Here is a 56162-nt window from a genome sequence, read left to right as displayed (position 1 = left end):
CGGGCTTTTTCTTGCGGAGCACGCGCCGTAGCGCGGTTCGGCGACTTCCGGATCAGACCGGCTGCACGGCGTCGGCCTGCAGGCCCTTCTGGCCCTGCACGACGGTGAAGCTCACCTTCTGGCCTTCCTTCAGGCTCTTGAAGCCCTGGGTCTGGATGGCGCGGAAATGCACGAACACGTCTTCACCATTCTCGCGGCTGATGAAGCCGAAGCCCTTGGCATCGTTGAACCATTTGACGGTTCCGGTTTCACGATCAGACATCTACTTGCTCCTTGAAACGGGTGGTGGTTACGCCTGCTGGGCGGCTGGTTGCAAGGAGGAAGCGAGGTACAAGGATGCAGCGGATCATGGATCTACCCCATCAGGCCACGATTCACGGTGACCTTGGCAACGGCAGCGAGCGCACGGTAACCCGGCATTTGGCAAAATGCAAACACTTGAACGGAAAAGTCAAGCCCCTGGCAACCCATTGATTCCCTAGGAGATTTGATTGGACATCCAGATGCTCTATTACGCCCTGGCGGTGGTGCTGATCCTGGTGGGCGTCGCCGGCGTGATCCTGCCCGCCCTGCCCGGCCTGCCGCTGGTGTTCGCCGGCATGCTGCTGGCGGCGTGGGCGGGTGATTTCCAGCAGATCGGCTGGGTGACCCTGGTCGTCCTGGGCCTGCTGACCGCCCTGTCCTTCGCCGCCGACATCTTCTCCACCGCGATCGGGGCGCAGCGGGTCGGGGCGAGCCGCAAGGCGCTATGGGGCACGGTGATCGGTACGTTCGCCGGCCTGTTCTTCATGCCCATCGGCCTGCTGGCCGGACCCTTCATCGGCGCGCTGGCGGGCGAGCTGTGGCATGGGCGGGATGTCGGGCAGGCCGCCAAGGTCGGCCTGGGTACCTGGCTGGGCATCGTGCTGGGCGTGGTGCTGAAGCTGGGCCTGACCTTCGCGATGCTCGGGCTGTTCGTGTTCGCCTGGATCTTCTGAGGCCATGTCGACGCGCCTTCGCGTCCACGGCTGGCAGAATACCGCTCCCCACTCGCCCCTCCCATCGAGCCCCGCATGACGCATCGCGCCCGACTCCTGCCGCTGGCCATCGGCGTTTCCCTCTCGTTCGCCGCGCAGGCGCAGGACGCGCCGGCCACTCCCTCGGCCGAAGCCTGCTTCCTGCTGGAGAACGATGCCGCGCGCCTGGCGTGCTACGACCAGGCGCTGGGCAGGAGTGCCCGCGACACGCGGACCGCCGACGAACAGGCACGCGCAGCCAAGGAGGCCGAGGCGCAGGCTCGCGAGCAGGCGCGTGCAGCGGCCCGCGCCGACGCGGAAGCCGCCAAGGCCGCCGATCTGCCGTTGAGCGAGCGCGCCCGGCGGCGGATGGGCGCCTGGTTCCGGGTCGACGAGGCGGCCGAAGCCGACCTGATCGCCAACGCGGGCCGCGGATCGCTGCTCGACAGCCGCTGGGAACTGGCCAAGGACTCCAAGCTCGGCGTGTTCCAGTTGCGCGCGTACAAGCCCATGTACCTGCTGCCGGCGTTCTGGACCAGCCAGGTCAACGAGATGCCGTCGTCTCCCAACCCGGACAACACGGTGACCGAAGCGCAGGAACTGCAGGATATCGAGGCGAAATTCCAGCTGAGCTTCAAGACCAAGTTCGCGGAAAACGTGTTCGGCGACAATGGCGACGTCTGGGGTGCGTATACCCAGAGCTCGCGCTGGCAGGTCTACAACGGCGAGGAGTCGCGCCCGTTCCGCGAGACCAACTACGAGCCGGAAGTGATGCTGGTGTTCCGCAACAACTACAGCATCGCGGGCTGGAAGGGCCGCATGACCGGCATCGCGCTGAACCACCAGTCCAACGGCCGCGGCGATCCGCTGTCGCGCAGCTGGAACCGCGTCATCGCCACCGTCGGCCTGGACCGCGAGAACTGGGCGCTGGTGCTGCGGCCGTGGTACCGAATTCCGGACGGCAACGACGACGACAACCCCGATATCGAGAACTACATCGGCCGCGGCGACGCGATGCTGACCTATGCGCGCAATGGCCATGTCTTCACGGTGCTGGGCCGGCATTCGCTGCGCGGTGGCGACGAATCGCACGGCGCCGTGCAGGTGGACTACGGCTTCCCGATCAATCGCGCCTTCCGCGGCCACGTGCAGGTCTTCCATGGCTATGGCGAAAGCCTGATCGACTACAACCACAAGGCCACGTACGTGGGCCTGGGTATCTCGCTGCTGGACTGGTACTGATGGACGAGGTGACGATCTACCACAACCCGGCCTGCGGCACCTCGCGCAACACACTGGGCCTGATCCGCAATGCGGGCATCGAACCCCGTGTGATCGAGTACCTGAAGACGCCTCCCGACCGCACCACGCTGCTGGCGCTGATCCAGGCGATGGCCGTTCCCGTCCGGGATGTCGTCCGCGCGAAAGAGAACGCCTATGCGGAGCTCGGCCTCGCCGATGCCGGCGACGAGGCGCTGATCGACGCCATGCTGGCGCATCCGGTGCTGATCAACCGGCCGATCGTGGTCACGGCGCTGGGCACGAAGCTGTGCCGTCCTTCGGAAGTCGTACTGGACATCCTGGCGCAGCCGCAACGTGGCGCCTTCAGCAAGGAAGACGGTGAGGCGGTCGTCGATGCGGCCGGAAACCGTCTCGCCTGACGTAAGATCCTGCGCAGGAATCGCACCGCCTGCCAGGACGCTTCATGTCACGCCAACGCCGCTCGTTCTTCGCCTACTCATCCGCCCTGCTCGGCCTGCTCAGCCTGATGGCGGTGGCCTGTTTCCATTTTCCGGAACTTCTGACCAGCAAGGAGTTCCGCGCGGCCTACAACGAACAGTTCGCCCGCCACCTGCTGCTGGTGGGACTGGCCGCGGCGTTCGCGATGGGTACGTGGGCCATCCTGCGCGACCGCAACAAGCGCATCGCGATGATCGGCGTGGGCAGCGCCACGCTGGCGGTGCTGCTGGGTGGCACCAACGTGCAGTTCGACGCGATCGGCAAGACACCGTATTCGCTGGGCCTGGACTGGTTCGTCATCTCGCTGTTCTTCTCGGCGCTGGTGTTCGTGCCGCTGGAACACTACCTGGGCAAGCGCCGGATCTCGCCGCTGCGCCCGGGATGGCGCACCGACGTCACCTACTTCTTCATGAGCCACATGCTGGTGCAGTTCATCCTGATCCTGGTGACCGCATCCACGTCGACCATCGCCGGGCTGGCGGCGTTTCCGGCGCTGAAGGATGCGATCCAGTCGCTGCCGGTGTGGGCGCAGTTCCTGATCGCGGTGTTCGTCGCCGATCTGGCGCAGGCACTGCTGCATCGCGCGTACCACAACATCCCGTGGCTCTGGCGCTTCCATGCCGTGCATCACTCCAGCCGCGAGATGGACTGGCTGGCCGGCTCGCGCATCCATATCGTCGAGATCGTGCTGACCCGCAGCGCGGTGCTGCTGCCGCTGCTGATTCTCGGCTTCTCGACACCGGCGGTGAACGCGTACGTGATCCTGGTTGGCCTGCAGGCCGTGCTGGCGCATGCCAACCTCGGCGTCCGCTTCGGCTGGCTGGAGTACCTGCTGGTGCTGCCGCGCTATCACCACTGGCATCACGCGAGGCACAAGGACTACCTGGACGTGAACTACGCCATCCACCTGCCGCTGGTGGACATGCTGATGGGCACGTTCAAACTGCCGCCGAAGCAGGAAGACTGGCCGGAGGAGTACGGCGTGATGAAGCTGGAGACGGTGCCGCGCGGCATCCTGCGCCAGCACCTGATGCCGTTCCAGGGCGGGAAGAAGTTCGACGAGTACGTGGACTGAGGGACCGGTATCGCCTGTTGTAGGAGCGACGTAAGTCGCGACCGCACATCATGGCAGCTGATAGCGTCATCTGGCGCGCTGCGTATCCGGCATTGTCCATATTCAAGCCAGGACCGATGCCACTCAGGGTCCACGGTCGCGACTCACGTCGCTCCTACAGAAAGCGGCGTCCGATCACGTCCAGTCCGTCAGCCCCTCGCGGGCATAGACTTCCCTGAAGCTCGGCAACGCCTTCATGCGCTGCGCGTAGGCCTGCAGCACCGGCCAGGTATCGGTCGATTTCGGCATGTTGCGTGACCAGCGCATCAGCATGGTCAGCAGGAAATCGGCAGCAGAGCGTTGCGGCCCGAGCAGGTACGGGCCGTGCGCTTCCAGATGGTCGGCGACCTGTCCCCAGGCCTTTTCCAGCTTGGCGCGGGCGTGATCCTGCGAAGCCGGGATATTGGCTTCACCGGCGATCTCGTCCGGGTAGAACCACGCGCGATACGCCGGCATCAGGGTATTCGCACAGAACAGCATCCAACGGTAGTACTGCGCCCTCTGGGTGGTCGCCACCGCGGGCGCGAGTTCGGCACGCGGATGCGTGTCGGCCAGCTGCATCAGGATCGCTGCCGTCTCGGTGATGACCTGCCCGTCCATCACCAGCGTCGGCACCACGCCGGCCGGATTGAGCTTCAGGTAGTCGTCCGACTTCTGGTCGCGCTTGTCGAAGTCCAGCTCATGCAGCTCGTGCGGGATACCCAGCTCGATCAGCAGCCAGTGGACGACCAGGCTGGCGGTACTGCGGGAGTAGTAGAGGGTTGTCGACATTCATGGGCCTCTGAGGTTGAAGCCCCTCTCCCTGCGGGAGAGGGGTTGGGGTGAGGGGCGACGAAAGTCCGAATGGCTCGAGCATCCTGACTCCGCCTTACCCTCATCCGCCCTTCGGGCACCCCGTATCAAGTACGGGGCAGGCTCTTCTCCCGAAGGGAGAAGGGAACAGCGCTATGCCACCACCACCGGAATCTTCCCGATCCGCGCCTGCCATTCCTTCGGGCCGGTCTGGTGCACCGAAGTGCCTTGCGAATCGACGGCCACGGTCACCGGCATGTCCTGCACGGTGAATTCGTAGATCGCTTCCATGCCCAGGTCGGCGAAGCCGACGACCTTCGCCGCCTTGATCGCCTTCGACACCAGGTAGGCCGCGCCGCCGACCGCCATCAGATAAGCAGACTGATGCTTCCGAATCGCCTCGATGGCGGCCGGGCCGCGCTCGGCCTTGCCGACCATGCCCAGCAGGCCGGTCTGCGCCAGCACCTGTTCGGTGAACTTGTCCATGCGCGTGGCGGTGGTCGGGCCGGCAGGGCCGACGACTTCATCACGGACCGGATCGACCGGCCCGACGTAGTAGATGAAGCGCCCCTTCAGGTCGACCGGCAGCGGCTCGCCCTTGTTGAGCATGTCGACCATGCGCTTGTGCGCGGCGTCGCGACCGGTCAGCAGCTTGCCGTTGAGCAGCAGCACTTCGCCCGGCTTCCAACTGGCGACATCGGCCTGGGTCAGCGTATCGAGGTCGACGCGGCGCCCCTTCGACGCGTCGTAGGTCAGTTCCGGCCAGTCTTCCAGCGACGGCGGATCCAGCATCACCGGGCCGCTGCCGTCGAGGGTGAAATGCGCGTGGCGCGTGGCGGCGCAGTTCGGAATCATCGCCACCGGCAGGTTGGCCGCGTGGGTCGGGTAATCCTTGACCTTGATGTCGAGCACCGTGGTCAGGCCACCCAAGCCCTGCGCACCGATGCCGAGCGCATTGACCTTCTCGTACAACTCAAGCCGCAGTTCCTCGGCGCGGTTGCTGGCGCCACGCGCCTGCAGCTCGGTGATGTCGATCGGCTCCATCAGCGATTCCTTCGCCAGCAGCATCGCCTTCTCGGCGGTACCGCCGATGCCGATGCCGAGCATGCCCGGCGGGCACCAGCCGGCGCCCATCGTCGGCACGGTCTTCAGCACCCAGTCGACGATGGAGTCGGACGGGTTGAGCATGGCGAACTTCGACTTCGCCTCCGAGCCACCGCCCTTGGCGGCGACGATGACGTCGACGGTGTTGCCCGGCACGACCTTCACGTTGACCACGCCCGGCGTGTTGTCCTTGGTGTTGGTGCGCTTGCCGGCCGGATCGGCCAGCACGCTGGCGCGCAGCTTGTTGTCCGGATGGTTGTACGCGCGGCGCACACCCTCGTGGACCATGTCCTCCACGCCCATCGTGGCGTCTTCCCAGCGCACGTCCATGCCGATCTCGAGGAACACGGTAACGATGCCGGTGTCCTGGCAGATCGGGCGATGGCCCTCGGCGCACATGCGCGAGTTGATCAGGATCTGGGCGATGGCGTCCTTGGCCGCCGGGGATTCCTCGCGCTCGTACGCGGAGGCGAGGCTCTTGATGTAGTCGACCGGGTGGTAGTAGCTGATGTACTGCAGGCCGTCGGCGATGGACTGGATGAGGTCTTCTTGCTTGATCGAGGTCATGGGACGTAAAGCCGGGGGCTGCCGGTGGGGTAGCGGGCGGAAGCGGCCATTTTAGGCCAAAGTGACGCCCTGCCCGGCTGTCACGCCACGCCGTCCTGCCCCGTCTTTGGTCGCATGAACGCCGAAACCACCTTCGAAACCCACCGTCCCCGCCTGTTTGCGCTGTCCTACCGCCTGCTCGGCAGCCGCAGCGACGCCGAGGACGTCGTCCAGGACACCTGGCTGCGCTGGCAGCAGACCGACCGCAGCGGTATCCGCGATGCCGAAGCCTGGCTGGTCACCGCCGCCACCCGCCTGGGCATCGACCGCCTGCGCGCGGCGCGCGTGCAGCGCGAGCACTACATCGGTCCCTGGCTGCCCGAACCCACCGAGATCGACGAATCCCCGACCCCCGAACACGCGACCGAGGTCGCCGAACAGGTGTCGCTGGCCTTCCTGGCGGTGCTGGAGCGACTGGGCCCGGAGGAACGCGCCGCCTTCCTGCTGAAGGAGGCCTTCGACTACGACTATGCGCAGATCGCGCCGCTGCTGGGTCAGAGCGAGGCCAACTGCCGGCAGATGGTGCATCGCGCCCGCGAACGCGTGCAGGCGGGGCGACCGCGTTTCGACGTGGCACCTGAAAACCATCGGCGCCTGCTGGAGCGCTTCATGCACGCTGCTCGCCGCGGCGATCAGCCCGCGATCGCCGCGCTGCTGCGCGAGGACGCGCGGCTGGTGTCCGATGGCGGCGGCAAGGTGGCGGCCGTCATCCGCCCATTGCTGGGCGCGGTGCGCATCGCGCGCCTGTTCTGGGCGGCCTATCGCCGGCAGGATCCGGCGATCACCTGGCGCATGGGGGCCGTCAACGGCGAGCCTGCGATCCTGCGCTACCGCGATGGCCGATTGACCGCGGTGATGGTCGCGATCAGCGATGGCGAACAGATCAGCGAGCTGTTCACCCTCGCCAATCCGGACAAATTGGGTTTGGGTGTCACGGCGCAGGACGGTGGCGCGTCCTGGTAGCGAAGGTGGCCATCGTGGCCGCCATTGAGGCCCTGCCATGAGCATGAAGTTCCATCGCGTCGACTATCCCAAGCACGTCCCCGAGGCCTTCCGCGGCCTTTATGCCACCAGTACCGCCGTGCACGACGGCGTGCTGGGCAAGGAATTCCTGGAGCTGGTGTTCCTGCGCGTCTCGCAGATCAACGGCTGCGCCTACTGCATGGACATGCACAGCAGTGCCCTGGTCAAGGCCGGCGTGGAACCGCGCAAGCTGCACACGCTGGCCGGCTGGCGCGACAGCCGTTTCTTCGACGCCCGCGAGGGTGCCGCGCTGGCGTGGGCGGAACAGCTGACCACCCTGCCTTCCGGCGCACCGGCCGACGCCACTTACGAGGCGCTGAAGGAGCATTTCGACGAACACGGCATCGCCGAACTGACCATGGCGGTGGCCGTCATCAACGCCTGGAACCGCCTGGGTGTAGGCATGCAGCCGATCCTGGCCTGACCGGCGCTCGCGGGCGCGCCATGCCGGCGGCACAATGCCGGCATGGATACCCTCGTCCTCATCCTCGACCTGGTCGGCACGTTCGTGTTCGCGCTCAGCGGTGCAACGCTCGGCGTGCGCCGCCGTCTGGACATCTTCGGCGTGCTGGTGCTGTCGTTCATCGCGGCCACCGCCGGCGGCATCACCCGCGACCTGCTGATCGGTGCCACGCCGCCGGCGGCGCTCAGCGACTGGCGCTATCCGGTCACTTCACTCGCCGCGGGCATCGTGACCTTCTTCCGCGCACCGCTGATCGAGAAGCTCCATCATCCGGTCCGCATGTTCGATGCCATGGGGCTTGCGCTGTTCGCCGTGGCGGGTACGCAGAAGGCACTGGAATACGGCATTTCCCCGCCGATGGCGGCGGCAATGGGCATGCTCACCGGCATTGGCGGCGGCGTCGCGCGCGACGTGCTGCTGGCGCAGGTACCGCTGGTGCTGCGCGCCGAACTGTACGCGGTCGCGGCGCTGGTCGGCGCGCTGGTGGTGGCACTGGGCCACTGGCTGGCGCTCCCGGCATTGCCCTGTGCGCTGGTCGGCGCGGGGCTCTGCTTCGGGCTGCGCATGATGGCGGTGACCTATGGCTGGCACCTGCCGGTCGCCCTGCAGTCCGGTGGCGACGGCGAACCGCCCGGACCGTTGACGTGACCGGCGGATGCGCCCAAGCGTGCCGCGGGGCCGACCAACCGTGAGGGCGGCCAGCGGCCGGGGCGGTAGCATGGCGCCACCTGCGTCCCGATCGACACCATGGCCATCGCCACCTCCCATCCGCTGAGCCTGTCGCGCCAGCACGTCTTCTGGCTGCTGCACCTGACCGGCTGGGGTGCGTACGTCGCGCAGGGCTGCCTGTACGCGGTCGCCCACGGCAAGCCGTCCGGCTACTGGGTCGTGCCGGCCACCGCCGCGACCATGGGCGCGCTGGTCACGCTGGGCCTGCGCTACGTGCTGAAAAGCTGCTGGAGCCTGCCGCCGCGCCGCCTGCTGGCGCTGATGGTGCCGCTGATCCTGGCCAGTTCGGCCGTCATCGATTTCGTCACCCGCGAAGTACTGGTCGACTTCTGCGAGACCTGCAAGCCGACCACGCAGCTGGAATTCATCGCCTACTCGCTGGGCTACATCTACGTGCTGCTGGCCTGGGTCGGCGCCTACATGGGCATCAAGTACTACCAGCAGCTGCAGGACGAAACCGCGCGCGCACTCGCCGCCCGCAGCATGGCCCACCAGGCGCAGCTGAAGATGCTGCGCTACCAGTTGAATCCGCACTTCCTGTTCAACACGCTCAACGCCATCTCCACGCTGATCCTGGACCGCGACAACGCCACCGCCAACCGCATGGTGCAGGGACTGTCCTCGTTCCTGCGCCACTCGCTGGACAACGACCCGATGCAGCGCGTCACCCTGCGGCAGGAACTGGATGCACTGACGCTGTACCTGGACATCGAGAAGATCCGCTTCGCCGAGCGCCTGCGCATCGAGACCGCCATCGACGAAGACTGCTGGCGTGCCCTGCTGCCCAGCCTGCTGCTGCAGCCGCTGGTGGAGAACGCCATCAAGTACGCGGTCGCCAAGCAGGTCGCCGGAGGCCTGCTACGGATCGCGGCCGAACGCGACGGCGACCAGCTGGTGTTGCGGGTGACCGACGATGGCCCGGGCTGCAGCGCCCTCGAAGGCGACCAGTTGCCGCCGGGCAAGGGCGTGGGCCTGCGCAACACGCGCGAACGGCTGCATGTGCTGTACGGCGAGGCCAGCGGTTTCTCCGTGCGCAACCTCGAACGCGGCATTGAAGTGACGCTGCGGCTGCCGTTCGAGACCTCGCAGATGCTGGGGGACTGACGCATGGATGCCACCCCATCCGCGCCCCTACGCGCCATCGTGGTCGACGACGAACCCCTCGCCCGCCGCGGACTCGAGATCCGCCTGGCCGCCCATCCGGACGTCGAGATCGTCGGCCAGTACGGCGACGGCGAAGCCGCCATCGCCGGCCTGCGCGAGCATCGCCCGGACCTGATGTTCCTCGACGTGCAGATGCCGGGCATGGACGGCTTCCAGACCCTGCGCACGATCCCCGCCAGCGAAATGCCGCTCGTGGTCTTCGTCACCGCCTACGACCACTACGCCATCCGCGCCTTCGAGGCCTCGGCGACCGACTACCTGCTCAAGCCGGTGGAAGAATCCCGCCTCACGCAGGCACTGGTCCGCGTACGCCAGGCGCGTGCGCAACGCGAGGCCAGTGGCCATTGCGCGCATCTGCTCGGGCTCCTGGGTGAGCTCAGCGGCCGTCCACCGCTGGACCTGGACGAAGCGCTCAAACCAGACGCATTGGACCTGCTGCGGCGCGAGGAGAAGCTTGCCGTGCGCGATGGCGGCCGCACCGTGCGCGTCGACCTGCACAGCATCCGCTGGATCGATGCCGCCGGCGACTACATGTGCATCCACACCGACGGCGATGCACCGAACGGCACCACCCTGATCCTCCGCGCGACCATGCGCGACCTGGAGAAGCAGCTCGACCCGCAGCGCTTCCCGCGCATCCACCGCTCCACCATCGTCAACGCGCGCCGCGTCGTCGAGATGCGTCCGCATACCAACGGCGAAAGCTTCCTGCGGCTCGACTGCGGCCAGGAACTGAAGCTGTCGCGCAGCCATCGCGACAAGCTGGCGATGCTGCTGTGATCGCAGTATCGCGAAACGTTCCGCTACCGGCTGCGTAATCCAGATAGCCCCGTCGTCCCAGCGAACGCTGGGACCCATGTTGTTGTTGCTCCTTCATCTCGACTACTGGCTGGAGCAAATGGATCCCAGCGTTCGCTGGGATGACGATGCGTGGATCTCGTGGATGCGGGTCGTAATCGAGAATGTCAGGACTCCGTTCGCCGCGCGCACTTCACCGCTCGCCGCAACCCGACCCATCGCATGACTTCCGGGCCATAGCCCACAAGCAAGACGCGCGCATCGTGCGCACCGCCGACCACCACGCGGACCCGCACGATGAAACTCACCGACGCTTCCCTGCGCAATCCGGCCGCCGTCGCGGTCGTCGTGGCGATGGTCTGCGCATTCGGCCTGATGAGCCTGGGCAAGCTGCCCTTGCAGCTGTTTCCCGACATCGAACGGCCGCAGATGTCCATCCAGACGTCCTGGCGCGCCGCGTCGCCGCAGGAGATGGAATCGGAGATCGTCGAGCCCATCGAGGCGGTGATGCAGGGATTGCCCGGGCTGGAGGAGATGGCCTCCAACGTCAACGCCGGCAACAGCTTCATCAACCTGACCTTCGCCGTCGGCAGCGACATGGACGCGATGCTGGTCGAGGTGCTGTCGCGGATGAACCGCCTGCAGCCGCTGCCGCGCGATGCCACGCCGCCCGTCGTGCAGGCCGGCGCCGACAACGCCAACAACTCGCTGACGTTCTTCTTCATCCAGAAGCTGCCGGGTACGAGCGGCGACATCCTCGACTACCGGCAGCTGATCGAAGACCGCATCGTCCCGCGCCTGACCTCCGTCGACGGCGTGGCCGGCGTCGAGATCAACGGCGGCGCCGAGGACGAGCTGACCATCACTCTCGACCTGGAGCGTGCCGCCGCGCTCGGCATCCAGGTGCCGGATGTCGCCGCAGTCGCGGCGCGCGCCACCGATGTCTCCGGCGGCGTGGTCGAAGCCGGCCGCCGCGAGTACGTGCTGCGCTTCGCGGGCCGCTACTCGCCCGAGGCGATGGGCGACCTGATCCTAGCGTGGCGTGATGGACGCCCGGTGCGACTCGGCGATGTCGCCGCGGTCGAAGTGAAGCGGCCGGAGCAGCGCTTCTTCGCCTACCAGAACGGCAATCCCGCGATCGGCCTGCGCATCCTGCGCGCGAGCGGCGCCAACGTGCTCGACACGCTGGACGAAGTGAAGCGCGTCGTCGCCGACGTGCGCGAACAGGAACTGAAACCGCTGGGCCTGGACATCGCGCAGAGCTTCGACGCCTCGGTCTTCATCAACCGCGCGCTCGGCCTGCTGTCCGGCAGCCTGACGGCCGGCGTGCTGCTGGCCATCGGCTGCCTGTGGTGGTTCCTGCGCGACGTCCGCGCCACGGCGCTGATCGCCTGCGCCATTCCCATCTCGCTGCTGGCCACCTTCATCGTGCTGCAGCTGACGGGCCGCAGCCTCAACGTCATCTCGCTCGCCGGCCTCGCCTTTGCCGTCGGCATGGTGATGGACGCGGCCGTGGTGGTGGCGGAGAACATCGTGCGCCTGCGCGAGGAAGGCCTGCCCGCCGGCCGCGCCGCGCTGGAAGGCACGCGCCAGGTCGGCGGCGCGCTGGTGGCCTCCACGCTGACCACGGTCGCCGTCTTCCTGCCGGTGATCTTCATGGACGACGTGGAAGGCCAGCTGTTCGCCGACCTGGCGCTGACCATCTCGATCGCCGTCGGCATCTCGCTGCTGGTCGCCATCACGGTGTTGCCTGCCGCCGCCGGCACCTGGCTGCGCACGCGTCCCGGCGATGCCGCGCAGCACCGCGCCTGGTCGCGCATCAGCGACTGGGCGCTGCGCGTCACCGAAGGCCGCCGGCGCCAGTGGACCTGGATCGGCGCGCTGGTCCTGGCACCGGCGTTGCTGGCGGCGCTGCTGATGCCGCAGATCGACTACCTTCCGCCGGTGAAGCGTGCCGCGGTCGACGCCTTCTTCAACTTCCCGCCCGGCATGAGCCCGGAACGCGTCAACCGGGAGATCGCGCCGGTCATCCTGGAACGCATGCGGCCCTACATGGACGGCGAGAAGGGCCCGCAGCTCAGCAACTGGTACCTCAACCTGTGGCCGGGCGGCGGCTCGCTGGGCGCGCGCGTGGTGGATCCGGACGACATCGGCGAACTGGAACGCATCGTCCGCGACGAGATCGTCGTCGGCTTCCCGGACACGCGCGCGTTCGCCAGCGAAGGCGAGCTGTTCGGCAGCTTCGGCGGCTCGGCCCGCGCCATCGCGATCCACCTGCAGCATGGCGACGGCGACGCGCTGACGCGTGCGGCGGAAGCCGGACGCAAGCGGCTGTCCGAGCGGTTCGCCGGCGCCAACGTGCAGGCATGGCCGAATGCGGATGCAGGCACGCCCGAACTGCGCATCCGGCCCGACGACCGTCGGCTGGCGGAGGTCGGCTGGCGGCGTCCGGAACTCGGGACCGTCGTGCGCGTGCTCGGCGATGGCCAGTGGCTGGGCGAGCATTTCGACGGCGACCGCCGCCTGGCCATCATCCTGCGCAGCAACCGCGGCGACGATGTCGAACGCCTCGGCGCCGCGCCGCTGGCGACACCGCAGGGCGGCGTGCTGGGCCTGGCCTCCCTCGCGCAGGTTGACACGGTGCTGGCGCCGAACCAGCTGCGCCGCATCGACCGCCGCCGCACGGTGACGCTCACCGTCGATCCGCCGGCCACGATGTCGCTGGAAGAGGCGCTGGACATCGTCAACGACGAGATCGTGCCCTCGCTGCGCGACGCACTGCCGCCCGACGCCGCCATCCGCATCTCCGGCAGCGCGGACCGGCTGGGCGAAGTGGTGCGCAGCATGGGCACCAACTTCGCCCTGGCGCTGGTGGTGCTGTTCATGCTGATGGCGGCGATGTTCAAGTCGCTGCGCGACAGCGCCTTCGTCATGGCCACGCTGCCGATGGCGGTGCTGGGCGGCGTCGCCGGCCTGCGCGTGCTGGATCTCGCGGCGGGCCAGACGCTGGACCTGCTGTCGATGATCGGCTTCATCATGCTGCTGGGCATGGTGATCAACAACGCCATCCTGCTGGTCGCGCAGGCCCGCGAAGCGCAGGTCGCCGGGGCTTCGCTGGACGACGCGCTGAAGCAGGCGCTGGACCAGCGGCTGCGCCCGATCCTGATCGCAGCGCTTACCGGCGTACTGGGCGCATTGCCGATGGCGATCAACCCCGGGCCCGGCGCCGTCATCTACCGCGGCCTGGCTGCCGTGTCCGTCGGCGGCGTCGCGCTGAGCCTGCTGTTCACCGTCGTGCTGGTGCCTGCGCTGCTGCGCCTGGCCGGCGAACGCGCACCGCGTCGCGCGGAAGACAGCGCCGATGCCTCCCTTCCCCGCGCCATTTCCTGACCCCTGCTCCGGAGAATCCCCATGCGTTCCCTGCCCAAACTGCTCATCGCCATCGCGCTGGCCGGCGTCCTCGCCCTCCCCCTGGTGAAACGGGACGCCGATGCCAGCGCACCTTCCACGAAGCCGGACGCGCCGCCTGCCATCGTCAGCGTGGCGCCCGCGGTCAACACGGCGTTCGCGCCGCGCCACTGGTCGCCGGGCAGCGTCATCAGCCGCCGTGACGCCCGCGTGGCGGGCGAGCACGATGGTCGCGTCGTCGAGGTGTCGGAGATCGGCCAGCGCGTGCGCAAGGGCGACGCGCTGGCGGTGCTCGACGACACCGCGCTGCGCCTGCGCGAGCAGGAAGGACAAGCGGATCTGGCCCGCATCCAGGCCCAGCTGGCGCTCGCCAACCGGCAGGAGCAGCGTTACGCCCAACTGGCGGCACAGCAGAACATCGCCCGCGCGCAGTACGAGCAGTTGCGCGCCGACCGCGACGTGCTGGTGCAGGAACGCGTACGCGTGCTGGCACAGCTGGCGCAGACCCGCCACCAGCGCACGCAGATGGTGATCCGTGCGCCGTTCGATGGCATCGTGGCGGAGCGCCACACCCAGCTCGGCGAATACCTGGTCACCGGCGGCTCGGTGGCACGCCTGGTGGACATCGGCGCGCAGGAAGTCCGCGTGCGCGCACCGGTTGACCTCGCCCGGCACCTGGGCGCCGGCACCGACGTACGCGTGCGCAGCGCGGGCGAAGAAGCCACCTATCCCGTCAGCGCGCTGGTACCCGTGGGGGACGAAGCCTCGCGCCAGCTGGAGCTGCGCATCGCCGTGCAGGGCCTGGACATTCCGGTCGGCACCGCCGTGGACGTGGGCCTGCCCAGCGCGGAAACGCGTACCGTGGTCGCGGTGCCACGCGACGCGGTGGTCCTGCGCCGCGAGGGCGACTTCGTCATGCGCGTGGACACTGCCGGCAAGGCCGAGCGCGTGCCGGTGAAGACTGGCGCCGAAGTGGATGGACTGGTCGAAGTCAGCGGCGGCGTCGCCGCAGGCGACCGACTGATCGTGCGTGGCGGCGAACGTGTCGAGCCGGGCCAGTCGCTCGACATCCAACCGCTGGGCCCCGCCGTTGCAATGCGATGACACCCGTCGTCGCGGCCGTCGGCATCCTTGCGCGCAACTGTCAACGGATCAGCTGGCGCTCCCGCACGCCGCGAATGTCGTCCGTGCGTGGTTGCGGGCTCGCGCGGGTGGGCTTCAACACCGGGATGACCGCTGCAGGCAATGACTGCGCGGGACGCCCCGGAATCAACGGCTGCGCACCGTTCACGCGCACCAGGAAGCGGGCCGGATCCAGCAGGCGTGCTGCATCGATGCAGTCCAGAAAGGGATAGGTGCGTCCCGTTGCAGGGTCGGCGAGGCGCGCCTGGGACAGGCGCAGGGCGTCCATGCGCTGGGTGACGGTCGCCCGTGGCGCCGCCTGATGCAAGGCGCCCGCGCAGGCGGCAACCATGGGCGCGGCCTGCGAGGTTCCGCCATACGTCGACACGCCCCCATTCACGCCCGTGGAACGGACGAACGCGCCGGCCGCGAACAGCGAGGTCGTGGTACTGCGGTTGCTGAAGCAGGTGGGCTGGTAGGGGGAGCGCGATGTCTCCGTGCATCCCAGGAACGTCGTCGCACCGCCCGGCATGTCCCAGGTCGCCGCGACGCCCAGGACGTTGCTGAGGCAGGCGGGCGCCGACATCCGCTGCAGATCGCCCTGGTTGCCGCTGGAGGCGACCACGACGGTGCCTTGCGACATCAGGTTGTCGACCGAGATCTTCAATGCCGTCAGGTAGGACGCCGAAGCATCGCAACTGCCCGGAAACAGGTCCGACGATCCCAGGCTGAGATTCACCACATCAGTATCGGGGTGATGCGTCGCGATCCAGTCCAGCGCAGCCACGACGTCCGACATGCAGCAGAAGCCATTGTCACCGTCCATGACCTTGAGGGCGACCAGTTGCGAGGCCGGCAACGCGCCCCGCGGCGCGACGTTGCCGGCGCCCGCCATGATGCCCGCCACATTGGTGCCATGGCCGTGGTCGTCTTCCGCGGCGCCGGCGCCCGACTGGCTGGCCTGCCCGTTGGGACAGCATCCACCACTGCCGGAGATGGACGAACAGAAGCACTGCTGCGCCACCACACGCGGCACCAGATCCGCGTGATCCGTATCGATCCCGGTATCGACGACGGCGACTTTGATACCGCTCCCGTCCAGGCCAACCCCCTGCAACAGGTCGACGCGATTGAGCACCGAGCTTTCGTCCGCTGCGACCGCACCGCCAGTGCCGCCACGGTCGATGTCCACCTTGCGCACCCACACGTTGCGCTCCAGCCGGCGCAGCGTATCGGCGTCCGCCTCGATCACCATGGCCGGCACCCGGCTAAAACGGCGGTGCAGCCGATACCCGCTTCCGGGCAGCGATCCCAACACCGCATCGGCGCGACCACGCACATGCTGCTCCTTCGTGATCACGGCATTGCGCAATGCGCCTGCGACGCCAGGACCACGTTCATCCATCAGCACCACAACACGCGCTCGTCCCTGCTGCTGTGCGAGTTGCTTCGCCTGGTACGAAACTTTCTCCATAGCGACCGCATGCCCGCCCGCCAGCAGCAGGCACGCGGCGACGATGAACTTCTTCATCTTGACCCCCTGTCAGTTGGGCTAGATTACCCGCATCGCGGCACCGCCGCCGCCAATCCAACGCCGATGCCCTCTCCGCGCAGCACCGCCAGCCCCACGCCCAACCTGCGCGAGCGCTTCGATGCTATGCGCAACCTCGGGCCGTTCCTGCGCCAGATCTGGCAGACCAGCCGTGTACTGACCCTCGCCAGCCTGGGCCTGCGCCTGCTGCGCGCGTTCGTGCCGGTGGTGACGCTGTACATCGCCAAGCTGATCATCGACGAGGCCATCCGGCTGGTCGGGCTGGGCCTGGACTTCGGTTCGCTGGTCGACGCGTGGCGCAGCGGGCAGCTCGACACGCTGGCGACGCTGCTGGCGCTGGAGTTCGCACTGGCCATCGGTTCCGACCTGCTTGGCCGGCTGGTGAGCTACGCCGACGCCCTGCTGTCGGAGCTGTTCACCAACGCGACCAGCGTGCGGCTCATGGAACACGCGGCGACGCTGGACCTGGAGGATTTCGAAGACCCCGACCTGCAGGACAAGCTCGACCGCGCGCGCCGCCAGACGATGGGACGCATGAACCTGATGAGCCAGCTGTTCGGCCAGGTACAGGATGCGATCACCGTGGTCGCCTTCGCCGCCGGCCTGCTGGTCTATGCACCCTGGCTGATCGCGCTGCTGGCGATCGCGCTGATCCCGGCCTTCGTCGGCGAAGCGCACTTCAATGCGCTGGGCTATTCGCTCAACTTCCAGTGGACGCCCGAACGGCGCCAGCTGGAGTACCTGCGCCAGATGGGCGCCAGCGTGGAAACGGCGAAGGAGGTGAAGATCTTCAACCTCCACCGTTTCCTGATCGAACGCTACCGCGCGCTGGCGGACAAGTTCTTCCTTGCCAACCGTGCCCTGGCGCGCCGGCGTGCACTGTGGGGCACGGTACTCGCCGCGCTCGGCACGCTGGGTTACTACGTGGCCTACGGCTATATCGCCTGGCGCACGGTGCGTGGCGACTTCAGCATCGGCGACCTGACCTTCCTTGCCGGCAGCTTCCTGCGCCTGCGCCAGTTGCTGGAAGGCCTGCTGATCGGCTTCTCGCAGGTGGCCGGCCAGGCGCTGTACCTGGACGACCTGTTCTCGTTCTTCGAGATCGAAGCGGAGATCACCTCGCCCGCCGATGCCGTGCCGATCCCGCGGCCGATCACGCAGGGCTTCGTCTTCGAAAATGTCGGCTTCCGCTATCCGGATGCGGAACGTTGGGCCGTGCGCCATCTCGACTTCGAACTGCAGGCCGGCGAAGTGCTGGCGCTGGTGGGCGAGAACGGCGCCGGCAAGACCACGCTGGTCAAACTGCTCGCGCGCCTGTACGACCCGGACGAAGGCCGCATCCTGCTGGACGGGCGCGACCTGCGCGAGTACGACCTCGACGACCTGCGCGCCAACATCGGCGTGATCTTCCAGGACTTCGTGCGCTACCACCTCACCGCCGGCGAGAACATCGGCGTGGGCCGCATCGAGGCGATGGACGACCAGGCACGCGTACGCGCCGCCGCCGCGCGCGCGATGGCCGACGAGGTCATCGCCGGCCTGCCGCGTGGCTACGACCAGCTGGTCGGCCGCCGGTTCAAGAACAGCGTCGACCTGTCCGGCGGCCAGTGGCAGAAGATCGCCATCGCGCGCGCCTACATGCGCGACGCGCAGGTGATGATCCTGGATGAACCGACCGCGGCGCTGGATGCGCGTTCGGAGTTCGAGGTCTTCCAACGCTTCAAGGAATTGTCGGACAATCGGACCGCGGTGCTGATCTCGCACCGCTTCTCCAGCGTCCGCATGGCCGACCGCATCCTGGTCCTCGACCAGGGCCGCCTGGAAGCCAGTGGCACGCACGAACAACTGATGGCCGCCGGAGGCCGTTACGCCGAACTGTTCGAACTGCAGGCCGCGGGTTACCGCTGATCTTTCCCCCACAGGAGACACGACGTTGCGCAACGCCCACCACCGACTCGCCACCGCCCTCCTCCTCGCGCTGCCGTTGGCCGCCTGCGATTCCTCCGCCAGCGGCGATGCTGCGAAAGGCGCTGCGCCGGCCGCTGCGCAAGCCGCACCAGCCAGCCAGCCTTCGCAGACACTGGCCAGCGCCAAGGGCCAGATCCGCGTGACCCGCGTGGCGAGCGGGCTGGACCATCCGTGGAGCCTCGCGTTCCTGCCCGACGGCGCCATGCTGGTCACCGAGCGCAGCGGACAACTGCGCCGCGTCGGCGCCGATGGCGCGGTGTCCGCGCCCATCGCCGGCGTGCCCAAGGTGTGGGCCGCCGGCCAGGGCGGCCTGCTCGACGTCGTGCTGGCACCGGATTTCGCCAGCAGCCGTCGCATCTACCTGAGTTACGCCGAGCCCGGCGACAACGGCACGGCCGGCACGGCTGTCGCCTACGGCACGCTGTCCGGCGACACGCTGGCGGACGTCAAGGTCATCTACCGGCAGGAACCCAAGCTTGAAGGCCCCAACCACTTCGGTTCGCGCATCGTGTTCGACGATGCAGGCCATGTCTTCATCAGCCAGGGCGAGCGCAACCAGCGTCCGACCGCGCAGGACCTCGGCAAGCTGCAGGGCAAGCTGGTGCGCCTGAACCTGGACGGCAGCGTGCCGCAGGACAACCCGTTCGTTGGCCGCGCCGACGCGCGCCCCGAGATCTACAGCTACGGCCACCGCAACATGCAGGGCATGGCGCGCGATCCCCGCACCGGCAAGATCTGGCAGAGCGAGCACGGACCGCGCGGCGGCGACGAGATCAACCTGCCGGAAGCCGGCAAGAACTACGGCTGGCCGATCATCACCTACGGCATCAACTACTCGGGCCAACCGATCCCGGAAGCGGAAGGCAAGGCCAAGGACGGGATGGAACAGCCCTACCACCTGTGGGAGAAGTCGCCCGGCGTCTCCGGCATGGCCTTCCTCACCGGCAAGGCAGACAGCCCCTGGAACGACAGCCTGTTCCTCGGCGCGCTGGCCGAGCGCAACCTGATCCGCCTGACCCTGGACGGCGACAGGATCGTCGGCGAAGAACGCCTGCTCAACGAGATCGGCGAACGCGTACGCGATGTGCGCGTGGCGGCCGACGGCAGCGTCTATGTCCTCACCGACGAGGACGACGGCAAGGTCTGGCGCATCGAAGCGCCGCAGGCGCCGTGAGCACGGTGATGCGACGCCTCCTGCTCGTCTGTGCGCTGTGCTGCGCCTCGCTGGCGCATGCGCAGTCGCCTGCGGACTATGCGAGCGCCAAGCAGCGCGCGGATACGGACGAAGCCTCGTTGCCCGCCGCCCAAGCCAGCGCCATGCGCGATGCGCAGGGCGTAGCACTGGAAGCCGCCATCGCCGGTTGCGCCACGCCGACAGCGGACACCTCGCCGTTCGTGGTCGTGGCGGAACTGGATGCGACCGGCAAGGTGGTGCGCACCTGGCGCGAAGGCGGCACCCCGCTGGCGATCTGCGTGCAGAAGCAGATCGCCAGCAGCGCACTGTCCCCGCCACCGCGTGCGCCGTTCTTCACCTCGTTCGAACTGAGCTTCACCCAATGAGCGACGTCACAACCGACATCAACGCCCTGCTGCGTGCCCGGCTCCCGGCCGGCGCCCCACTGCAGATCCCACCGCCCTGCCTGCTCGACATGCAGGGGGAACCGGTGGAGTACGTGGAAGGCCAGTCGCTGGCGATGCGTTTCCCGGTACTGGGTCGCTACCAGAATCCGATCGGGTACATGCAGGGCGGTTTCATCGTGGCGGCGCTGGACAACACGCTGGGGCCGTTCTCGTACCTGATCGCACCGCCGAGCGTCACGACATCGCTCAATACGCAGTACCTGCGCCCGGTGACACCAGACCTGACGCACATCACCTGTCATGCGAAGTTGGTGGAGCGCACGCGCAATCAGCTGTTCCTCGCCGGCGAAGTACGTGACGACGCGGGACGCGTACTGGTGATGTGCCAGGCGGTGTGCCAGATCCTGCCGCCGAAAGCCGGCTGACGCCATTGAGCCCCTCTCCCACCGGGAGAGGGGCTCAAGACAAATCAGCGCAACTCGAACCGGTCCGCATCCAACATCGCCGGGAACCGCTCCCGATGCGCCGCCAGCGCCTCCGCCGAGATCACCGTGGTCACCACGCCCTCGCCCGCCGGCAACTCCACCACCGGCTGCCCGAGCATGTCGATGACCGCACTGTCACCGCTGTACTCGTGCCCATTGCCATCCGTGCCCGCACGATTCACCGCCGCCACGTAGCACAGATTCTCGATCGCCCGCGCCCGCAGCAGCGTCTTCCACGGATACGCCCGTGCCGCCGGCCAGTTCGCCACGAACAACTGCAGATCGAAATCCAGCTGATCCGGCCGTTCGACGTCGTAACGGTTGCGCGCGAACACCGGGAAGCGCAGGTCGTAGCAGACCAGCGGATTGATCCGCCAGCCCTTCCATTCCACCGTCAGCCGGTCGCGGCCGGCGGCGTAGCGTTTGTGTTCGTTGGCGTAGCGGAACAGATGGCGCTTGTCGTAGGTCTGCAGCTCGCCATCGGGTGTCGCGAACAGCAGGCGGTTGAACACGCCCTCGGCAGTGCGCAACTGGACGCTGCCAGTGACCGCGGCACCGAGTTTCGCCGCCTGCTCGCGGATCCACGCCACGGTGGCGCCCTCCATGCCTTCGGCCTGGTCGATCGCCTCGTTGCTGAAGCCGCTGGTGAAGGTCTCCGGCAGGATGACCAGATCGCTCTTCCCCGCGAGCGGTGCGATCAGGCCATCGTAGTAGTCGCGGTTGCCGGCCGGGTCGTGCCAGCGCGTCTCGCCCTGGACGAGGGAAATGCGGAGGTCCTGCATGGGTTCTGTCTCCAGACCGCCATCGGCATGACGACGATCGCAATGTTTTCCACGTCATCCCAGCGCAAGCTGGGATCCATTGGCTTTGCCGCTTTCCAGCGAACAGCGAAGCAGAAGCCCATGGGTCCCAGCCTTCGCTGGGACGACGATCAGAGTGCTTTCAACCGGGTGATCGCCGCATCCAGCGTCGCCTCGTTCTTCGCGAAGCACAACCTTGCCAGGCGTTGCCCGGCCGGCGGCGTCTCGTAGAACGGCGACAGCGGAATGGCCGTGACGCCATGCTCGATGGTCAGCCACTTCACGAACTCGGCATCCGGCAAATCGCTGACCGCCGAATAATCCACCAGTTGGAAGTAACCGCCCGGCACCGGCAGTGGCTTGAATTTCGTGCCCAGCAGCTGCTCGCGGAAACGGTCGCGCTTCTCCTGGTAGAACGCGCCCAGTTGCTCGTAGTGCTCCGGTTCCTGCCGGATCATCGCAGCGAAGGCGTGTTGCGCCGGGGCGAACGTGCAGAACACGTTGTACTGGTGCACCTTGCGGAACTCCGCGCTCAACGCCGGAGGCGCGATCGCATAGCCGATCTTCCAGCCGGTGCAGTGGTAGGTCTTGCCGAAACTGGACACGACGAACGCACGCGCGGCCAGTTCCGGATAGCGCAGGATGGACTCGTGGCGGCGGCCGTCGAAGACGATGTGCTCATACACCTCGTCCGAGATCAGGTAGATGCCGGTGCCTTCCAGCAACGCGGACAGCGCGCGGATGTCGGCTTCGTCGAACATCGCGCCGGACGGGTTGTGCGGGCTGTTGACGATCAGCAGGCGTGTTTTCGGCGTGATGGCCGCGCGCACGCGGTCCCAGTCCACCGCGAAGGTCTGCGGATCCAGCGGCACGTGTACGGCGCGTGCGCCGGCCAGGTCGATCGCAGGCTCGTAGCTGTCGTAGGCCGGATCCAGCACGATGACCTCTTCGCCCGGACGCACCACCGCATGGATGGCGTTGAACAGCGCCTCGGTCGCGCCGCTGGTCACGGTGATCTCGGTGTCCGGGTCCACCTGGCGGCCATAGCAGCGCAGCACCTTCTCGGCGATGGCCTGGCGCAGCGGCGCCACGCCCGTCATCGGCGCGTACTGGTTGTGGCCCGCGCGCATGGCGGCGTCCAGTTCGTCCACCAACCGCGACGGCACCGCGAAATCGGGGAAACCCTGCCCCAGGTTGACCGCGCCGTGCTCGGCGGCCAGCTGCGACATCACGGTGAAGATGGTCGTGCCCACCTTGGGCAGCTTCGTCTGGGGCTGGAACATCCCGGTTCAGGTACTCGATGAGGGGGAAGGCGGAGTGTACGCGCTCGCCATTACGCGCGATGATGCCGCCATGGCCGAACACAGCGTTCCCGCCGACCGCACCGGAACCGGGGATGTCCCCGAAGAGGAACGCGCGCGGCTGGCCACCGCCTGGGCCGCCGCGCACTACTTCGTCAGCGTGGGCCGGCAGGAGTGGCTGTTCCGCACCGGCATGACCGCCGAGGACGTCGAGCGGCAGGTCATCGCCAGCCGCTATCTGTTCATCACGGCGTGGAATCCGCCGCCGGGCGACACGCCGCGGCATCTCAACGACGAGGCCCAGGAGCGCCTGCACGCGCGCCTGCACACGCTGGGGCTGGCGTTCCACCCCGCGCTGGGCTGCAACAACCAAGGCGGCATGGTCGAACACGGCTGCCTGGTGCTGGATGCCACCCCGGAGCAGGCCGACGCGCTGGCCCGCGAATTCCGCCAGGGCGGCACGCTGTTCTGGTCCGCCGATACGCCGGTGCGGCTGCGGATGATGTGGCCGCGCCCGCCGCAGGCCGACGGCGATCCGTATACCGACTGGGTGGGCCAGTAACCACGTATTACCCGCCGCGACCGTATGTCGCAGGCGGCCGGGCCGGCACCTCCGTTTAGAATGGGCGGCTGAACCGCCAGGACCCCCCAGCCTCCCGCCCGGGAACGCCCGATCCGATGACCGACGCCGCTCCCCGCCACCCGCCGTTGCTGGCCGCCCGCGCCCTGGCGTTCTCGCGCAACGACGAGCCGGTGTTCGGGCCGCTGGATTTCGCCGTGGATGCGGGCGAAGCGCTGCTGGTGCAGGGCGGCAACGGCGTCGGCAAGACCACCCTGCTGCGCGTGCTGGCCGGCCTGCTGCGTGCCGATGCCGGGCAGATCGACATCGACGGCCAGCCCGCCGGGCCGTCGCGCCGGGCGCATGCGATGGCCTACCTGGGCCATCTGCCGGCGCTGAAGGCGGACCTGAACACGCTCGAGAACCTCAACTTCCTCTGCGGCCTGCATGGCCGCCGCGCGCGCCAGATGCCGGGCAATGCGCTGGCGATGGTCGGCCTGGCCGGCTATGAGGACGCCCTCGCCCGCCAGCTGTCCGCCGGGCAGAAGAAGCGCCTGTCGCTGGCGCGCCTGTGGCTGTCGCCCTCACCGTTGTGGCTGCTCGACGAGCCCTACGCCAACCTCGACCTGGACGGCATCACCCTGGTGAACCGGATGATCTCCGCGCACCTGCGCGACGGCGGCGCCGCCCTGGTCACCACGCACGGCGCCTATGCCGCACCGCCGGTGCAGACGCGGATGCTGGTGCTGGAACGGGGACGCACGGCATGAGTCCGGCGGCGGTGTTCCCGACTCCCCTGCATACCGCCCCCTCCCCTGTTCACGGGGGAGGGTTGGGGTGGGGGCAAACCGGCGCACGTCGATGCGCCGGCCCGGTCCCGTGTCGAATGTCGCGTCTGCAGGGAAGGCGCGTGCGGAATTCCCATGTCCACATCGCGGCACACGACTCCGCTTCGCCCCCATCCCGGCCTTCCCCCGCACGCGGGGGAAGGGGCTGTTCCATGGGACTTCACGCATGACCACCGCACCCTCGCTCATGCAGACCGCGCGCGCGCTGATCACCCGCGACGTGCAGCTGCTGTGGCGTCGTCGTGGCGATGCGCTGCAGCCGGCGTTGTTCGCGCTGCTGGTGGTCGTGCTGTTCGCGCTCGGCCTGGGCACCGCGCCGCTGGTGCTGTCGAAGGTCGCGCCTGCGGTGGTGTGGGTGGCGGTGCTGCTGGCCGGCCTGCTGTCGCTGGACACGCTGTTCCGTGGCGATGCCGAAGACGGTTCGCTCGAACAGTGGATCCTCGCACCGGTGCCGCTGGCCTGGCTGGTGCTTGTGCGCGTGCTGACGCACTGGGCCACCACCGCACTGCCGCTGGTGCTCGCCGCACCGCTGCTCGGCGAGATGCTGCACCTGCCGCGCAGCGAATTGCCGATGCTGCTCGCCACGCTCGCGCTCGGCACGCCGCTGCTGAGCCTGCTCGGTGCGGTGGTCGCCGCGCTGACGGTCGGCATGAGGCGCTCTGGTATCCTTGTGGCCCTGCTGGCGTTGCCGCTGTACGTGCCCGTGCTGGTGTTCGGCGCGGGTGCCGTCGCCGCCAGCGCACAAGGGCTGGATGCCTCCGGCGCCCTCCTCTGGCTGGCCGCCGGCCTGTTGCTCTCGCTGCTGCTGGCGCCGCTGGCCGCCGCCGCGGCGATCCGCATCGCCCTGACCTGAAGACCGCCGCCGCATGAATCCTCTCGTCCGCTGGTTCCACCAACTCGGTTCGCCTCCGTACTTCGACCGTTTCGCGGCGCGCTGGACACCGTGGTGCTACCTGGCGGCGGTCGTGCTGCTCGGACTTGGCCTGTGGCAGGCGTTGTTCGTGGTGCCGGCCGACTACCAGCAGGGCGACAGCTTCCGCATCCTCTACATCCACGTGCCCAGCGCGTGGATGAGCATGTTCGTGTTCGGCCTGATGGCGTTCTACGCGGCCATCGCGCTGGTCTGGCGCATCAAGCTGTGCGAGATCCTGGCGATGGCCTGCGCGCCGACCGGCGCCGCGTTCACCGTCATTACGCTGGCCACCGGCAGCATCTGGGGCAAGCCGATGTGGGGCACGTGGTGGGACTGGGATCCGCGCCTGACCACCGAACTGATCCTGCTGTTCCTCTACCTGGGCGTGATGGGCCTGTACGGCGCCATCGACGACCGCCGCAATGCCGCGCGCGCGGCCGGCCTGCTGGCCATCGTCGGCGTGGCGATCCTGCCGGTGATCCGCTACTCGGTGGTGTGGTGGAACTCGCTGCACCAGGGCCAGACGATCCGCGTGTTCGGCGAGTCCAGCATGGACGACAGCATGATCCTGCCGCTGGTGCTGATGGTGGTCGCGACGAAGTTCTGGTTCGCCGGCTCACTGCTGGCGCGCGCGCGCGCGGACAACCTGCGCCGCGAAGCCGGCAAGGACTGGGTGGCGAAACTCGCCGCCACGAAGGAGGCCGCGCCGTGAGCTACCTCGAATACGTCATCGGCGCCTACGCCGTGTTCGCCATCGTGCTGGGCTGGGACTTCCTGGCCCCGCGCCTGCAGGTGCGCCGCGAACTGCGCGCCGTCCGCCAACGCGTGGCGCGCGATGCGCGCCGCAGCGCCGCCCCCGCCGACCTGGAACGCTGACCGATGAATCCCGTGCGCCGTCGCCGCCTGCTGTTCGTGCTGCTCGCCGTCGTGGTGGCCGGCATCGCCACCACGCTGATCGCGATGGCGCTGCAGCGCAACGTGGCCTACCTGTACACGCCCGCCGAAGTGCTGCGTGGCGAAGCCGGCGAATCCCGCTTCCGCCTCGGCGGCATGGTCGAGAAGAACTCGTTCAAGCGCGAACCCGGCTCGCTGGTCTCGCACTTCGGCGTCACCGACGGCGATGCGCAGCTGACGGTGCGCTACGACAAGATCCTGCCCGACCTGTTCCGCGAGGGACAGGCCGTGGTCGCCACCGGCTCCATGCAGGACGGCGTGTTCGTCGCCACCGACGTGCTGGCGAAACACGACGAGGCCTACATGCCGAAGGAAGTCGCCGACAAGATGGGCAAGGCGCACCAGAAGCACGATGTGCAGGCCGCGCCGGCGGGGTCGGCGAATTGATAGTGCAGCTCGCCCGTTCCCTTCTCCCCGCCTGCGGGGAGAAGGTGGCCGGAGGCCGGATGAGGGGCGCCTTTGCCGTTGCTCTCCGTGCGCCCCGCGAACTATCGCGCGCGTTGCTGCTTCCCGGATTGCGGACGCCGCCCCCTCTCCGCTCGCCCCTCACCCGCCTTCGGCACCCTCTCCCCGCTGCGCAGGGAGAGGGAATGCGCACGTGGCCTCTCCTTGCGAGATCAAGCCAACGCACCACTTCTACTGCTCTTGCTGGAAGCTCCCTTCTCCCCGCCTGCGGGGAGAAGGTGGCCGGAGGCCGGATGAGGGGCGCTTTTGCGTCCGTTCGCACCGCAACTGGATGACTGATGCTCCCTGAACTCGGACAAATCGCGCTGATCCTGGCGCTGCTGGTCGCCATCCTGCAGTCGGTGCTGCCGCTGGCCGGCGCGCAGCGCAACAAGGCCAGTTGGATGAACGTGGCACGCCCGGCCGCCTATGCGCAGCTGTGGCTGGTGATGCTGGCCTTCATCGCATTGACGGTGGCATTCGTGCAGCAGGACTTCTCGGTGAAGTACGTCGCCGACAACTCCAACTCGCTGCTGCCGATGGTCTACCGCTACACCGCCGTGTGGGGTTCGCACGAAGGCTCGCTGCTGCTGTGGGCGCTGGTGCTGGCGCTGTGGACCGCCGCGGTCGCGCTGTTCTCGCGCCGCCTGCCCGAGGTGGTGATGGCGCGCGTGCTCGGCGTGATGGGCGTGCTGGCCATCGGCTTCCTCGCCTTCCTGATCTTCACCTCCAATCCGTTCGTCCGCCTGCTGCCCTCGCCCGGCGAAGGCCGCGACCTCAACCCGCTGCTGCAGGACCCGGGGATGATCATCCATCCGCCGCTGCTGTACGTGGGCTACGTGGGTTTCGTGGTGCCGTTCGCGTTCGCCATCGCCGCGCTGCTCGACGGCCATGTCGATGCACGCTGGCTGCGCTGGACACGGCCGTGGACGAACGTGGCCTGGGGCTTCCTGACGCTGGGCATCGCGCTGGGCAGCTGGTGGGCGTACTACGAGCTGGGCTGGGGCGGCTGGTGGTTCTGGGATCCGGTCGAGAACGCGAGCTTCATGCCGTGGCTGGTCGGCGCGGCACTGATCCACTCGCAGGCGGTCACCGAGAAGCGCGGCGCGTTCCGTGGCTGGACGCTGCTGCTGGCCATCGCCGCGTTCTCGCTGTCGCTGCTGGGCACGTTCCTGGTGCGCTCGGGCGTGATCACCAGCGTGCACGCCTTCGCCGCCGATCCCACCCGCGGCGTGTTCATCCTGATCTTCCTTGGCGTGGTGATCGGCAGCTCGCTGCTGCTGTATGCGCTGCGCGCGCCGCAACTGGCCGACGGCGAATCGGAGAAGTCGTACTTCGCCGCCAGTTCGCGCGAGACGCTGCTGCTGGCCAACAACCTGCTGCTGACCGCGGCCTGCGCGATGGTGCTGCTGGGCACGCTGTATCCGCTGATCGCCGACGCGCTGGACCTCGGCAAGATCTCGGTCGGCCCGCCCTACTTCAGCCTGCTCTTCATCGTGCTGATGGCACCGCTGGTGGCGCTGGTGCCGTTCGGGCCGATCACCAAGTGGCAGCGCGACAACCTGTCGAAACCCTTCGCGATGCTGCTGCCGTGGGCCGGGCTGGCGCTGGTGCTGGCCGTCATCGCCTACTTCATGGCGCCGCAGGGCAAGCTGAAGGTCGCCGCCGGCATCCTCGGCGCGGCCTGGGTCGGCCTGGGCACGTTGCGCTTCCTCTGGCAGCGCCTGCGCGCCAATGGCCGCTTCACCCCGGAGATGCTCGGCATGACGCTGGCGCATACCGGCATTGCGGTGTTCCTGGTCGGCGCACTGCTGGTCGAAGGCCTCAACGTGCAGCGCGAACTGGCGGTGAAGCCGGGCCAGACCGTCGAGGTCGGCCGCTGGGGTTTCCACTTCCAGGGCGTCGATGAAACGCAGGGGCCCAACTACCTGTCCGACCGTGGCCACGTGCAGGTGCTGCGCGATGGCAAGCCGGTGATCCTGCTGCACCCGGAGAAGCGCGCCTACGCCAGTGGTGGCCAGGTGATGACCGAAGCCGGCATCAAGCCGGGGCTGCTGGGCGACGTGTTCGTCGCCATCGGCGAGCCCCTCGGCGACGGGGCCTGGGCGCTGCGCGTGCACCTCAAACCCTTCATCCGCTGGATCTGGCTCGGCGCCGCGCTGATGGCGCTGGGCGGCTTCGTCACCGCCCTCGACCGCCGGTTCCGCAACCACAAGAATGCCGAGGCGCGCCCCGCATGAACAACGCTTCCGAACTCCCGCCGTCGCCGCCACGCTCGCGTGGCGCGCTGACGTTCGCGCTGGTCATCATCGGCCTGTTCTTCGTCGGCCTGATGGGCCTGCTGTACTACGGCGTGTCGCAGTCCGACCGTGCCGGTCGCGACGCGCTTCCGTCGCCGCTGATCGGCAAGCCCGCACCCGCGTTCGACCTGCCGCTGCTGCACGATCCGGCCAAGCGCGTCACCAACGCCGACCTCGCCGGCCAGCCCTACGTGATGAATGTGTGGGGCAGCTGGTGCCCGGAATGCCGCGTCGAGCATCCGATCCTCACCAAGTTCGCGCTGACCAAGCGCGTGCGCTTCATCGGCTACAACCTCAAGGACGAACGCGAGGACGCGCTGCGCTGGCTGGAGCAGTTCGGCAATCCCTACATGATGGTGGTCGCCGACCTGGAAGGCCGCACCGCGATCGACTGGGGCATCTACGGTGCGCCGGAAACCTTCCTGGTCGACGGCAACGGCATCATCCGCTGGAAGCACGTCGGCGCGATCGACCAGGCCATCATCGACCACCAGCTGATCCCGGCGCTGGAAAAGATCGAAGCCGGTCGATGAGCAGGATGTCCGTCACCTCCGTGCGTAGGTGGGTGCTCGCCCTGTGCCTGGCCGTCTGCAGTGTCACTGCCTTCGCCCAGGCCAGCGATCCCACCCCGCTGCAGTTCCACGATGCGGCCGAGGAAACGCGCTTCCACAGGCTCACCGCCGAGCTGCGCTGCGTGATGTGCCAGAACCAGTCGCTGGCCGATTCCAATGCGCAGATCGCGCATGACCTGCGCCGCGAGGTGCTGGACCTGATGCGCCAGGGCAGGAACGACGCGCAGGTGAAGCAGTTCCTCGTCGACCGCTATGGCGAGTTCGTGCTGTACAAGCCCGAGGTCGCGCCGGGCACCTACATCCTGTGGTTCGGCCCGCTGTTCCTGCTGCTGGCCGGCGGCGTGTGGGTCGGCCTGATCGTGGCGAAGCGCTCGAAGCGACCCGCGCCCGCCACCGACGACACCGACCAGGAGTGGTGATGACCGCTTTCGTGATCCTCGCCATCGTGCTGTCCCTGGCCGTGCTGCTGGCGGTGTTGTGGCCCCTGTGGCGCGATGCGCGCGGCCTGGTGCTGGCCGGCGTGGCGACGCTGGGCATCGCCACGTTCGCGCTGTACCGCGCGGTCGGCACGCCGGCCGCGCTGGAGCCGCAGGCGGCCACGCCGATGCCGGCCACGCTGGACGACGCCGTCGCGCAGCTGGAAGCCGAACTGAAGAAGCAGCCGAACGAACCCGAAGGCTGGCGCCTGCTCGGCAAGTCGTACGCCGCGCTGCAGCGCTACGGCGATGCGCAGAAAGCGTTCGAGCGCGCGGTGCAGCTGCTCCCCACCGACGCCGACCTGCTGGTCGAAGCCGCGCAGGCACGGCTGTTCAACAACGCCGACCGCAAGCTCGATGCGCAGGCGGTCGCGCTGCTCGACAAGGCCATCGCCATCAATCCCGACCACCAGCGTGCGCTGTGGTTCGTCGGCCTGGCGCAGCGCCAGGAGGGCAAGCACGCGGAAGCCGCCAAGACCTGGGAGCCGCTGCTGGCCAAGGTCGATCCCAACACCGCCGCCACCCTGCGCACGCAGATCAACGAAGCCCGCGCCGAGGCCGGCCTGCCGCCGCTGGCGGATACAGCGCCTGCACCAGCCGCCGACGCCGCGCCCGCGTTGCTCACGGTGACCGTGGACCTGGCGCCGGCGCTGAAGGACAAGTTGGCACCGGGCGATACGCTGTTCGTGTTCGCCCGCCAGGTGGGCGGCCCGCCGATGCCGGTCGCCGCCAAGCGCCTGCCGGTGTCCGCCTTCCCGGTGACCGTCCCGCTCGGCGATGGCGACAGCCCCATGCCCACGCTGAAGCTGTCGCAGCTGCCGCAGGTGCAACTGGTCGCTCGCATCGCCAAGGGCAACGGCCCCGCCGCGCAGTCCGGCGACCTGGAAGCCACCGCCGTCACCGCCGACGTCAAGGCCGGCAACACCTACACGCTGACGATCGATCGCGTGGTGCCGTAACACGACCCCTCTCCCCCGCGCAGGGGGAGAGGGTGCCCCCGCAACGCGGGGGTGGGTGAGGGGGCGAGCGACGACCTGTCCCCTCTCGACATCTCATTCGTATGCAGCGGCCGCATCGCCACTGAGACAAGCACGGACAACTCAAGCGCGCCCCCCCTCTCCCAACCCTCTCCCCCGCAAGCGGAGGAGAGGGCTCGGATCGCGCACTTGGATACAGCCCATCGCGGCAGCGTCTCCTGATGGGCGCTGACATGGCACCGCTCCGCCGCCTTGCCTACACTCCGGCGACGATCCACTTCTCGCCCACCGCATGAGCCGCGCCCGCATCATGTCCCGGCTCATACCGTGGATCGCCGTCCCTGCCCTGCTTGGCCTGCTGCTGCCGCTGCAACGCGCCTGGTGGCCGGGCCAGGGATCGATCGGCTGGGCACTGGACCTGTTCGCGCACTGGCAGCCGCTCTACGTCGTGGCCTGGCTGGTCGCCTGCCTGCTTGGCACGCTGCACGACAGGCGCTGGCTGCTGGGCCTGCCGCTGCTGGCCCTGCCCTGGATCACCGCCAGCCCGGTGGCGCCGCACACGGACGAAAAACCGGATCTCGTGGTCGCCGTCGCCAACGTCAACATCCGCCAGCGCGATCCCGCCGCGCTGCTCGACTGGCTGCAGCGGAAGCCCGCCAACCTCGTGGTGCTGACCGAGCTGTCGCCGGACTACGCCGCTGCGCTGGCCACGAGGAAGTACGGCGGCTTCGCCCACCAGGCGCTGCATCCGCTCGTCTCGCCGCCCGGGCTGGGCGTGCTGTCCGACCGACCGCTGCACAACGTGCGCGTGCTGGCTGACGGCCTGGGCGCCTTGCGGCTGGAAGCCGACCTCGACATCGACGGCCGCACCGTCCGTCTGGTGGCGGCGCATCCCAAGCCACCGATGGCCACGCGCAAGTACCACGCACGTGATCGCCTGTTGCGCGAGCTCGCGACCGCGGCCACGGCACACCCGGTCATCGTCGCCGGCGATCTCAACGCCACGCCTTGGTCCAGCGCGCTGCTCGGCCACGACATGCGTCCGTTGCGCCGCGCCAGCGGCTGGGCGCCCACCTACCCGAGCGAGGCGCGTGGCCTCTTCGGCATCGGCATCGACCATGTGCTGGTCTCGCCGGGCTTCGCGCGCACGGGTGCGGAGCGCGGACCCGATATCGGCTCGGACCACCTGCCGGTGCGTGCCGGGTTGCGCTGGCGGGGCGAATAGCACCGTCCGGGTCGCTACACTTGGCGGATGACCGAATTCATCCCCCCCGGCACCCGCTTCCATCTCCTGCCCTCGCCGTTCCGCATGAAGCGCGGCGGGGCGCTGCACGGGGCACGGATGGCGTACGAGACCTGGGGCACGTTGAACGAACGCCGCGACAATGCGGTGCTGATCGTCACCGGGCTGTCGCCGGATGCGCATGCGGCACGCAATCCGGGCAACGACGCCGAGGGCTGGTGGGAGGCGATGCTCGGGCCGGGCAAGCCGATCGACACCGACCGCTGGTTCGTGGTCTGCGTGAACTCGCTGGGCAGCTGCAAGGGCTCGACCGGGCCGGCGTCGGTCAATCCGGACACCGGCGCGCTGTACCGCCTCGACTTCCCCGAGCTGTCGGTGGAAGACGGCGCCAATGCGGCGTTCGACGTGGTGCGCGGGCTGGGCATCGAGCAGTTGGCCTGCATCATCGGCAACTCGATGGGCGGGATGACGGCGCTGGCCTACCTGCTGCTGCACCCGGGCGCGGCGCGCACGCACATCAACATCTCGGGCAGTGCGCAGGCGCTGCCGTTCTCCATCGCCATCCGCTCGCTGCAGCGCGAGGCGATCCGGCTGGATCCGCAGTGGAATCACGGCGGTTACGACGAGGAGACGTATCCCGAATCCGGCATGCGCATGGCGCGCAAGCTGGGCGTGATCACCTACCGCTCGGCGCTGGAGTGGGATGGCCGTTTCGGTCGCGTACGGCTGGAGTCGGACCGACCCGACGAGGAGCCGTTCGGGCTGGAGTTCCAGGTGGAGAGCTATCTGGAAGGCCACGCACGCCGCTTCGTGCGCCGCTTCGATCCCAACTGCTATCTGTATCTCAGCCGGTCGATGGACTGGTTCGATCTGGCCGAGTACGCGGACGGCGACGTGGAGAAGGGTCTGGCGAAGATCCGCGTGCAGCGGGCGCTGGCCATCGGCGCCACCACCGACATCCTGTTCCCGCTGCAACAGCAGCAGCAGATCGCGGAAGGGCTGGCGGCCGGCGGGGCGCAGGCGGAGTTCCTGCCGCTGGAGTCGCCGCAGGGGCACGACGCCTTCCTGGTGGATTTCGGGCGGTTCGGCCCGGCGGTACGGGATTTCCTGGCGGGGATATGAGCCCCGTTGTTCCCTTCTCCCTCCGGGAGAAGGTGGCGCGCAGCGCCGGATGAGGGTGTGCGGGCCGCCGAACCCAGGCCACTCCGCCGACCCTCACCCCAACCCCTCTCCCGGCGGGAGAGGGGCTTCAAGCGCGACGCCAACGTAGCGTGCGCCATGCGCACGACCCATGAACCCACCACCGCGCGTCGTGCGCACAGCGCACGCTACTTTCCCTTCTCCCTCCGGGAGAAGGTGGCGCGCAGCGCCGGATGAGGGTGTGCGAGCCGCCGAACCCACGCCACTCCGCCAACCCTCACCCCAACCCCTCTCTCCCAGGGGACCTCCTTCGGTCGCCGGCGGGAGAGGGGCTCAGCCAGCCGCCTTCCCGCACCGCAGAACCCCCTCCCCGCCCCAGCCGGCTAAAATGGCCGCACATTCTCAAGCGGGCCATCCCATGACCCTCGATTTCCCAGGCGCCGACAAGCTGGTCGCGTCGCTGGATGCCGCCGTCGCCCTGGGCGACGACCGTGCCGTCACCGATGCGCTGCGCAAGTCGCTGTGCGAACTGATCTGCGACGAGGAGGTCAGCCTGCCGGCCTGTGTGCTGGAGCCGATCTCGGACCACTACGCGCGCCGCGAGCTGTATACCAGTCCGGAACATGGCTACAGCGTCATCGCGATGACGTGGGGCCCGGGCCAGGGCACGAAGATCCACGATCATTCGGGCATGTGGTGCGTGGAAGGCGTGTGGCGCGGGCGGCTGGAAATCACGCAGTACGAGCTGGCCGAGCACGACGACGTGCGTTACCGCTTCATCCCGGCGGGGACGATCGAGGCCGGCACGGGCTCGGCGGGCAGCCTGATTCCGCCGCACGAGTACCACACCATCCGCAATCCGAGCGACAAGGCCATCGCGGTCAGCCTGCATGTGTACCAGCGGACGATGGTCCGCTGCGGGATCTTCACGCCGGAGGAAGCGGCCGGCGCCGAGGGCTGGCAGCGCCGTGGCGAGCGGTTGCTGGGGACGGACCAGGTCAACTGAGGCGCTGCGGACCCCGCCCCTGTCGGCCGGGGGCCGGCCTCGGCTATACTCCGCGTCCGCGCCGAAGTGGCGGAATGGTAGACGCAGCGGACTCAAAATCCGCCGCCCTTAAAAGCGTGTGGGTTCGAGTCCCACCTTCGGCACCACGATCAAACCCCGGACTTCCGGGGTTTTTTCGTTTGTGGGCCTGGCACCTTCGCAGCCATTGGTAGGATGGGTTGAGCCGCAGGCGATACCCATCAATCGCAGCGTGCCGGCATGACGATGGGTATCGCTACGCTCAACCCATCCTACGTGCTAAGAGTCATCACCCTCGACACTAGATGAGCGCGTGCGTTCATAGCGCCACGCTCCTGGCGCGTTGGTGTCAAGGCTTCCACGCTGCATCTGACCAAGTAGATTGTCTTGGCTAACCTTGGAGATTGCTTTTGCGAATTTCGGGTTGACCAACTCGCCATAGGCATCAATCAGCCTATCCAAGCGCCTCGCCCTGTCATTGGCCGTCTTGAATGACGAGCTAAAGAGAACGGTTAGAATTTCTTCGAGATGTTCAACCGTGTCGAATGTGCGAAGTTTCTCCGACAGTTGCGACGAAACCTCCCTGCACTTCACCAAGATCTCTTCCGGCGGATGCCGCTGTTGCATCTCTGACGACACAACCCAAAAGTAGAGGTTGTTTAACTCTAGGAGCATCGTGTAGACCGCAAGCCTTGCGGTAGCTTTCTCCTTCCTATACTCATGGGCGCGCTGAAGCAATATCGCAACTAGTGCACTGACTAGTGCTATCAGGATGCCACCAAATAACCCAATCCACGCGTCGTCCGTCATACCCCACCGTACCGTCAGAGTTCAGTTGATTCTGCGCCGGTTGGCAGCGCGTCGCGACACGACTAAAGCTCGACTGGCGCCAGGATGACGCCAGGTGGCACTGCGTAAGCCCCAATCAGGCGCTGACATCAAGCTTTGCGATGGCGCTTGCCAAGCTTACTATGAGCGCCAAGTCCCCATGGTCGACTAAGTATGAAGTTCTCAGAACGACAAGGACTTGTCAAAGTGCGATCAGTCCTTCAGAGCGAGGGAATTACAGATGCCATCAGGAACGGCCTATGGGATGGAATCCATCTGCACCTTCTGAGCAATGACGTCCAGGAGTGGCGCTTAGTCGAAGACGTTAAGTATGGAGATATCCTCAGGCGCCTATGGCACCTCTACTTCAAGAAGCCAATCGACTTAATGCCTGATAGCTATCGGAGCGCGATGGCTGAGGTGCGACAGTATTTTTTTAAATGCGTATGGTTTGAGGTCTTCGACTTCGTGGAGTTCATCACGGAAGATCTTCAGCAGTTTGATGAAAGGATCGGAACCTCATTCCGCACGTTTGTTAACAATGTGCTCGAGAGAGAACTCTCAGCATACCGACTTGTGGATAGCCAGTTCACGCCAATCACCTCGGAAGAGGAGATCGCAAGCATCGAGAACGCTCTTAATAACACTTCAGCCATGGTCGGACCGCACGCACACCTTAAATCTGCCCTGGCGCTTCTCGCCAACAGAGACAAGCCTGACTACAGAAATTCTGTGAAGGAATCCATATCCGCGGTGGAGTCGATTGCCAAGCTGTTGACTGGCCAGCCGAAAGCCACGCTGGGTGAAGCGTTGCAAAAACTAGAAGCAGGCGGCTTGATTCATCCTGCTCTAAAGAAGAGCCTTAGCGCACTCTATGGCTACACGTCAGACGCCGACGGCATTAGGCATGCCATGCTCGACGAACCAAAGCTTGGACTGACAGATGCCAAATTCATGTTGGTTTCCTGCACTGGCTTTATCAATTACCTAGTGGCGAAGGCTGCTGAGGGCGGAATAGCAATCAAGACCTAGTGCCAAAAACAGGCAAAACAGGGGTCAGAGTGCAATTTCTCTCGGACGACCGGTTACTGAAGCCCGCAATGCCACAGCACCGTTCATGCCGGGCCACTCCTTCTGCCAACCGCGGCTTAGGGCTCACCCTCAACCACCAGCGTCACCTTCAGCCCCACCCGCAGAAACAGGCTCATAGCCGTCGCCCCTGCCACTCAACCACCGCAGGTCCGTCTTGCCCTCGCTACGAAGGTGCGACTGCGCTGCCTGGAACAGCGAGCGCTTCAGGTCGGCATCCACCAGCGTGCGCGAACGTCCGTGTTCCTCGATGCTGAGGAAGTGCGCTTCATGCGGCTCATCGACGTAGCTGCGCGCTGCGACGCTGGTGGAGCCGTCAGTGAACAAGTAGATGTCGTACTCGTAGTAGTAGTCGTACCCCTCGGACTCATCCTGCTCACTGGCATCGACATGGCGGGTGCGCTCGACCTTCATGGGGATGACTCCCGGAAAATGGGCCAGCGTACATTTTCCAGACCGGAGGCTGGGTGAGCGCGGCCGACAAGCCGGCCTGTAGCTGCATCCAGCGGCCCGCCCGGCAACTGCTGATGGCGGCGACAGGCGGAAACACCCGGCACCGCCAAAGAAAATGGGGCCTCGCGGCCCCATTCGCCAACACTCACATGCCAGGACGACTACTCCCTATCTGCCGCCCTGCCCGCCTCCGGCAGCAAATCCTCGTCGGGCTCGCTCTTCGACCGCTTGTTCTTGAACCGCACCGCCAGCTGCTTGCGCAGCCCGTCCAGTCCCGAGCCCTTGCCGGCCAGTGATAGCAGGCGATACCCCTCCACGGAGTTCGACATCATGTCGCTGCCCAGGGCCATCTCCGTATCCAGCATCCGCTGGTACAGGCGCATCACCTGCACCGTGCGCAACCGCAGCGCATCCAGCGCCGCGACGTCCCGCTGCAGCGCCGCCAGGTCGAAGTTCGCCGGCAGGATCTGCGGATTGGCCGTCAGCACATCGACCGCCAACCGGCAGAACGCCTCCGACTTGTCACCCATCTTGTGCAACCTGCGCCGCTTCACCGGATCCAGTGCCACCAGTCCCGCGAACCGCGTGTCCAGTGTCGTCAACGCTCCGTCGATATCCGTCAATGCCTCATCGTCGAAGATGATGTCCACGATGTTTTGACTCATACCCTCTCCTTGGTTCCTTGTCAGTGGGATGCCTGCCCTCTGGCAGACGCCTCCACTGTAGGACGCAGCACACGGAAAAACCTCTAACATTTCATCCGCACACCGCACGCATCGCATCACACCGACCGGCGTTCCATATGGCGCATCATCGCGCGACAGCAGCGCGGTCATGGACCGACATACCAGCCGGCATCATCGTCGATACCAGTTGGTATCGCTCGCCATGTCACCGGATGAGGTGCTCCATACCGCAGATGATGACGCGTCATACGCACGGGCATCGCGCGCCATGGGCACGCAGGTGATCGCTGATACGCAGGGGCATAAGCATTGATACCGACCGGTATCGGCCGACACGTCGACGGATATCCCGCGCCACCATGCGCAGGGTGGTGCGTCATGTGGCGCGTCTTGTCGCGCGACCTGTGGTGGTATCGAACGCCATGCCACCGTCCATCGCACGCCGCGATGATCGCGCTACCCCATCGGCATGCAGAGGCCAGAGTACGATTTCCGACCTCACAGCGATGGGCAACCATGCCCCTGACGTATGCAGCGATCCGTCGTCAGGCGCGTTCCCGGACGCACACCCCATGACGTCAGAGACAAGGAGGTCCCGCCGCAACGGGCGACCTCTTGCGGGGCGCTCGGCGAAACCGAGACGTACGCAGCCCCAGTGACCGCGCGATCACCGGGCAGGCGGCGAGGCGCGCTTGCCCAGCTCGATCAGCATCCGCGATGCCAGGTACAGGCGCGGCGGAATGGAGTCGATCTCGATGTACTCGTTGCGCGCGTGGTAGCCCCACCCCGCCAGTCCCAGCCCCTCCAGCACCGCGGCCTTGCCGGAGCGTCCGGCGAAGCCCGCATCGGTGCCGCCGTTGGTGGTCGGATGCATCAGCAGTTGCCGGCCATCGAGTTCGGCATAGATGCTGCGCGCCAGGTCGGCCAGCGCACGACCGCGTTCGCCGGCCACATAGATGGGACGCAACGGTTCCAGCGTCACCGTGGTGGTGGTATCCGGGACCAGCTGGCTTTCCTTCACCTTGGCCTGCAGGGCGGCCAGCAGGTTGTCGTTGCTGTCGGCCTGCATCACGCGCGCGTCGCCGCCGGCTTCGGCGCGCTCGGGAATCTGGTTGCGTGCGGTGCCCGCGCTCGCCGTGGTCCAGTTGAGTTGCGCACCGGGCACGCCGGTGGCCACGTCCCTGGTCTGCACCAGCTGGTGCGCCAGTTCCAGCAGGGCATTGCGGCCCTGCTCCGGCGCCGCACCCGCGTGTGCGGACAAACCCTGTACCGTCATCCGCACCTGCGACGTGCCGGCCGCGCTCAACAGCACGCCTTCGTGTTCGATGACCGCCTTGGCCGGCGATGGCTCGAACGACAGCACCACGTCCTGTTGCTCGGCCAGCGTGGCGATGGTTTCGCCGGACCCGGGCGAGCCGATTTCCTCGTCCGGATTGAACAGCACGGTGACCGTGGCGTAGTCGTTCCAGCCGCGCGCCTTCAACAGCGCAAGCGCGTGCAGGATCACCGCGATCCCGCCCTTGTCGTCGGCGATGCCCGGGCCGTACAGCAGATTGCCCTTCCGGTGGTACGGCTCCCTGGCCAGGATGCCGCGGTCGTACACGGTATCGGCGTGGGCGATCAGCATCACCCTGAGCGTGCCCTTCCCGGTGAAGACACCACGCACCATGTCGGGTCCACCGCTCGCCGACGCCACGCGGTCGACCTTGGCATCGAGCGCCCGCAGGCGCTTGTCCAGATAGGTCATCAACGTGGCGACGCCCTCGTGGTCGGTCGAACCGGATTCCACCGTCACCAGGTCGCGCAGCGTGTCGATGACCGCGGCCTGCTCCTTCGTGGCGGCGGTGCGCAATGCCGCATCGGCCGTCGCTGCCCGTGCGGGCGCGCTGGCGGCGCCGAGGCCCAGCATCAACGTGGCGGTGCACAGCGCGGTACGTGCGATACCCATGACGTCACTCCTGTGGCCGCGGGCGCGGCGCGATGATGGCGGTCAGAACCGGTACTCCATGCCAAGGCCGGGGCCTTGCATCGTGGTATCGAAGCGGAAGCCGCCGGAGGTCTCGAAATCGGTCGTCAGCCGCCGGTAGCCGGCGATCAGCGAGAACCGCTCGTTGATGTCGTAGCCGGCCAGCAGCATGACGTCGGTGGACAGGTCCGACTCGCCGGCGCCGGCCAGCACCCAGCCGCCGACGAACATGCCGTTAGCGAAGCCGTGCCGCCCTTTCACGCCAACCTGCGCATCCACCCAGCGGTGCGATTGCTCGCCGGCATACTGCTGCGGGACCGGCGGCGGCGTCGGCACGGGCACGGCGTAGGCCATGCGCACCCGCGCCGACCACACGCGTACGCCAGCCACCAGATCCAGATGCGTGCGCTCGCGCTCGACCAGGCCATAGCGCCATGCCACCAGTCCGCTGGTGGTGCGCGTCTTCAACCGCACCGGCAGTGCGGTACCGGCGACCGGGGCGTACACGGTGGTGGAGAGCTTGGCGAACTGCCCGTCCAGCAGCAGGCCGTGCCGGCCCTTGCGCGCCTCGAACGCACCCATCGCGCCGGCATCGAGTTCCTCCAGCGAGTCGCTGAAACTCTTGGAGGTGTGCAACGTCACCGGCAGTCGTTCATGCGCGAACGTACCGTCGGTCGACGAACCCCAGACATAGGGCGTCAGCCGGAAGCGCCATGCGTCCGCACTCTCCTCCGCGGCCGCTCCCGATTGACCCCAGGCGCAGGATGAGGCGATGGACAACCCGAGGAACGCAAGGACACGGGGAAACGCCGTCATGCGGGTGCTCCTTCAGCGGTGCTGTACGAGGGGCGGAGCCGCGGGCAGCAGCGCTGCCGGCGCGTGTGTCCGGCCGATCCTAGGGCCGCAGGCGCCGGAGCACAACCGGGCAAGCCCAAGCCCACCACGGACCCGGGCCCGACGGCTCGGCACGCGCCATCACGCGATGGCGGCGGGCACGGAGCAACGCAGTCCGGTCGCGCGGCCTGTCCTCCTGCAAGGCCGGCGGTTACAGCCGCGGCACGGAAACGACGTGGTCGCGTGCACGGCAGACGCGGCGAACACGCGCCGGGATGCGGCAGGCGCAGGAAAGACGACGCTTCATGGCAGCGCTTCCCGTGACGCTCCCCGATGCGCAGGCCCTTCATGCCCCTTGCGCGATCTCGATCTTGAAGGCACCAGCAGCTCGACATGGGTCCCGCTTCCCGGGCGGCTGTAGATCCGCAGCTCCGCACCGATGTCGATGGCCCGTTCGCGCATGCCGCGCAGCCCCCAATGGCCGTCGCGACCGCCGGACCGCAGAACGTCTTCGCTGAAGCCCCGTCCGTCATCGCTGAAACGGAACCGGATGTTTCCGTTCGTCACGGACACCTCGACGTCGATCCTGTCGGCCTCCGAGTGCCGGAAGGCGTTGCCGAGCGCTTCGCGCCCGATCCAGTAGATCTCGTCCCGGATGACGGCGTCCAACGGCGGCAGCGTGTCCTTCGAGACCACGCTGAAATCGACGGCATCCTCGTGATTCAGTTCGCGACCGATGCTGGCGAAGGCCTGCGGCAGGTCGTCAGGCACGGAGGCCTCCGCCTGCCGCAGGGACTGCACGCGCTCGCGCCCCTCGACGAGGGCCTGCTCGCCGCGGTCCATGACCTGCTCCAGCGATGCACGAATGGGGTCTTCCCTGCCCAGCAGGTTGGCGACGGCCTGGAATCGCAGGAGCAGACCGTGAAAACTCTGCAGCAGGGTGTCGTGCAGGTCCCTGGCGATGCGCTCCCTTTCGCGGTGCCGTTCTTCGAACCGCATGCGCATGCGCCGGGACATGCGCCTCAGCCGAAGCTTGTGGACGAAGTACACGAGGGCCGCGGCAGCGGTCGCGCAAAGAGCGAAGAACCACCAGGTCTGCGTGAAGCGCGGTGCGATGGAGAAGGCCATCGTGGCTTCTCCGGTACTCCAGACGCCGCTCTCGTTGGCGGCCTGGACTCGGAACCGGTACTTTCCGGGCCCGAGATTGGTGTAGTACGCGACCCGGCGATGTCCCGCGTCCTGCCACTCCGCATCCAGCCCATCCAGCCGGTAGCGGAAGCGCACCCGCTCGGGGTAGGCCAGGCTGCTCGCCGCATAGCGGATGCGGATGTCGCGGGTGCCGGCCTGGAGTGCCTTCCCGTCGACCCGCCCGTAGTCGACCTCGCCGATGGCAAGCCCCCGGATGCCGACCGTCGGCGCGACGGGATTGTGGAATGGCTTTGCCGGATCGATCATCGCCAGGCCCTGGTTGGTCGAGAACCAGAGCCGCCCCGCGCCATCGTTGACGATCGTCGACATCAACGTCGATTGCTGCGCGATGCCGGGCATGCCGTCGGCGGTGTCGTAGAGACGACCGTCCAGACGTCCGCCCCCGAGGCCCTTCCCGAGTTCCCCGGCCGACACGTGGAAGATGCCGTTGACGCCATTCATCCAGAGGTCGCCGCCCGGCCTGCGCAGGAGCCCCGTGATGCCGCTCAGGCGATTCCGCTCCGTGGTACGCAGGGGCCGGACCTGTCCGTCGCGAAGCAGGGCGACACCGCTCTCGCCACCGGCCAGCACGCCCTCCTCCACGTTTTCCAGGGCGGACACCGTGCCGATGTCGAGCCCCTCCTTCGCCCCGAAGACCCGGGCGGCGCCGTCGTGCCAATGGACGATTCGACTGCCGTTGTAGCCTATCCACAGCGATCCGTCGGGGCCGCGGAGAAGCGATGTGGCGCCGTGGGGAGGAATGGCGCCCGTCCCGATGCCCGTCCAGGTCTTCCCGTCGTAGTGGAACAGTCCCTGGCCTTCGCGCATGACGAAAAAGCCGCCGGCGCCGTCGCCTGCCACCGCACCGAGATTGCCCGTGCCCGGCATGGCCAGTGCGTGCAGGCCCTTGGCCGCGTATTCGTACGCGTCGTTCCATGCGAAGACGTAAGTCGTGGGACCGGCGGCATGTATCGCGTAGATCCCCCTGCCGACCGAGCTGGCGAGCAACGTCAGATCGCGGTCGGTAACGCCGTAGAGCTGCCGTCCGCTTGAAACCAGCAGCCCATGGGTCGGCGAGAACGCCATCCCGTAGACACCGCTCTGGCTCAGCCGTTCGTCCTGCAACACCTGCACGCTGCTCGGCCGGAAGCGGTGCAGCCCCATGTTGGTGCCCACCCAGATGTTGCCCTCGCGGTCGGCCAGCACCGGCACCGCCCGATCCGAGGCCAGGCCGTTTCGACGCTGGATGGTCTCCGCAATGTCCTGCTCGCTGAGTGCGTATCCCGCGGGCAGCCGGTCCAGGCCTGCGATGCGGGCAAGGCCGCCGCGGCGGCGGTCGGTTCCCCACAACGCGCCGTTCCTGTCCAGGCGCATGCTGGCGAAATGGCCGACGCCGAACGCCTTGGGCTGCGAGGGCATGGAGCGCGTGCCGTACGTCCCGTCGGAGATCCAGAGCGTTCCGTCGGGCGCTTCCAGGAGCGACGTGTAGGCGCCGGTCGCGACCCCGGTCTGCTCGAACCTGGCTGCGCCCGGGGGCAGCTTCAGCAGCGTGTCGCCTGCGGCGACCCACACGGTTCCTTTCGCGTCCACCAGGACGTCATCCGCGTACCGGTAGGGAAAGCCCATGCCGGCGCCGGCGCGCTGCCAGCGGTCGCCGTCGAAGCGGTAGAGCCCCGTGAAGGACGGCACCCAGATATGGCCCGCCCTGTCCTCGGCGATCCGCATCACCAGTCCCGCCGGCACCACGGGCGAAGGCGGATAGTGCTTCAACCTGCCCGCCTCCAGCACGCTGATGCCGCCGGGATAGAACCCGATCCACAGCCGGCCGCGCGAGTCGGCCAACAGGGCCGTGATGTTGCTGGACGCGAAGCCGTTGCCCTGTGGCGCGTTGTAGCGCTCGAAATGGATGCCGTCGAAGCGGTACAGGCCGATGCCCGTGCCCAGCCACAGCGTGCCGCCGGGATCCTGCGCCAGGGCCCATATGTCCGGCGGCGCGCCGTCCTGCTGACTCCAGGTGCTGCGGTGGTACGCGGCCAGTCCGGATGACGCCGCCGCTGCCGGTTCCGTGTGGACCAGCAGCACGCATGTCAGGCACGACAGCGTGGCCCATCGTCGCGCAGTGGCAATCACGCTGGACACATGACCCTCCGGTACCGGACAGGATTGTATCCATGCAGCGAACGGACCCGCTGCGCCTCACCCATTCTGGGGATCGGTGGCCGGACGCCTTACGAAGCCCGGCCCGCGGGAACCCTCAGCTCCTGCGCATGAGGATCATCTTTTCCTGCGTCATGTCGCGCATGGTGTAGGGAATGCCGCCGGTACCGTAGCCGGATTCCCGGCGTCCCGCGAAGGGCATCCAGTCGGTGCGGAAGGCGGTGGGGTCGTTGATCATCACGGCGGATGCGTCCAGGCGGTCCGCGGCGCGCATGGCCACGCCGATGTCCTGGGCGAAGACGCTCGCCTGGAACGCGGTGGGCAAGGCATTGGCACGGGCGATGGCCTCGTCGAGGTCGTCGTAGCGGTATACCGCGAGCGCCGGACCGAACACCTCCTGCGTCGATATCCGCGCATCGGCCGGCGGATCGAGCAGCACCGTCGGCTGCAGCGTCGTCCCGGAGAGGCGCTTTCCACCGGTCGCGAGCGTCGCACCGCCCTTGACGGCCTCTTCGATCCATTCCGCGACCCGGTCCGCTTCGCGCGGCAGGATCAGCGGCCCCACCTCGGTGTCCTGCAGTGTCGGGTCGCCCGTGCGCAGTGCCTCGACACGTGCGATCAGTTGCCCGGTGAAGTCGTCGGCGATGTCCTGGTGCACGAACACGCGCTGCGTCGACACGCAGACCTGGCCGGCATGGTAGTAGCCGCCTTTGACGATCGGTTCGATGATCCGTCCGAGATCGGCGCTGCGGTCGACGATGGCCGGCGCGACGCCACCGTGCTCCAGCGCGGAACGCGCGCCGTGGGCGAGCTTGGCGTGCAGCGACCAGCCGACCCGGGCGGAGCCGATGAAACTGAGGAAGGCGATGCGCCGGTCTGTCGCCAGTTTCTCCGCGAGTTCGTTGCCGTCGGGCAGGAAGGTCTGGCACCAGGCTTCCGGCAGGCCGGCTTCGTGCAGCAGCGCCACGAACTCCAGGCAGGACAGCGGCGTCGCCGTCGCCGGCTTGATGATGACCGGACAGCCGACCGCCACCGCCGGCGCCACCTGGTGGACGATCAGGTTCAGCGGATGGTTGAACGCCGAGATCGCCGCCACGATGCCGATCGGCTCCTTGGTCGTGAACGCCCAGCGGTTCTCCGCCGCGGCCGACAGGCCCATCGGGATTTCGCGGCCGGCGAAATTGCGCAGTTCGTCGGCCGCATTGTGCACACCATCGATCGCGCGATTGGTTTCGACGATGGCATCGGGCAACGGCTTGCCGCCCTCGCGCGCGATCTGCATCGCGAGATGGTCGCGCCTAGCGTCCATCAGCGCCGCCAGCTTGCGCAGGATCGCCACACGCTGGTGCGGCTTGAGCCAGCCGTCGCGGTGCTTGAACACGCGCTCCGCGGCATGCAGCTTGCGCTCCAGTGCCGCCGCATCGTCCGTGGCGAGCTCCGTGATCGGTGCTCGGTCGAAGGCCTGTACGACCGTCAGCATGGGGACTTCCTCCGTTTCATTTGCAGTCCAGATCGGGCGTGCGGTTGCGCAGCTCATCGACCAGCACGCGCGTGTTCTCGGCATAGTCGATCGGCACGTCGACCAGATGCACGCCGCCACCGGCGAACGCGGCCTCGAGGGTCGGCACCAGGCTCTCCGCCGAGGTCACCCGCGATCCCTTCGCGCCATAGGCCTGGGCATACCGCACGAAATCGGGGTTGCCGAAGCGCATCCCGAAATCCTCGAATCCATCCACCGCCTGCTTCCAGCGGATCATGCCGTAGGCACTGTCGTTGAGGATGACCACGACCAGGTTGAGCCCCAGCCGCACGGCCGTCTCCATCTCCTGCGAATTCATCATGAAGCCGCCGTCGCCGCAGACCGCCATGACGCGCCGCTGCGGGTACAGCATCGCCGCCATCATCGCCGACGGCAGGCCGGCGCCCATCGTGGCCAGGGCGTTGTCGAGCAGCAGCGTGTTGGCGACATGGGTGCGGTAGTTGCGCGCGAACCATATCTTGTACATGCCGTTGTCGAGGCAGACGATGCCGTCATCGGGCATGACCTCGCGCACATCGTGGACGATGCGCTGGGGCGTGAGCGGGAAGCGGTCCTCGTCGGCGCGGTCGTTGAGGCGGGCGAGGATTTTCTGGCGCAGTTCCAGCATGCCCGCATCGCCGGACAACCGGCCTTCGAGCCGTTCGGCCAGCGCCGTGACCGAGGCGCCGATATCGCCGATCACCTCGATGTCCGGGTGGTAGACCTGTTCGACGGTGGCGGACTGGAAGCCGACATGGATGACCTTCGGCCCGCCGGCGTGCTGCATCAGGAAGGGCGGCTTCTCCACGGTGTCATGGCCGATGGCGACGATCAGGTCGGCACGTGCAACCGCTTCGTGCACGTAATCGCCCTCCGACAATGCCGCCGTGCCCATGTAGAGATTGGAGCCGCCGGTGACGGCACCCTTGCCCATCTGCGTGTTGAAGAAGGGCAGTCCGGTGCGCGACACGAAGCCCGACAGGGCATCGGCCAGCCAGGGGCGACTGCCGGCCGCACCGATCATCACCAGTGGCCGCTTGGCCGCGAGCACCGCATGCACGGCCCTGTCGATCGCCGTCTCCGGCGCGATGGCGCGTTCGATCGGATGGATCGGAATGACGGGCGCGTCATCGACCTCCTCGGCGGCGATGTCCTCCGGCAGTTCCAGGTGCACCGGACCCGGCCGCTCGTCCATCGCCACGCGGAACGCATCGCGCACGGTCGCCGGGATCGCCCCGGCGCTGACGATCTGGCGCGTCATCTTGGTCAGCGGCTTCATCGACGCGACGATGTCGACGATCTGGAAACGCGCCTGCCTGGCGCTCATCACCGCCTTCTGGCCGGTGATCAGGATCATCGGCATCGCACCGAGGTGGGCGTAGGCGGCGCCCGTCGAGAAATTCAACGCGCCCGGGCCGAGCGTCGCCAGGCAGACGCCGGGCCTGCCGGTCAGTCGACCATGCGTGGCGGCCATGAAGGCAGCGGCCTGCTCGTGGCGCGTCAGCACCAGTTCGATGCGCGAGGTGCGAAGCGACTCGAGGAAGTCGAGGTTCTCCTCGCCCGGCACGCCGAAGATGCGGTCAACGCCCTCGTTCTCCAGCGCATCGACCAACAGCTGCGATCCCTTACGCATCGTTTCGCTCCTCGCGGAAGAAAGCCATCCGGATGCCGCATCGCCCGCGCAGGTGCAGTGAACCCGCCATCGTTCCGACCACGACGGATCGACTATACCCTCCGATGGCGGCAATCGCCGTTGCGCATCAAGACGTACCGTTCCGGCATTGGACGCAGTGGATCCAGGATCGCTCAAGGATCCTTTTTTCCGACCGCGCCACAGCACGATGGAATGACTGCGGCTCCGCGCCTTCGCGCGCTACGCGCTTTGCGCGTGGCGACTGCCGAATGTCGTGCCCGTCAGGCGCTCGGATTCCTGCCACAGGCGCTCGGCGACACCGGCATCCTCCGCTTGCGTCGGCACCTTCGCCGGAACCGGATGGCCGCGTGTCTCGCTCAACGTGTCGGGACCGTAGTACCCGCCTGCCTGTGCCGTCGGCGCGGTCGCGGCGTACAACGGCGGCAACGCGCCCTGTTCGGCGGGCTGGAACAGGAACCACAGATAGCGCCTGGCCAATGCCTGCGGACTGCGGGGGCCTGCACCGTTGGGCAGCAGGTCCGTGCGCGAGATGCCCGGGTGCGCCGCGATGCTCCGGATGCCCCACCCCGCCTTCGTACTCCGCCGTTGCAACTCGAATGCGAACAGCAGGCACGCCAGCTTCGACTGGCTGTAGGCGGCCATCGGCACGTAACGACGGCGCGACTGCAGGTCGTCGAAGTCGATCGCACCGTTGCGCGCGGCAATGCTGGACAGCGATACCACACGCGCATCACGCCCTTCGCGCAGCAGCGGCAGCAGTCTCGCGGTGAGCGCGAAGTGGCCCAGATGGTTGGTGCCCAGCTGCAACTCGAACCCGTCGGCGGTTTCCTTCCGCTGGGGCGGCGTCATCACCGCCGCATTGTTGACCAGCAGGTCCAGGCTGCCATGCGAGCGCAGCACGGTGTCGGCAAAGGTCTCGATCGAGTCCAGGTTGGCGAGATCGACCGCCCCGAAGCGCACCCGTGCTCGGGGCAGCGACCGGCTTATCTGCTCGACGGCGGCCGCGCCCTTGGCGGCGTTCCGGCCTGCCACGATGACCGTGGCACCGGCTCGCGCCATCGCCATGGCGACATGGAAGCCGATGCCGCCTGTTCCGGTGACAAGCACGGTTCGCCCGAGTTGGGACGGGATGTCGGATGTGGTCCAGCCTGCCATGACGGTTGCCTCGTTGGGGAGAAGGACGGATGCGCGGACCGCCAGCGGTGCCGGACATGCGGCACGGCGCAGGACGCAACCACGCGATCACCGCGATGCAGTGTCGTCTCGCGACTTTAAGAAGCCTTTAAGCCACGCGGCGACGACCCGGAAGCGTTCGGTGGCGGTGCGCGCGGGCATCGGTCGACGCCCGCACCGGGTCGACCCGCGAACCAGGTCCGATCTGCATTGAACGGACTGAGCGCAGCCGCACGCCCACATGCGTAAGCGACCCGCGGAACGTCATGCGCGTTCGACAAGGCAACAGGACGGCGCGCAAACGCACGTTCCGACCCGCAGTCGATCGGTCTGTTCGTCCCTGCTGTTTGGGTATGGCGTCGGCCGGCCCAGCCTGCGCGCGACGCGCCGCCGGGCATCGATGCCCGTCAGGGTGACGTATGCGGCGTGGGCGAGAAAACGGAAGGCGCCCGACGCTCGCGCTGCGTGCGCATCGACGCCGATCAGAACCACGGTGATCGCGAACCGTTCCCGGTCACGACGGAAACGCCACGGAAGTCGCGCGCGCCTGGCGCGGCTGGCGTCGCGTTACAGGCTGGGAGTGACGTCGTTTACCGGCGGGCGGACCGTGCGCGTTTTCCGCTGCCGCCCTTCGTGGCGGCCCGGCTCTGCTCGAACTCCGGGAAAGTCTCCGCCATCGAATCCTTCTCCGGCAGGATGTAGAACACCCCACCCTTTTCCAGCGTCGGACGGACGATCTGCTCGTAGAACCCGGGCTCCACATTGATGCAGCCGTGGGTCACGCGGTTGTCGTCCGGCGAAGGCGATGCCAGGCGTTCGGCGCGCTTTTCGCCCGGCACGGTCGCGGTGGGGTGCATCGAGACCGCGGAATCGTAGTCCACCCACAGCACGCGTCCGGCATCGATCGACGGACCGTAACCGCCGACGTAGCGCCCCGCGGGCGTGGTGCGATCCCGTCCAGGAATTTCGCGAAGCGCGAGCCCGGCGACACCGGGCGCGGTGTGGTCGCCGATCCCCGAACCGAAGAGTCCGGGTGCCGCGCCACGAAGCCGGCCGTCGCCACCGAACACCAGGATCTGCGCGGCGGTCTTGTCCATGATCACGAACGGATAGCCCTGGTTGTCCTTGCTTGCGACAACCCAGCCGGCGAGTTGGATCACCGTGTCGGACACGTCCTGTCCCTGTGGCAGCCGGTCGGCGCCGTTGTCCATTTGCGCACTGGCTTTCTCGGCGCTGGCTTTTTCGCCGTTGGCTTTTTCGTCGGCGACTTTCCCGGCCGTGGCTTTCTCGGCGCTGGACGCGCTGAAGCTGGCGAACGCCAGTGCGAACGCCAGCGCGCCCCCCATGGTCCGGATCGCAGGGTGCAGGTACATGCGGATGGCGAGGCTCCTCGGAACGGGCATCGGATCGGGCAAGGAGACCGGTGGCCGGGCAAGGCCACCGGGTCCGGTGTTCACGCCATGCGGCGCGAACGCGATCAGCCGCGCGGCACGCGGCGCGGCGCGGTTTCAAGCCGCTGCACGCGGCCTTCGATCTGGTCCAGCCGCTGGTTGGCCTGCTGGGCGGACTGGTTGGCGGATTCGGCGCTCTGAGCCGCACCCTGCACCTTCGTGTCGAGCTGGTCGAGGCGCGAGTTGATGCCTGCGAACTCATCGTCGTAAGTGGCGCAAGCGGAGAGGCTCAGGGCGGCGACGAGCGCAACGCCGAGCGTACGCGCCATCGACAGGTGATGTTGGGTCTTGAACATTCGAATCCTCCTTCGGGTGGAGGTCGGAATATAACGGCGTTTCCGACGGAGATTTGGCCCTCATGAACCGCCTTTACCTGAGATTGGCGTACGTGGATGCGGCGTGAAGAAACGCGAATTCATGCGTGTTTCCTGCATCGCAGAGGAGGTGCCGTTCATCGGCCACCAGCCGCCTTGACCGCCATCACGGATGTGAACACGCAGACTTGATTATCGAGTCGTTTTCCATGTGCGGATCCGATGGACGCCGCGCTTTTTCACCTACGGACAGCCACTGCACAGCGACACGGGCGCAGGCGGACGGGCGACATGGTCTCTTTCCGCATCGCCCGACCCTCGCAGCGCTGACACCCATGCCGCACCTGTCGCATGACGGCATGCACGAAGGTTCCGTCTCGCGGAGCATGTCCCGATCCATGCTCATCGCATACTGCGCACGCCCCCGGTGCTCAGCCTGCGACATCCGCCAGATGTGGCGCCTCGTCGAAACACGCGATCAGCAGTTCGGTGAGCACGCGCACCTTCAACGAGGGATGCGGACCCGGCGGGCGGATGACATAGATGCCGGCCGGCGGTGGCGGATAGCGCGTCATCACCGGCACCAGTGCCCCGGACGCGACGTACTCGTCGGTGAGCCCGTCGGGCAGCCAGCCGATGCCGAGGCCCGCGACCGCGGCGGCGATCAACGCGGTGCCGTTGTCGGCCTTGAAGCGACCCCGTGGATGCACGGTGATGACGCGATCGCCATCGAGGAACTGCCAGGCCTCCGTGCCCTGCATCAGCGCTTCGTGATCGGCCAGCTCGTCCGGCGTTTCAGGCGCGCCATGCGTCCGCAGGTAGTCCGGGCTGGCGACCAGCTTGCCATACAGCGGCCCGACGCGTCGCGCGATCAGGTTGGAATCCTGCAGGTATCCCACGCGGATGGCGCAATCGAAGCCCTCGGCGACGATGTCGACGAAACGGTCGCTGTAGGCCGTATGCACGTGCAGCTGCGGATGGCGCCGCGCCATTTCCGCGAACACCGACGCGAAGTGGGTCGGCCCGAACGACAGCGGCGCGGCCACGCGCAGGCGGCCACGCAGGTCGCCGGCAGGCAGGATCGTGTCGCGGGCGGCATCGATCTCGCTGCAGGCCCGCGCGGCATGCTCGCGGAAGATGGCGCCGGCCTCGGTGAGCGCGGCACCGCGGGTGGTGCGCGCCAGCAACTGGGCGCCAAGCGCCTCTTCCAGCCTGGCCAACCGCCGGCTGACGATCGACTTGGAGACGCCCAGCCGGCGCGCGGCGGGCGACACGCCACCGGCGTCGGCGACTTCCACGAAGGTGCGCAGTTCCTCGATATCCACGATGGCGTTCCTGTTGGCGCACTACAGCCTGACACAAACCGCGTCGCCGCGACGTTCCGCTTTGCGCGACACAGATTCGCGCGCGACGGCGCTACCGCGTCGCGGAACAGAATGACAAGGTTCCCGCCGGCGACACGCCGCCACAGCTGTGCGTCTGTCGCCTCTCCACTTCATTACAGGATTTCTCCATGACCTTCCGCAACGGCCTTGCGTCGCTACTCCGACCCGAAGACTCCGTCGTCGTGCTGATCGACCACCAGCCCTACCAGTTGGCCAACCTCAACAGCCACGATCCGCAGGCCGTGGTGAACAATTCCACCGCCCTGGCGAAAGTCGCCAAGGTGTTCAACGTCCCCACCATCCTGACCAGCGTCATCGCCGAGCGCGGTGGCCTGATCTTTCCGCAGATCACCGACGTGTTTCCGGAACAGGACGTGATCGATCGCACCTTCATCAACACCTGGGAAGACCGCAAGGTGGTGGACGTGGTCAAGGCCACGGGCCGCAAGCAGTTGATCATCGCCGGCCTGTGGACCGAGATCTGCGTGGCCATGCCGGTGATCCAGGCGCTGGGCGAAGGCTGGGACGTCACCGTCATCACCGACGCCTGCGGTGCCGTGTCCGTCGAGGCGCACCAGGTGGCGATCCAGCGCATGATCGCGGCCGGCGCGAACATGATGACGTGGGTGGCGCTGGCCGCCGAATGGCAGCGCGACTGGGCGCGCACCGAGCACGCCGCGGAGCTAACCGACGTGTTCAAGCACCATGCCGCGGGCAGCGGCATCGCCTACCTGTGGGAACAGCAGCTGCTCAATACGCCGGTACCCGGCAAGGTCGCCTGATCCCGCCGGGACGACGGGACGACGGGACCGGGCCGACCTGGCGCAGCGCGCACGGCCGTCCCGGATCCGCTCGTCCTCGTTCCATGACGCACCCGAAGGAAGATGACGATGTCGCAGGACGGTTTCCCCGTGGGGATGGAACTGGACGTGGCCTATCCCGATTTCCGGGTCAGCCTGACGCTGCTGTCGCTGACGCAGCTCAGGTTCGAGATCAAGGCCGGCCCATTCGCGCGCGCGGAGGTGGTCGACATCCATGTCGTGCCGCTCGGCAACAGCCTGTTCGCCGTCAGCTGGCAGGAGCAGAGCGGCGCGACGGTGACGAACGTGCAGGACTACGACCGCGGACTGGTCCACTCGCACGCGACGCTGCCGGGTGGGCCGTTCCTGCGGATGACCGGCACGATCACGGTCACGCGGCCTGCGGTGGCGACCAACGATGATCGGCCGCAGCGCAACAAGGCGCTGGTGCTCGACGCGATGACCTCGCTGTTCCAGCGCCGGGATGCATCGGCCGTCGCGCGGCTGTATGCCGCCGACTACATCCAGCACAACCCGGATATCCCGCAGGGCCGCGACGCCTTGCAGTCGCTGGTCGAAACGCTGTCGCCTGACGTGCACTACGAACCCGGCATGATGATCGCCGAGGGCGACCGCGTCGCCATCCATGGGCGCATCCGCGGCTGGGGCGATGCGCCGCAGGTGGTAGTGGACATCTTCCGCATCGAAGACGGCCGATTGGCCGAACACTGGGACGTACTGCAGGACGAAGTGCCGGCGACCACTATCGGCGGCGTGTCGATGTTCGATCCCGCCGAGGCTGCGCCCAGGGCCTAGCGGCGCAGACCGGCCAGTCTTCCACCCGGACCACCCGCACCGCTCGAACGTCTCGACCCTCGCCTGCACCGCACGCCGCATAATCGCTGCCTGCACGCACAGGTGGCGGGACACGCATGAAGACGATCGGACTGATCGGCGGGATGAGCTGGGAATCGACGGTGCCGTACTACCGCCAGATCAACGAAGGCATCAAGGCGCGGTTGGGCGGATTGCATTCGGCGAAGGTGGTGCTGTACAGCGTCGACTTCCACGAGATCGAACAGTTGCAGCGCGACGGCGACTGGGACGCCGCGGGCGAACGGCTGGCCGATGCCGCGCGCCGCCTGCAGGGGGCCGGTGCCGACCTGCTGGTGCTGTGCACCAACACCATGCACAAGGTGGCGCCGCAGATCGAAGCGGCCGTGCCGATCCCGCTGCTGCACATCGCCGATGCCACCGCCGCGGCCATCCTGGCGGCCGGCCATCGCACCGTCGGGCTGCTCGGTACCCGTTTCACCATGGAGCAGGACTTCTACCGGCAGCGCCTGCAGGAACGGCATGGCCTCAAGATCATCGTACCGTCCGCGGACGACCGCTGCGTCGTTCATGACGTGATCTACGACGAGCTGTGCCGTGGCGTGATCCGCGATGCCTCGCGCGACCACTATCGCCGCATCATGGACGACCTGGTCGCGCGCGGCGCGGAGGCCATCATCCTGGGCTGCACCGAGATCGGCCTGCTGGTGGCGGCGCAGGATGCGCGCGTCCTGTTGTTCGACACCACGGCCCTGCATGCCGGTGCGGCCGTGGAAGCCGCACTGGCGGAGTGACGCGGCAGGATCAACCGGGGATGCGGGCAATGACCTTGATCTCGAAATCGAACCCGGCCAGCCAGTTCACGCCGATCGCGGTCCAGGTCGGATAGGGCGCTTCAGGAAAGACCTCGTTCTTGACGGCCAGCACGGTGTCGAACTGGCGCTCCGGATCGGTGTGGAAGGTGGTCACGTCGACGATGTCGTCCAGCCTGGCGCCGGCGGCATGCAGGATCGCCTGCAGGTTGCTGAAGGCCAGCCGCACCTGCTGTTCGAAGTCCGGCTCCGGCGAGCCATCCTCGCGGCTACCCACCGTCCCGGACACGAACAGGAAGCCATCCGAGCGCACGGCGGCCGAGTAGCGGTGATGGTCATAGAGGGCCTGGCGGCCAGCGGGAAAAACGACGTCACGCGTGCTCATGGGGAATCTCCTGCGGGCCGGCGGCCCGTTGCATGGAGGGCACTCTAGAGAGCGGCGCCGGGCGGATAAACACGCCGATCGCGGGATCACTGTTTGTAGAATCCGGACAATTCCCTTTCCTCCAGGAGTCCGCATGGACCGCATCGATGCGATGCAGGCCTTCGTCCGCGTGGTGGAAACCGGCAGCTTCACCAGGGCGGCCGACACGCTGCAGGCCAGCCGGACGCGGGTAACGCAGTTGGTGCAGCAACTCGAAACGCATCTGCGGGTGAAGCTGCTACACCGCACCACGCGCAAGGTGAACCCCACCGCCGACGGCGCCGCGTACTACGAGCGCGTCGTCCGCCTGCTGGCCGACCTGGACGATGTCGAGACCAGCCTGTCGACCGCGTCCGAGGCGCCACGCGGCCGGTTGCGCGTGGATGTGCCCGCCCCGTTCGCCCTGCACATCCTGGTCCCCGCCCTGCCCGCATTCCACGCGCGTTATCCGGACATCCGGCTCGACCTAGGCGCCAGCGACCGCAAGGTCGACCTGATCGACGAGCACGTGGACTGCGTGGTGCGCGGCGGCGAACTCACCGACGCGTCCTTGCGCGCGCGGCACGTCGGCGACCTGTTGCTCGGCGTGTACGCCTCGCCCGCCTATCTGGCGCGCGCCGGTACGCCCGCGCATCCGTCGGCACTGGAGGAGCCCGCGCACCGCGTCGTGGGATATCGCAGTTCGCGCACCGGCAGCCCCTTGATGACACCGATGCGTCGCGACGATGAGGAACTGCGCGTACAGGGCCGTCTTGCGCTGTCGGTGGACGACGGCAATGCCTACCTGGCCGCCGGCATCGCCGGCCTGGGCGTGCTGTGGCTGCCCCAGTACATGGCGCGCATGCCGGTAGCGCGCGGCGAACTGGTGCCGCTGTTCGAGGAGTGGCACCTGGAACCGATGCCGATGTACGTCGCGTTCCCGCCCAGCCGCCATGTCAGCCGCAAGCTGCGGGTGTTCATCGACTGGATCGTCGAACTGATGACGCAGCATGCACCGGCCATCCGGCCAGCGCGCTAGCCGGAACGGCGTCGCCGCGCTCAGGCACCAACGACGTACCAGGCGATCGGGCCTGCGACAAGGCCGAGGAGGCCTGCAAACACCACGTGCAACTTCGCACAGAGGCCTCCGAGCACGCCTGGCACGACGGCGACGATGGGCGCGCGAAGCAGCAGGCCCGCCCATCGCCGGGCGTTGGTGATGTCGTTGCCGTGGTAGTAGCCTTCAATCACGGTATCGACGACGATGATCGATACCGTCGCGGCGGCAAACGCGATGAAGAACGCGCGCAGATAGATCCAGTGATCGATCCGCAAACCCGGCTCGCCTGGCCCGGGCGGGGCGTAGGGGTTGTCGCTCATGCCGGAGGTCCGATCGTTCGCGCACGGACCGTCGCGCTCGTACGGAATCGATGCCGATGGTCTGCCGCAGCCCTCACAGGCGCTTCTGGACCGCCTCGGAGCAGGGGCCGTCCTCGATGGCGTGCAGCAAGATCGTGCGCGGGTCGTTCCGGGTCTCTGCGCGCAGAGGCAGCGTGGCCTCCAGGTCCGCCCTCGTCGCGCATGCCGAGCGCCGCGTTGGTCAAGTCGAATTCGTACTGGCAGGGGCTCATGTCGATGTCCTTCGACAGCGCGACCGTCGTCGGGAGCAGCAGGCACAGCAGGCCAGGCCTGATTCCGTGCATCGACTCCTCCCTCGGGAACGCCCGCCTGGCGCACGTGTCGGACACAACGGCCCGATCGGGGGCCGTGGGCGCTTACATCGTGTGCGTCGGCTTCTCGCCGTTGAGGCTGCCGGCCAGCATCGTCTCGATGCGGTTCTTGATGGCTTCGCCCTCGCCGTTCTCGGCGAACTGCACGCCGATGCCGGCCACGCGGTTGCCCTGCGCGCCGACCGGCGTCACCCACACGACCTTGCCGGCCACCGGCAGGCGGTCGCTGGATTCGGGCAGGGTGAGCAGCAGGAAGACCTCGTCGCCTAGGAAGTAGCGCTTGGGCGTGGGTACGAAGATGCCGCCGCCCTTCACGAACGGCATGTAGGCGTTGTACAGCGCGGCCTTGTCCTTCACTGCCAGCGACAGGATGCCCTGCCGTCCACCTGCTGCATTCATCGACGTCTCCGTGTTTCGGTCAGCGTCGCGCCCCGACAGCGCGTCCGCGATCGCCGCCGGCCCAGGCCAGCAGCAGTTCCACCATGGCCAGGTCGCCGCGCACCGTGGTCCGCAAAAGATCGCGGGTGCGGTTGGCGGCGTCGAACCAGGCGGCCAGCTTGTTCAATCGGGCCGGATCGGTCAAGCCGACGGTCCCCGCCTGCGCCAGCGCCAGGTCGGCCGCATGCCGCAGCCGCGCGTCGGCCAGCTCGTCGTTGGCCCAGCGCTGTGCGGTCTCGACCACGCCGATCTC

55 protein-coding genes and 1 tRNA gene (1 of these 56 running past the window's edge) are annotated in these 56162 nt (G+C 67.6%); 34 read left to right on the top strand and 22 right to left on the bottom strand.

Annotated features, from left to right (window positions below):
- Positions 1-52 precede the first annotated feature (52 nt).
- The gene (locus CSC78_RS03190) at positions 53-262 is read right to left on the bottom strand and encodes a cold-shock protein (protein WP_055944114.1); all 210 of its coding nucleotides are present in this window, start codon (positions 260-262) and stop codon (positions 53-55) included.
- 229 nt (positions 263-491) lie between these two features.
- Between CSC78_RS03190 and CSC78_RS03185 the strand changes: the two genes are divergently transcribed.
- From CSC78_RS03185 to CSC78_RS03170, 4 genes are all read left to right on the top strand, one after another.
- Positions 492-977: a DUF456 domain-containing protein gene (locus CSC78_RS03185; RefSeq protein ID WP_162336443.1), complete on the top strand. Its 486-nt coding sequence runs from the start codon at positions 492-494 to the stop codon at positions 975-977.
- 75 nt (positions 978-1052) lie between these two features.
- Positions 1053-2237, top strand: a complete 1185-nt coding sequence (locus CSC78_RS03180) for a phospholipase A (RefSeq protein ID WP_162336442.1) — start codon at positions 1053-1055, stop codon at positions 2235-2237.
- Positions 2237-2656, top strand: a complete 420-nt coding sequence (arsC, locus tag CSC78_RS03175; RefSeq protein ID WP_162336441.1) for an arsenate reductase (glutaredoxin) — start codon at positions 2237-2239, stop codon at positions 2654-2656. Before CSC78_RS03180 ends, arsC begins: the two co-directional genes overlap by 1 nt.
- A 44-nt stretch (positions 2657-2700) precedes the next feature.
- A complete protein-coding gene (locus CSC78_RS03170) occupies positions 2701-3810 on the top strand; it encodes a sterol desaturase family protein (protein WP_162336440.1) in 1110 nt (369 codons plus the stop codon).
- Positions 3811-3984: 174 nt separating this feature from the next.
- Here the strand turns inward: CSC78_RS03170 and CSC78_RS03165 are convergent, their stop codons facing one another.
- Both CSC78_RS03165 and CSC78_RS03160 read right to left on the bottom strand, forming a co-directional pair.
- Positions 3985-4620, bottom strand: a complete 636-nt coding sequence (locus CSC78_RS03165) for a glutathione S-transferase family protein (RefSeq protein WP_162336439.1) — start codon at positions 4618-4620, stop codon at positions 3985-3987.
- A 174-nt stretch (positions 4621-4794) separates the two neighbouring features.
- Positions 4795-6312, bottom strand: coding sequence for a fumarate hydratase (locus CSC78_RS03160; RefSeq protein WP_162336438.1), 1518 nt, complete (start codon positions 6310-6312; stop codon positions 4795-4797).
- Positions 6313-6426: 114 nt separating this feature from the next.
- On the opposite strand from CSC78_RS03160, the gene CSC78_RS03155 reads away from it, so the two are divergent.
- From CSC78_RS03155 to CSC78_RS03125, 7 genes are all read left to right on the top strand, one after another.
- Positions 6427-7314 carry an RNA polymerase sigma-70 factor gene (locus tag CSC78_RS03155; RefSeq protein ID WP_162336437.1) on the top strand — a complete coding sequence of 296 codons (888 nt, stop codon included), beginning with the start codon at positions 6427-6429 and terminating at the stop codon, positions 7312-7314.
- A gap of 43 nt (positions 7315-7357) precedes the next feature.
- Positions 7358-7798 (top strand): carboxymuconolactone decarboxylase family protein, encoded by a 441-nt coding sequence (locus CSC78_RS03150; protein ID WP_162336492.1) that lies wholly within the window; start codon positions 7358-7360, stop codon positions 7796-7798.
- Between the two features lie 42 nt (positions 7799-7840).
- On the top strand, positions 7841-8485 hold the full coding sequence (locus CSC78_RS03145) for a trimeric intracellular cation channel family protein (RefSeq protein WP_162336436.1): 645 nt from the start codon (positions 7841-7843) through the stop codon (positions 8483-8485).
- A 99-nt stretch (positions 8486-8584) separates the two neighbouring features.
- Entirely contained in the window at positions 8585-9670 is a 1086-nt protein-coding gene (locus tag CSC78_RS03140) for a sensor histidine kinase (RefSeq protein ID WP_162336435.1), read from the top strand.
- A 3-nt stretch (positions 9671-9673) separates the two neighbouring features.
- Positions 9674-10510: a LytR/AlgR family response regulator transcription factor gene (locus tag CSC78_RS03135; RefSeq protein WP_162336434.1), complete on the top strand. Its 837-nt coding sequence runs from the start codon at positions 9674-9676 to the stop codon at positions 10508-10510.
- A gap of 315 nt (positions 10511-10825) precedes the next feature.
- Positions 10826-13918 (top strand): efflux RND transporter permease subunit, encoded by a 3093-nt coding sequence (locus CSC78_RS03130; RefSeq protein ID WP_162336433.1) that lies wholly within the window; start codon positions 10826-10828, stop codon positions 13916-13918.
- Positions 13919-13939: 21 nt separating this feature from the next.
- Positions 13940-15040, top strand: coding sequence for an efflux RND transporter periplasmic adaptor subunit (locus tag CSC78_RS03125; protein ID WP_162336432.1), 1101 nt, complete (start codon positions 13940-13942; stop codon positions 15038-15040).
- 40 nt (positions 15041-15080) lie between these two features.
- On the opposite strand, the gene CSC78_RS03120 is transcribed toward CSC78_RS03125, so the two are convergent.
- A complete protein-coding gene (locus tag CSC78_RS03120) occupies positions 15081-16589 on the bottom strand; it encodes a S8 family peptidase (RefSeq protein WP_162336431.1) in 1509 nt (502 codons plus the stop codon).
- Positions 16590-16655: 66 nt separating this feature from the next.
- Between CSC78_RS03120 and CSC78_RS03115 the strand changes: the two genes are divergently transcribed.
- The 4 genes from CSC78_RS03115 to CSC78_RS03100 are packed head-to-tail and all read left to right on the top strand — an operon-like array spanning position 16656 to position 20584.
- Positions 16656-18518 carry an ABC transporter ATP-binding protein gene (locus CSC78_RS03115; RefSeq protein ID WP_202924108.1) on the top strand — a complete coding sequence of 621 codons (1863 nt, stop codon included), beginning with the start codon at positions 16656-16658 and terminating at the stop codon, positions 18516-18518.
- Positions 18519-18543: 25 nt separating this feature from the next.
- Entirely contained in the window at positions 18544-19752 is a 1209-nt protein-coding gene (locus CSC78_RS03110; RefSeq protein WP_238391143.1) for a PQQ-dependent sugar dehydrogenase, read from the top strand.
- Between the two features lie 8 nt (positions 19753-19760).
- A complete protein-coding gene (locus CSC78_RS18960; protein ID WP_238391142.1) occupies positions 19761-20138 on the top strand; it encodes a hypothetical protein in 378 nt (125 codons plus the stop codon).
- A complete protein-coding gene (locus tag CSC78_RS03100; RefSeq protein ID WP_162336430.1) occupies positions 20135-20584 on the top strand; it encodes a PaaI family thioesterase in 450 nt (149 codons plus the stop codon). Before CSC78_RS18960 ends, CSC78_RS03100 begins: the two co-directional genes overlap by 4 nt.
- A gap of 44 nt (positions 20585-20628) precedes the next feature.
- On the opposite strand, the gene CSC78_RS03095 is transcribed toward CSC78_RS03100, so the two are convergent.
- Positions 20629-21426: an amidohydrolase gene (locus CSC78_RS03095; RefSeq protein ID WP_162336429.1), complete on the bottom strand. Its 798-nt coding sequence runs from the start codon at positions 21424-21426 to the stop codon at positions 20629-20631.
- A 149-nt stretch (positions 21427-21575) separates the two neighbouring features.
- Positions 21576-22727 carry a pyridoxal phosphate-dependent aminotransferase gene (locus CSC78_RS03090; RefSeq protein WP_162336428.1) on the bottom strand — a complete coding sequence of 384 codons (1152 nt, stop codon included), beginning with the start codon at positions 22725-22727 and terminating at the stop codon, positions 21576-21578.
- Between the two features lie 70 nt (positions 22728-22797).
- On the opposite strand from CSC78_RS03090, the gene CSC78_RS03085 reads away from it, so the two are divergent.
- The 14 genes from CSC78_RS03085 (at position 22798) to CSC78_RS03020 (ending at position 34323) form a co-directional block, all read left to right on the top strand.
- Complete coding sequence (locus CSC78_RS03085; protein WP_162336427.1) at positions 22798-23307, top strand: DUF3293 domain-containing protein; 510 nt, start codon at positions 22798-22800, stop codon at positions 23305-23307.
- Positions 23308-23423: 116 nt separating this feature from the next.
- Positions 23424-24074, top strand: a complete 651-nt coding sequence (gene ccmA, locus CSC78_RS03080) for a heme ABC exporter ATP-binding protein CcmA (protein WP_162336426.1) — start codon at positions 23424-23426, stop codon at positions 24072-24074.
- A gap of 244 nt (positions 24075-24318) precedes the next feature.
- Positions 24319-25005, top strand: coding sequence for a heme exporter protein CcmB (ccmB, locus tag CSC78_RS03075; RefSeq protein WP_162336425.1), 687 nt, complete (start codon positions 24319-24321; stop codon positions 25003-25005).
- A 13-nt stretch (positions 25006-25018) separates the two neighbouring features.
- Positions 25019-25777: a heme ABC transporter permease gene (locus CSC78_RS03070; RefSeq protein ID WP_162336424.1), complete on the top strand. Its 759-nt coding sequence runs from the start codon at positions 25019-25021 to the stop codon at positions 25775-25777.
- Positions 25774-25941 (top strand): heme exporter protein CcmD, encoded by a 168-nt coding sequence (gene ccmD, locus CSC78_RS03065; RefSeq protein WP_162336423.1) that lies wholly within the window; start codon positions 25774-25776, stop codon positions 25939-25941. The genes CSC78_RS03070 and ccmD overlap by 4 nt, the downstream gene beginning before the upstream one ends.
- Before the next feature lie 3 nt (positions 25942-25944).
- On the top strand, positions 25945-26406 hold the full coding sequence (gene ccmE, locus CSC78_RS03060) for a cytochrome c maturation protein CcmE (RefSeq protein WP_162336422.1): 462 nt from the start codon (positions 25945-25947) through the stop codon (positions 26404-26406).
- 356 nt (positions 26407-26762) lie between these two features.
- A complete protein-coding gene (locus tag CSC78_RS03055) occupies positions 26763-28703 on the top strand; it encodes a heme lyase CcmF/NrfE family subunit (RefSeq protein WP_162336421.1) in 1941 nt (646 codons plus the stop codon).
- Entirely contained in the window at positions 28700-29296 is a 597-nt protein-coding gene (locus CSC78_RS03050) for a DsbE family thiol:disulfide interchange protein (protein ID WP_162336420.1), read from the top strand. The genes CSC78_RS03055 and CSC78_RS03050 overlap by 4 nt, the downstream gene beginning before the upstream one ends.
- Positions 29293-29754 carry a cytochrome c-type biogenesis protein gene (locus CSC78_RS03045; protein WP_162336419.1) on the top strand — a complete coding sequence of 154 codons (462 nt, stop codon included), beginning with the start codon at positions 29293-29295 and terminating at the stop codon, positions 29752-29754. The genes CSC78_RS03050 and CSC78_RS03045 overlap by 4 nt, the downstream gene beginning before the upstream one ends.
- Positions 29754-30770, top strand: coding sequence for a tetratricopeptide repeat protein (locus tag CSC78_RS03040; RefSeq protein ID WP_162336418.1), 1017 nt, complete (start codon positions 29754-29756; stop codon positions 30768-30770). Before CSC78_RS03045 ends, CSC78_RS03040 begins: the two co-directional genes overlap by 1 nt.
- Before the next feature lie 328 nt (positions 30771-31098).
- Positions 31099-32013, top strand: a complete 915-nt coding sequence (locus CSC78_RS03035; RefSeq protein WP_162336417.1) for an endonuclease/exonuclease/phosphatase family protein — start codon at positions 31099-31101, stop codon at positions 32011-32013.
- 27 nt (positions 32014-32040) lie between these two features.
- Positions 32041-33153, top strand: a complete 1113-nt coding sequence (metX, locus tag CSC78_RS03030) for a homoserine O-acetyltransferase MetX (RefSeq protein WP_162336416.1) — start codon at positions 32041-32043, stop codon at positions 33151-33153.
- 436 nt (positions 33154-33589) lie between these two features.
- Positions 33590-34177 (top strand): cysteine dioxygenase family protein, encoded by a 588-nt coding sequence (locus tag CSC78_RS03025; protein WP_162336415.1) that lies wholly within the window; start codon positions 33590-33592, stop codon positions 34175-34177.
- 60 nt (positions 34178-34237) lie between these two features.
- A tRNA-Leu gene (locus tag CSC78_RS03020) sits at positions 34238-34323 on the top strand.
- 151 nt (positions 34324-34474) lie between these two features.
- Here CSC78_RS03020 and CSC78_RS03015 read toward each other — a convergent pair.
- On the bottom strand, positions 34475-35005 hold the full coding sequence (locus CSC78_RS03015; RefSeq protein WP_162336414.1) for a hypothetical protein: 531 nt from the start codon (positions 35003-35005) through the stop codon (positions 34475-34477).
- A 192-nt stretch (positions 35006-35197) separates the two neighbouring features.
- Between CSC78_RS03015 and CSC78_RS03010 the strand changes: the two genes are divergently transcribed.
- Positions 35198-36055 carry an AbiJ-NTD4 domain-containing protein gene (locus CSC78_RS03010; RefSeq protein WP_162336413.1) on the top strand — a complete coding sequence of 286 codons (858 nt, stop codon included), beginning with the start codon at positions 35198-35200 and terminating at the stop codon, positions 36053-36055.
- A 129-nt stretch (positions 36056-36184) separates the two neighbouring features.
- Here the strand turns inward: CSC78_RS03010 and CSC78_RS03005 are convergent, their stop codons facing one another.
- The 11 genes from CSC78_RS03005 to CSC78_RS02955 form a co-directional block, all read right to left on the bottom strand.
- The gene (locus tag CSC78_RS03005; protein ID WP_162336412.1) at positions 36185-36526 is read right to left on the bottom strand and encodes a hypothetical protein; all 342 of its coding nucleotides are present in this window, start codon (positions 36524-36526) and stop codon (positions 36185-36187) included.
- Positions 36527-36726: 200 nt separating this feature from the next.
- Positions 36727-37230, bottom strand: coding sequence for a hypothetical protein (locus CSC78_RS03000; RefSeq protein WP_162336411.1), 504 nt, complete (start codon positions 37228-37230; stop codon positions 36727-36729).
- Between the two features lie 688 nt (positions 37231-37918).
- Positions 37919-39199, bottom strand: a complete 1281-nt coding sequence (locus CSC78_RS02995; protein ID WP_202924107.1) for a glutamate carboxypeptidase — start codon at positions 39197-39199, stop codon at positions 37919-37921.
- Between the two features lie 42 nt (positions 39200-39241).
- The gene (locus CSC78_RS02990) at positions 39242-40033 is read right to left on the bottom strand and encodes a hypothetical protein (protein ID WP_162336410.1); all 792 of its coding nucleotides are present in this window, start codon (positions 40031-40033) and stop codon (positions 39242-39244) included.
- Positions 40034-40354: 321 nt separating this feature from the next.
- Positions 40355-43378 carry a sensor histidine kinase gene (locus tag CSC78_RS02985; protein WP_162336409.1) on the bottom strand — a complete coding sequence of 1008 codons (3024 nt, stop codon included), beginning with the start codon at positions 43376-43378 and terminating at the stop codon, positions 40355-40357.
- 115 nt (positions 43379-43493) lie between these two features.
- Positions 43494-44876 (bottom strand): aldehyde dehydrogenase family protein, encoded by a 1383-nt coding sequence (locus CSC78_RS02980; protein WP_162336408.1) that lies wholly within the window; start codon positions 44874-44876, stop codon positions 43494-43496.
- 16 nt (positions 44877-44892) lie between these two features.
- Positions 44893-46548, bottom strand: coding sequence for an acetolactate synthase large subunit (locus tag CSC78_RS02975; RefSeq protein WP_162336407.1), 1656 nt, complete (start codon positions 46546-46548; stop codon positions 44893-44895).
- A gap of 240 nt (positions 46549-46788) precedes the next feature.
- On the bottom strand, positions 46789-47724 hold the full coding sequence (locus tag CSC78_RS02970; protein WP_162336406.1) for an SDR family oxidoreductase: 936 nt from the start codon (positions 47722-47724) through the stop codon (positions 46789-46791).
- A gap of 608 nt (positions 47725-48332) precedes the next feature.
- Positions 48333-48953 carry a hypothetical protein gene (locus CSC78_RS02965; RefSeq protein ID WP_162336487.1) on the bottom strand — a complete coding sequence of 207 codons (621 nt, stop codon included), beginning with the start codon at positions 48951-48953 and terminating at the stop codon, positions 48333-48335.
- Between the two features lie 266 nt (positions 48954-49219).
- Positions 49220-49489 (bottom strand): hypothetical protein, encoded by a 270-nt coding sequence (locus CSC78_RS02960; protein WP_162336405.1) that lies wholly within the window; start codon positions 49487-49489, stop codon positions 49220-49222.
- A gap of 449 nt (positions 49490-49938) precedes the next feature.
- Positions 49939-50832, bottom strand: coding sequence for a LysR family transcriptional regulator (locus tag CSC78_RS02955; RefSeq protein WP_162336404.1), 894 nt, complete (start codon positions 50830-50832; stop codon positions 49939-49941).
- Between the two features lie 188 nt (positions 50833-51020).
- Here CSC78_RS02955 and CSC78_RS02950 point away from each other — a divergent pair, with 188 nt between their 5' ends.
- From CSC78_RS02950 to CSC78_RS02940, 3 genes are all read left to right on the top strand, one after another.
- Entirely contained in the window at positions 51021-51674 is a 654-nt protein-coding gene (locus tag CSC78_RS02950) for a hydrolase (protein ID WP_162336403.1), read from the top strand.
- 108 nt (positions 51675-51782) lie between these two features.
- Positions 51783-52508, top strand: a complete 726-nt coding sequence (locus CSC78_RS18840) for a nuclear transport factor 2 family protein (protein ID WP_202924106.1) — start codon at positions 51783-51785, stop codon at positions 52506-52508.
- Positions 52509-52624: 116 nt separating this feature from the next.
- Complete coding sequence (locus tag CSC78_RS02940) at positions 52625-53320, top strand: aspartate/glutamate racemase family protein (RefSeq protein WP_162336402.1); 696 nt, start codon at positions 52625-52627, stop codon at positions 53318-53320.
- A gap of 10 nt (positions 53321-53330) precedes the next feature.
- On the opposite strand, the gene CSC78_RS02935 is transcribed toward CSC78_RS02940, so the two are convergent.
- A complete protein-coding gene (locus CSC78_RS02935) occupies positions 53331-53723 on the bottom strand; it encodes a RidA family protein (RefSeq protein WP_162336401.1) in 393 nt (130 codons plus the stop codon).
- 133 nt (positions 53724-53856) lie between these two features.
- Between CSC78_RS02935 and CSC78_RS02930 the strand changes: the two genes are divergently transcribed.
- Entirely contained in the window at positions 53857-54780 is a 924-nt protein-coding gene (locus tag CSC78_RS02930) for a LysR family transcriptional regulator (protein ID WP_162336400.1), read from the top strand.
- A 20-nt stretch (positions 54781-54800) separates the two neighbouring features.
- Here the strand turns inward: CSC78_RS02930 and CSC78_RS02925 are convergent, their stop codons facing one another.
- From CSC78_RS02925 to CSC78_RS02915, 3 genes are all read right to left on the bottom strand, one after another.
- Entirely contained in the window at positions 54801-55121 is a 321-nt protein-coding gene (locus CSC78_RS02925) for a hypothetical protein (RefSeq protein WP_162336399.1), read from the bottom strand.
- Positions 55122-55516: 395 nt separating this feature from the next.
- On the bottom strand, positions 55517-55870 hold the full coding sequence (locus CSC78_RS02920; protein ID WP_162336398.1) for a PilZ domain-containing protein: 354 nt from the start codon (positions 55868-55870) through the stop codon (positions 55517-55519).
- 19 nt (positions 55871-55889) lie between these two features.
- A protein-coding gene (locus tag CSC78_RS02915) for a DNA polymerase III subunit delta' (protein WP_162336397.1) crosses the window boundary here: on the bottom strand, positions 55890-56162 show its 3' end. Its footprint extends 702 nt past the window's final position; the window shows 273 of its 975 coding nt (coding positions 703-975); the start codon falls outside the window, past its right edge; its stop codon occupies positions 55890-55892.

This window comes from Pseudoxanthomonas japonensis (assembly GCF_010093445.1).
In the GTDB taxonomy this organism is placed as follows: Bacteria; Pseudomonadota; Gammaproteobacteria; order Xanthomonadales; family Xanthomonadaceae; genus Pseudoxanthomonas_A; species Pseudoxanthomonas_A japonensis.
This window is presented reverse-complemented; position numbering and strand designations above follow the sequence as displayed.

Coding starts and splice junctions, on each gene's coding strand:
- CSC78_RS03190 (WP_055944114.1), bottom strand. CDS start 262: ATGTCTGATCGTGAAACCGGAACCGTCAAATGGTTCAACGATGCCAAG.
- CSC78_RS03180 (WP_162336442.1), top strand. CDS start 1,053: ATGACGCATCGCGCCCGACTCCTGCCGCTGGCCATCGGCGTTTCCCTC.
- arsC (WP_162336441.1), top strand. CDS start 2,237: ATGGACGAGGTGACGATCTACCACAACCCGGCCTGCGGCACCTCGCGC.
- CSC78_RS03170 (WP_162336440.1), top strand. CDS start 2,701: ATGTCACGCCAACGCCGCTCGTTCTTCGCCTACTCATCCGCCCTGCTC.
- CSC78_RS03165 (WP_162336439.1), bottom strand. CDS start 4,620: ATGTCGACAACCCTCTACTACTCCCGCAGTACCGCCAGCCTGGTCGTC.
- CSC78_RS03160 (WP_162336438.1), bottom strand. CDS start 6,312: ATGACCTCGATCAAGCAAGAAGACCTCATCCAGTCCATCGCCGACGGC.
- CSC78_RS03155 (WP_162336437.1), top strand. CDS start 6,427: ATGAACGCCGAAACCACCTTCGAAACCCACCGTCCCCGCCTGTTTGCG.
- CSC78_RS03150 (WP_162336492.1), top strand. CDS start 7,358: ATGAAGTTCCATCGCGTCGACTATCCCAAGCACGTCCCCGAGGCCTTC.
- CSC78_RS03145 (WP_162336436.1), top strand. CDS start 7,841: ATGGATACCCTCGTCCTCATCCTCGACCTGGTCGGCACGTTCGTGTTC.
- CSC78_RS03140 (WP_162336435.1), top strand. CDS start 8,585: ATGGCCATCGCCACCTCCCATCCGCTGAGCCTGTCGCGCCAGCACGTC.
- CSC78_RS03135 (WP_162336434.1), top strand. CDS start 9,674: ATGGATGCCACCCCATCCGCGCCCCTACGCGCCATCGTGGTCGACGAC.
- CSC78_RS03130 (WP_162336433.1), top strand. CDS start 10,826: ATGAAACTCACCGACGCTTCCCTGCGCAATCCGGCCGCCGTCGCGGTC.
- CSC78_RS03125 (WP_162336432.1), top strand. CDS start 13,940: ATGCGTTCCCTGCCCAAACTGCTCATCGCCATCGCGCTGGCCGGCGTC.
- CSC78_RS03120 (WP_162336431.1), bottom strand. CDS start 16,589: ATGAAGAAGTTCATCGTCGCCGCGTGCCTGCTGCTGGCGGGCGGGCAT.
- CSC78_RS03115 (WP_202924108.1), top strand. CDS start 16,656: ATGCCCTCTCCGCGCAGCACCGCCAGCCCCACGCCCAACCTGCGCGAG.
- CSC78_RS18960 (WP_238391142.1), top strand. CDS start 19,761: ATGCGACGCCTCCTGCTCGTCTGTGCGCTGTGCTGCGCCTCGCTGGCG.
- CSC78_RS03100 (WP_162336430.1), top strand. CDS start 20,135: ATGAGCGACGTCACAACCGACATCAACGCCCTGCTGCGTGCCCGGCTC.
- CSC78_RS03095 (WP_162336429.1), bottom strand. CDS start 21,426: ATGCAGGACCTCCGCATTTCCCTCGTCCAGGGCGAGACGCGCTGGCAC.
- CSC78_RS03090 (WP_162336428.1), bottom strand. CDS start 22,727: ATGTTCCAGCCCCAGACGAAGCTGCCCAAGGTGGGCACGACCATCTTC.
- CSC78_RS03085 (WP_162336427.1), top strand. CDS start 22,798: ATGGCCGAACACAGCGTTCCCGCCGACCGCACCGGAACCGGGGATGTC.
- ccmA (WP_162336426.1), top strand. CDS start 23,424: ATGACCGACGCCGCTCCCCGCCACCCGCCGTTGCTGGCCGCCCGCGCC.
- ccmB (WP_162336425.1), top strand. CDS start 24,319: ATGACCACCGCACCCTCGCTCATGCAGACCGCGCGCGCGCTGATCACC.
- CSC78_RS03070 (WP_162336424.1), top strand. CDS start 25,019: ATGAATCCTCTCGTCCGCTGGTTCCACCAACTCGGTTCGCCTCCGTAC.
- ccmE (WP_162336422.1), top strand. CDS start 25,945: ATGAATCCCGTGCGCCGTCGCCGCCTGCTGTTCGTGCTGCTCGCCGTC.
- CSC78_RS03055 (WP_162336421.1), top strand. CDS start 26,763: ATGCTCCCTGAACTCGGACAAATCGCGCTGATCCTGGCGCTGCTGGTC.
- CSC78_RS03050 (WP_162336420.1), top strand. CDS start 28,700: ATGAACAACGCTTCCGAACTCCCGCCGTCGCCGCCACGCTCGCGTGGC.
- CSC78_RS03045 (WP_162336419.1), top strand. CDS start 29,293: ATGAGCAGGATGTCCGTCACCTCCGTGCGTAGGTGGGTGCTCGCCCTG.
- CSC78_RS03040 (WP_162336418.1), top strand. CDS start 29,754: ATGACCGCTTTCGTGATCCTCGCCATCGTGCTGTCCCTGGCCGTGCTG.
- CSC78_RS03035 (WP_162336417.1), top strand. CDS start 31,099: ATGTCCCGGCTCATACCGTGGATCGCCGTCCCTGCCCTGCTTGGCCTG.
- metX (WP_162336416.1), top strand. CDS start 32,041: ATGACCGAATTCATCCCCCCCGGCACCCGCTTCCATCTCCTGCCCTCG.
- CSC78_RS03025 (WP_162336415.1), top strand. CDS start 33,590: ATGACCCTCGATTTCCCAGGCGCCGACAAGCTGGTCGCGTCGCTGGAT.
- CSC78_RS03015 (WP_162336414.1), bottom strand. CDS start 35,005: ATGACGGACGACGCGTGGATTGGGTTATTTGGTGGCATCCTGATAGCA.
- CSC78_RS03010 (WP_162336413.1), top strand. CDS start 35,198: ATGAAGTTCTCAGAACGACAAGGACTTGTCAAAGTGCGATCAGTCCTT.
- CSC78_RS03005 (WP_162336412.1), bottom strand. CDS start 36,526: ATGAAGGTCGAGCGCACCCGCCATGTCGATGCCAGTGAGCAGGATGAG.
- CSC78_RS03000 (WP_162336411.1), bottom strand. CDS start 37,230: ATGAGTCAAAACATCGTGGACATCATCTTCGACGATGAGGCATTGACG.
- CSC78_RS02995 (WP_202924107.1), bottom strand. CDS start 39,199: ATGGGTATCGCACGTACCGCGCTGTGCACCGCCACGTTGATGCTGGGC.
- CSC78_RS02990 (WP_162336410.1), bottom strand. CDS start 40,033: ATGACGGCGTTTCCCCGTGTCCTTGCGTTCCTCGGGTTGTCCATCGCC.
- CSC78_RS02980 (WP_162336408.1), bottom strand. CDS start 44,876: ATGCTGACGGTCGTACAGGCCTTCGACCGAGCACCGATCACGGAGCTC.
- CSC78_RS02975 (WP_162336407.1), bottom strand. CDS start 46,548: ATGCGTAAGGGATCGCAGCTGTTGGTCGATGCGCTGGAGAACGAGGGC.
- CSC78_RS02970 (WP_162336406.1), bottom strand. CDS start 47,724: ATGGCAGGCTGGACCACATCCGACATCCCGTCCCAACTCGGGCGAACC.
- CSC78_RS02965 (WP_162336487.1), bottom strand. CDS start 48,953: ATGGACAACGGCGCCGACCGGCTGCCACAGGGACAGGACGTGTCCGAC.
- CSC78_RS02960 (WP_162336405.1), bottom strand. CDS start 49,489: ATGTTCAAGACCCAACATCACCTGTCGATGGCGCGTACGCTCGGCGTT.
- CSC78_RS02950 (WP_162336403.1), top strand. CDS start 51,021: ATGACCTTCCGCAACGGCCTTGCGTCGCTACTCCGACCCGAAGACTCC.
- CSC78_RS18840 (WP_202924106.1), top strand. CDS start 51,783: ATGTCGCAGGACGGTTTCCCCGTGGGGATGGAACTGGACGTGGCCTAT.
- CSC78_RS02940 (WP_162336402.1), top strand. CDS start 52,625: ATGAAGACGATCGGACTGATCGGCGGGATGAGCTGGGAATCGACGGTG.
- CSC78_RS02935 (WP_162336401.1), bottom strand. CDS start 53,723: ATGAGCACGCGTGACGTCGTTTTTCCCGCTGGCCGCCAGGCCCTCTAT.
- CSC78_RS02930 (WP_162336400.1), top strand. CDS start 53,857: ATGGACCGCATCGATGCGATGCAGGCCTTCGTCCGCGTGGTGGAAACC.
- CSC78_RS02925 (WP_162336399.1), bottom strand. CDS start 55,121: ATGAGCGACAACCCCTACGCCCCGCCCGGGCCAGGCGAGCCGGGTTTG.
- CSC78_RS02920 (WP_162336398.1), bottom strand. CDS start 55,870: ATGAATGCAGCAGGTGGACGGCAGGGCATCCTGTCGCTGGCAGTGAAG.